Source organism: Thermoplasmata archaeon, assembly GCA_038874435.1.
Classification (GTDB): Archaea; Thermoplasmatota; Thermoplasmata; order Lutacidiplasmatales; family SKW197; genus SKW197.
In genome coordinates this window covers 57,672-115,342 of sequence record JAVZCK010000002.1, presented here as the reverse complement: position 1 = coordinate 115,342, position 57,671 = coordinate 57,672, and the positions used below count along the sequence as shown (strand labels likewise).

Genomic DNA, 57,671 nt, shown 5'->3' with positions numbered 1-57,671 from the left:
GCGGGTCTCACTGTAAATGTGGTGATTTACAGTGGTACACAGACAATTGTTTCCAATACCTTCACAGGGTTCTGGCAGACCAGTTTTTATGCAGCGCCTGGGAATTATGGAGTAAAAATAACATGTACAAGTGGCTCTGGTGTAATTGAAACGGGCTTTGATACAGGAGTTTACGCTGCGATCCCCACCAGCCAGTTTTCCATACTAACTGCGGGAAATGTTGAGTTGATAGCAAAGGGAAACAATTTTGCTATGTTTAGGATGTTCGGGTTGAACGGAAAAATCACAATCACAAATCTCGGCACATCTGATGGCACCGTATTCCTGGGTCTGCGAAATCTTGAGCCAGATATGTTTGAATTTAGAAATGCAACCATTGTTGCTGTGGGGCAAAACATAGTTCTGCTTGCATTACCACTTTCTGCTGGCCAAACAAAAGTGGTTGAAATTTTGCCATGGTATATGCCCGATGATTACTGGTATGTATTCATGAGTGATAGTCAGCCACCGTTCGCCATTCCACCTGGTGGACATGTGGAGCAGTCAGTTCATTTTCTGAACATCATTAACCAGACAAATCTTGTAAATCCTCCGCTCATTCTCCATGCTGGTGATTTTGTAGATGGGCTTGGAACAATGGATGAGGATTACATGTTTGGCACTGGCTATACCTCTCCAGTTAACGACTATGAGTATGGGGAGGCGATGGAAGCATTGGGCTACTTACGAAATTTTCTTGCAGCATCCGTAGGAAACCATGATGTATCTAGAGGTCACACACAAGGCCTCGGAGAGGCGCATTACAAGGAATGGATTGCACCGCTTTACTATTCATTTGATTATGGAAACCTACATGTTGTTGTGTTGGATACCTACGAGGACCAAGATTCATGGTGGTTTGTAGGAAATACTGGAATGTATGGGGGCTATATCTATGGCAATCAGAAAAACTGGCTTTACTCAGATATTGCGTCTAATTCGGAACCGATAAAAGTAGCGGTGATGCATCACTCCCTTGCCCTACCCCCGAATCCAAACTCTGACTGGACAGTGAACGAGACCTTTTTGAATAGGAGCAATGCCCTTGAAATTTTCCACTTGCTCTCTGGCAACATTTCACAAGTGTACTGTGGACACATCCATGACTATGTTGTTTATAACCTTACCTCAACAGGTAGTGATGTTATTTCTACAAGTGCTCCAGGCCTCCCATGTATAATGGCTGGTAATGCAGGTGGAGACCTTGACAAGCAGTATTTTCCATATTATGGATTTGTGATGGCACATGTAAATGGGTCACAAATTACAGAACACAGATTCATAAGAGAGGACCAATTTGGACTTTCAATTAGCTATAACACAACAAATGATGGCACAGCATCAGAAATCCGCGCAGATGTAGTGAATACAGGTATGACCATCCCATGGGTGAGGCTGAAATTCGTGGTCTCTGGCAGTTATGAGCAATACATGGCCTACTCACTCACCAAAAATACTCAGCTACCAGTGTTTGCCCACAACTACGGAGATTACACTGTTGTATATGTAAATGTGGAAAGCATAGGTGGAAGCACAGAGAGCATTGTGGTTACTCCACTAAAGGGGATTCAGATAGACATGCCTAGAACTATAGTGGTACTCCCAAATTCAACTGTTCTTATTTCCCATAATCTCACAAATACTGGCTACATTGGGGAAATTGCGAAGATTGGAGTTACGGGCAATCTGACAGAATGGAATGTGAGTACCTTAGACCAATATGGAAACCCGATTTCTGAAATATACATCCCAGCTCAATCTACTGTAATGATTTATGTAAGAGTTGTGGTGCCAGGTAATGCTGTAGATGGCGAAGTTTGTGGAATTCTTCTCAATGTAAGCGTGAAGGACCTACCATGGCTCTATTCTACAGTGACGGATGAGGTACACTGCATCCATACGCTTTCTGAGTATCTAGCATTCCCAGTTTTAGCTGCTGTGGTGCTCCTGTTTACATTCCGAAAGTTCTATAGCATAGAAAGATATAGGCGGAAGCATGGGCATAAAGAACTTTGAGTTGATTTCAATAGAAGCAAAGAGATTTGCAAATCTTGGCGAGAAATTTCCTAACATCAGAGTGGACCATAACAGCACCGTTACCATGATTACACCTATTTCTGATAAAGAAGCAAGTTTTGATTTCAGATTTACTGCAAATTTTGTGGGAATTGGCGTTATAAAAATTGAGGGAAAGATTCTGTATGAATGCAACTCAAGAGAAATCACGGAAATGTGGTCAAAGACGGGAAATCTTCCAAATGACATGGCATCAGAGATTCATACTGTCGTGATGATGAATTGTATTCCAGAGGCAGTGCTGCTCGCAAGGGACTTGAAGCTACCATCTCCCATTCCTCTTCCTACCGTGCAATTCGGGAAAAAGCCACCACAACCAAAACCTGGTTCAGGTATAGAAGTGGCATGAGAGAACAGGTTCTTAAAAAGCTTCAACTGGCTACTACCAAAGCTCTCGTGATAGAGTGCACAGTCCCCAAGCCAGGTAATGTCTCACGTTATCATGATTTTCCAGAACAGAAATTTGAGCATTTTCTAGTGTCGGGGATAGAACTTGGTATGAGATTACCAGAGTTAGCTGCAAAATTTTCGCTTGGTGATACTGTGATGAAAGCTACCAGAACCATGCTTTCAGTACAGAAGGGTGGCAATACACACCTTGGCTCCATTTTTTTGCTGACGCCGCTCCTTGCGTCAGCGTGTGCAAATAATGGAGTAGTAAATTTTGCAGATGTCCAGACGCGCATTAAAAGAGCAGATTGGGAGGATACCTTGAAGTATATTAAAGCAATTCGGATGACTGACTTCGATAAGTTACCAGACATTGAAGGAAAACTGAATGTGAAATCTGATGATATCGCAAATTTTGTGCGAAGAAAAAAAGTGGCTCTCTATGATTGGATGAGTGCAGGTATTGAGGTAAATGGTATCTGTTACGAATATGTGGAGTGTTATAAACTTACGCAAGGCACAGCAAAAGAGATCATAGAAAATCTGGATAAGGGAATAGAGAAGGCGGTCCAGCATGGTTTTCTGTTTGCACTCAGTAGTTATGTAGACAATCTTGTCATAGGCAAAAAAGGGAAAAGGTATGCACTACAATTGCAAAAACTGGCTGCTGAGCTCTATAATAAGAGGGCCGCGTTTGCCCCAGTAGGATGCAAAAGCCAGATGAAGTTTAGGCAACTGTTTAAAAAACTCGAGAGAGATGAGGTTAACCCCGGAACCACTGCAGACATCATTGTATCTGCCCTATTTCTGGTTTTTCTTGATGAGGTAAGGATCTGATTAACCCGCTCTTACTTCAAACTCACAATGCTCAGCACCATCGTAAATACATTTTATCTCTTTACAAGTAACAGCATTTATTTTGCAGAGGCGCCCTATCCCTTCAATGTAGCCAGATAAATGATCGCAGAAGACCTTGCTCAGTTGAAAGTTCTTCACTGCAAAGCGAAAAAAATCTTTTCCTGTTTCTAGAATTACAAACTCTCCCTTGGTGTAATTTTCTCGCCAGAATTTTGGACCGTAACTAATCGCCTTTTCAGGAGACATAAAATGACCTAGTACGAGTTTCTGTATGGGTGAAATGGAAGGAGAGTTCCTTCCCATGTCTTTTATCTTCTCTGAGTCCTTATCCAGGACTTGAAAACAGGCATCTAGAAACATTTTGCGAATTTCCAGGGACACATTTTCTGCGGGTTTCATACTCATAATCTGATTTATACTTGCCTTGCATTCCATTGTTTTCAATATTTTGTCCAGTGCCTCAATTCCCTCTATTCCTTTCTTCTTTTTTATGTACTCAACATCTGCATGAAATAAACCTGCTTTGCAATACCCTTGTTCCATAGCCACCGCCTCTCTGAGCTGTATTTTCAATTGGAATTATGTTCTTCCCTGTATATAACACTCTCTCTAGCGACATTTCGTTCTTTCAGGTAAATTCAACTGATGGAAAAAATTAGTGCGACTAGTTCTTCCGTGTTTGTTTTCCTACACATCCCACTTAAAAGCAAATTCGCACCATTCCTGCCCATCATGGACACATTTTACTTCAGTGCACACCATATTCTTTGCCTTGCAAAGGTCGCCCACACCAACAAAGTAGCCAGTGAAGTAAACGCACATCAACTTTGTTGACCTGAAATTTTTCAAGGCAAGACGGGCATGGTCTGTCTCATTCTCCAGAACCACGAGTTCTCCAACTGAATAGTGCTCTTTCCATAGTGCTGGAGCATGTTTCAGGGTATAGTTTATTGTGAGAAAGTAGGGAAGAATCATTTTTATCAGGGAAGAGACACGAGGTGCCTCCCTTCCCATTTCCTTTATTTTTTCAATGTTGCCTTCAAAAACATCCAGACAGGCGTCTAGGAATCTTGCTCTAACGGTGAGAGGAACATGGTCATGAGTTCGCATTGTCCGAATCTGGCTGAGCGAGATGCCCATTTCCCCTAACTTCTTGTCTAACTGACGCAGTCCTTCATCGCCTCTCTTCTTCTTGATATAGTCCAGATTTGCATGAAATAACCCTGCCTTACACCAACCCTCTGATATTTCCACCATTTCCACACCAACTTTTGGTATCTAGTATTCCTATATCTCCACTCCTTTAATAATTTTTCTTATTTTTTCCTTCCTCCCCTGGCTTGGAAAAAAATCATGTATCCCACTTAAAAGAGTATTCTCACCAAGGATGCCCCGCATGCACACATTTTACCTCTGTGCATACCAGATTCTTTGCTCTAGTAAGGTCACCCACACCTGCGAATGCACCAGCAAGAAAAACGCACATTAGCTTTGTTGTCCTGAAATTTTTCAGGGCAAACAGAGCATGTCCTGGTCCACTTTCCAAAATTACAATTTCTCCCACAGAGTAATGGTCTCGCCACACGCGAGATGCATGTGTCAAAGCGTAATTTGGACTGAGATGAAACGGATACAGCATCTTTATCAGCATGGAGGCCTTAGGTGCTTCTCTGCCCATCTCTCTTATTTTCTCGATCTTGCCATCAAACACCTTCAGACAGGCATCCAGAAATTTACATCGCATACTGAGTGGTACCTGGTCTCGGGAACGCATACTCTTGATTTGTGTAAGATTAATTCCCATTTCCTTTAAAACCTTATCTAATGTATTCAGCCCTTCGTTTCCCTTTTTCTTTTTGATATATTCCATGTCAGTTTGAATTATCCCAGCTCTACACAAGCCATCCATGATTTCACTCATTTTTTCACCACAGTCCAAGCCATAGAAACCTCTACGCCTTCCTGCTTTAATAACCTTTCTCACCATTCTGCCGTGCACCTTTAGAAAAATCTAAATCTCGGGCAATGTATACAATTACATGGAACATTTTGCAGAAGTTGTGAGCGTGCTCACTTATCCAAACGTGCCAGAAAACATAATGCCTTTCGTGACATTCAAAGCTAGAGTGGACAATCTGATACTGGAAAAAGGACTGAAAATTCTTATTTTGAGAGTTGTGGGAACTGATTCATACTATGTGATTTTTCCTGAAAAAACTACAATGAAAAAATGCCTGGCTGAATTAAAAGAAGCAGGGATTTCGATAAATAAAAGAACAGAATTATATATATCAAAATATATTAGATGATTAATAAAACTTGCATCCTGCAAAGGTTTATATACTTCTAAGTGTATGTCTATTTGTCGGACAAAATAATGGCAAATGGCTGACGGTGGTATGATGGCGGAAGAGACCGCAAGAATAACGGTGCGCTTGCCTCTGGAGTATCTCCAGAAACTGGAGCAAATCCAGCAAAAGAACAACGAAAAAAATCTCTCAGAGGTAATCCGCCGTGCTCTCGATGACTACATCCAGAAGCAGTTGCCTCCTGAAAACATCATGGTGGTTACTCTCGCACTTCCCAAAAGCCTCGCAATGAAACTCGAGGCGATGATAAGCGAGGGGATGGACGCCGTGAGCATCGAGGAGGCGATAAGGAATGCAATCAGAGATTACCTGGAGAAAAAGCTAAAAGAAATCGCCATCACAAAAAGCCAATAGCCAGATTGTCCGAACAAAACCAGAAGGGGTGGGACCATGACAATAAATTCCATAATAAAAGATGCGGAAGAATTCGAAAAAGAGTATCCCCTGCCAAAGCAAGAGCTGAACATAAAAGTTGTTGGGGTTGGCGGTGCTGGATGCAACAGTTTACACCACCTCCAGAAGCTCGGAGTAAAGAACATTGATTCCATCGCAATCAACACGGACTATGTCCATCTCAAATCAATCCATGCAAAGAAAAAGATTTTACTGGGAGGCCACCTCACAAGGGGAAATGGTGCTGGGGGCTTACCTGAGATAGGTGCACATGCCGCCGAGCTTTCCAGGAGAGAACTTGAGACCGTATTCAGAGGCACGCAGATTGCATTCGTAATTGCAGGTATGGGTGGTGGAACAGGCACAGGTGCAGCCCCTGTTGTGGCAGAGATTGCAAAGGAGGCAGGAGCGATTGTGATTTCTGTAGCGACATCTCCATTCAGGTATGAAAAAGGGCGGATTCATACAGCCAGACAGGGAATCGCTGCCCTGCGGAGGTTTTCGGACTGTCTGATCGTGCTGGACAACAACAAGCTTCTGGACATTGCACCCACGCTCCCGCTTGAGCATGCCTTCGGTGTGATGGACCAGGTGATTGCAGAAATGATTTCAGGCGTTACTGACACACTCACGCTACCCTCGTTGATCAACATTGATTACGCAGACATGCGGACCATTTTTTCGTATGCAGATGGAAACATGAGTACCCTGCTTTACGGCGAGGGTTCTGAGGAGGAGCCAGAGAAAATTGTAGAGGATGCCCTCAACAATCCATTTCTGGATGTGGATTACACAGGTGCAAGAGCAGCAATAATTCACATTACTGGTGGAACCAAGCTTACGCTGAGAAATGCCAATGCAGTGATTGAAGGAATTGCTTCCCAATTTAGTGAAGATGCAAACATAATTTTCGGTGCAAGGATTCTTCCAGAGTTCGAAGGTAGCATAAGAGTGATGGCAATTGCAGTTGGAGTCAAATCACTGGTGCCACTGGAACCTGAAGGGATATACGAGATTGTGCCTGGAACAATAGAGCTTACAAGGTAGGTGGTCAAATGAACGGGGGTGGGACTATGAATGTAATAAAGATGTTTGATGATTGCTCTGCCCCGATTGACATCTGTGTGGTGGGTTGCGGCGGCGCCGGCATCAACACGCTCAGGGAAATAAAAATAGAAACGCCAAGAATCAAGAAAGTGGCAATCAACCTCTGTCTCGGCGGAAGTCTGCTTAGTGCTGCAGCCCAGCACCGAATCTACCTTTCAGAGAGAAACCTGGAGGAATACACAAGCCAGGATGTTTACCATCTTTGCATTGCCAACTACAAAAAGATTACTGAGGCAGTGGGCGAGCCAGACATAATAGTGGTAATCACCGCTCTTCGAGGTAAAACTGGGATGGGAATTGCAAAGGCATTGAAGGAAATTTACGAGCATAAACTTGTGCTGGTAATTGGTTATGCACCATTTTGCTTTGAAGGTAACTTCGACTTGAAAAAAGCAATTGAGTATCTGGGAGACGGCAACATCTGGCTCATTGATAATCAATTAATTGCCGATCTTTCTCACGAAAAAAAGTTGATGAAAGTTGTGAAGATAGCCAACCAGATGGCTGATGCACTAGTTGAGCATGTGGTAAATGGCTTCACCAGAAAGAGCATAGAGGTGTTGAAGAAACACCCAGTCCGGGGAAGAGCAGACCTCGGGATGGGCACAAGTTTGCTCCAGGCACTGAACGACATTGAAGCAACCCCTGCAAGAGCTGCCTTCGTTTCAGTGAAGGTGCCTGAGAAAGACGCCTTCAGGATTGAACATTTTGCAAAATACATTGAGGAGACAGGTGCATTCGCAAAGGAGAAGGTGTTGCTTTCCTCCTTCTCTGGCTTCCGCACGGAAATTCTGGCGGTGAAGGAGATACACTGAGGACTCAGCTTGTCAATAATACAAAGGAGACAACAAACAATGTGCTAGATATTGCTAGAGAGATTTTATATACTCACTTTCCTATTCTCTCTCTGTGGTTCTCATGAAATTGGAGAGCAAAACTCCGAAGAGTTTAGGGCTCAGAAATGGCAGAGACAACACCCGTGGTTTTACAAATGGGCTGACAAATGGCTTCACCAATGGGAATAGCCACAGAACTGGAAGAAAATTGAAGGAGAGCAGAAACCATGACAAAATTCTGGCTGTTTTTGTGCTTGCAATGCTGGTGCTGAGCGTTGTTGCGTTTCTCACATGGCAGAGTGGCAATGCTAGCTCAATAAAAATAGATGGTAGTTTTGAGGACTGGCAAGGTGTTGAAAAGACCACGAAGGGAAGAGATGTGAGCGTGCCAGAGAACATAGACATTGAAGAGTATGCAACTGCTGATTTAGGCAAGAATGTGGCATTCTATGCGAAGGTTCATGGCAGGTTCCTTGCTGGCAATTGCAGTCCTGCTGGTGAGACCTTATCAGAGCACAATGTTTCTTTTGCAACTCAGCGAGAAACTGCAATTCCGAATGTAAACGGTAGAGATGTAGCTTATGTGTTCGTGGACACTGACAACAACCCAACAACTGGATTCAAGCCATCTGTTAATTTTGCAGTGGGTGCAGACAGGGCAATAGAGATGGTTGGCAAGAATGGAAAGATAGAGGCAAGCCGTGTTTTGAGTTTTGCAGGTGTGGTGCAGCAGGAATGGACATGGAACATTGGTGATAGCGTGCCTGCAGCAACAAACGGGAAGGAAATGGAGACGATGGCAACCAAAAGTGTGCTTGGCATTGGAGAAAGTTACGCAGTTTACTTCTACATGATTGACTGGAACGGCAACAAGGGCATGGTTGATAATGCGTTCCGAAGCGAAAATGCGAAAGTTTCTATGTCTGGACTTTATCTGAATAGCCACGCAACTGCAAGAGCAAAGAGCACGGAGATGGAGGTAAAAGGCACACCTCACCCACCAATCCACATAAACGGCAATTATGTTTTTGCACACCAGGCAGCTAGTGAGGGCTGGCCTGGAGATGGAAGCGAAGGAAATCCATACATAATTGACGGCTATGACATTGATGCAAATGGAGGCAGGTATGGCTTCTGGATTGAGAACACGGATGCCTATTTTGTGATAAGAAACTGCAGCGTGCGTGGAGCAACAGATTCAGGCAGTGTTCCCTACGGTGCTGGAATTGCGTTAATCAATGTGAGACATGGCACATTGGATTCCAACAAGTGCAACAACTCAAACTTGGGAATTTATTTGTATAAAGGTAGCCAGTACAACACCATGACAAACAACAACGCCTCTAGCAACACCTACGGCATCCTCTTGTCTTCCTCAAGCAACAACAGCATCACAAACAACACCGCCTCGGGTAACTCCAGATACGGCATCTACTTGTATTACTCAAGCAACAACAGCATCACAAACAACACCGCCTCGGGCAACTCCGAGTACGGCATCTACTTGGGTTGGGACTCAAGCAACAACAGCATCACAAACAACACCGCCTCGGGCAACTCCTTAGGCATCTTCTTGGAGTTCTCAAGCAACAACAACATAACAAACAACAACGCCTCGGGCAACTCCTACGACGGCATCTTCTTGGATTACTCAAGCAACAACAACAACATAACAAACAACAACGCCTCGAGCAACTCCTTAGGCATCTCCTTGTGGTTCTCAAGCAACAACAGCATCACAAACAACAACGCCTCGGGCAACTCCAGATACGGCATCTGCTTGTATTACTCAAGCAACAACAGCATCACAAACAACAACGCCTCGGGCAATTCCAACTACGGCATCTACTTGAATTCCTCAAGCGACAACAACAACATAACAAACAACAATGCCTCGGGCAACGGCTACGGCATCTACTTGTCTTCCTCAAGCAACAACATCATCACAAACAACAATGCCTCTGGCAACTCCCAATACGGCATCTTCTTGGAGTTATCAAGCAACAACAGCATCACAAACAACAACGCCTCGGGCAACTCCAACTACGGCATCTACTTGTTGGACTCAAGCAACAACATCATTACAAACAACATTCTCTGGGAGAACGGGATAGGAATTTGGGGACATATGTTAGAGCACTGGAATACGCATAACATAGACACAACAAATTTAGTGAACGGTAAACCTGTGTACTACTACAAGAACCGCAATGGCGAAACTGTTCCATCTGATGCCGGGCAGGTAATTCTTGCAAATTGTTTAACTATGACAGTATCAGGGTTGACTATTTCTAATGCAAGTGTCGCAATCCAACTAGGGTTCTCAAAGTATAACACCATCACAAACAACAATGTCTCGGGCAACTCCCAATACGGCATCTTCTTGGAGTTATCAAGCAACAACATCATCACAAACAACAACGCCTCGGGCAACGGCTACGGCATCTACTTGTCTTCCTCAAGCAACAACATCATCACAAACAACAATGCCTCGGGCAACTCCCAATACGGCATCTTCTTGGAGTTATCAAGCAACAACACCATCACAAACAACAACGCCTCGGGCAACGGCTACGGCATCTACTTGGATCACTCAAGCGACAACAACATCACCTATAACTGGATTTGCTACAACACAAAGTATGGTCTCTATATATCATGGGGTTCTACAGGCAACACAATCCACCACAACAATTTCATTCGCAACAATTGTGCGGGCAAAGGCGTTTCTGGCAATTGCCAGGCATGCGCTCATTTTAGCGGCAACTTTTGGTATGACAACACATCTCAGGAAGGCAACTACTGGAGTAACTGGGATGGTAATGGCTGGGGCAGTGCAGATGCCTATCCCATTGCTGGCAGTGTTGGGGCAAGCGACTGGTATCCACTTGAAAGACCTGTGAGCGAACTCTCTGTCCTGCCCATTTTCATGCTTGCCATTACCTGTCTCGGTTTCTTTTTAAGAGCCAGAACAAAACGCTCTTAATTATTTTTTACCTTCTTTCATGGACCCTCTGTGCGACTTCTCTGTGCTCAGCACATCCAGATAAACGCTTTCCACATCTTTTGCGACTTTTTTCCAGTGGTATTTTTCCAATGCCTTCTTTCTCCCGTTTTCTCCGAGTGTCTTGGCGAGTTCAGGGTTCTCAAGCAGTGTTTTTATTTTCTCAGCAAGGTCTTCTGGGTTCATCGGTTTGCAGAGCAGCCCCTCCTTTCCATCCTCAATTACCTCATTAACACCTGGAATATCCGAAACCACAACTGGTTTTCCAGACGCCATTGCTTCCACAATCACGAGTCCAAATGCCTCAAGACGAGAAACTGAAGGAAGCACAAACACATCGCAGGTTGCAAAGTAGCTTGGAAGTTCAAGGTGCGAGATTCTTCCGAGAAACAAAACCCTATGTTCCAGATTTCTTATTTTTGCAAGTTTCTTGAGATTCTCTATTTCAGGTCCATCACCCACGATGAGCAACATCACATCCTTAGGTAGATACTGGCATGCGTCAATCAAAAAACTTACTCCCTTCTGGTAAACCAAGCGACCCACAAAAAGCACAATTTTGAAGTTCTCATACCGTTTCTTAAGTTCCTGAGAAAATCTATCTGGGGAAAAGCGATGTGTGTCCACAGCAGAAGGAATTATAACAGGCTCGAGATGCCAGATGGTTCTAGATGTCGCCTGGTAGGTTTTTGTGTGCACAATGATTTTTGATGCATGCTCAACTGTGTATCTACCCATTGTGTCCCGATAGAGCTCAACGATTAAATTACCCAGTGGCACTGGCAATTCCACATCACAGTGATAGGTGAGGACATAGGGTTTCTTCATTTTTACTAACGATAGCGATGCAAAGAAAGAGGCAAGCGGCGGTGGGAAGTGGAGATGGGCTACATCAAAATCAATTTTCTTTATTCTAAAAAAAATCGAGGGATTTATTGGCGTGTTAAATAGGTTTGCAAGCGTTGGCACCCTTATAATTTCAAGCCCTTCAAATTTTTCTTGCTCTGGCAAATTGTTGGTGTGGTTTGCAGTAAGCACCTTGACCTCATGTCCAAGTTCCACTAGGCCTCTGGACAATGCAAAGACATGGGATTCTACGCCACCAACATGCGGATGGAAATAAGGCGACACCTGCAAAATCTTCATGGCGCCTCCTCAACAATTTTTTTCATCTTGAGGGCATCAATCTCTAGCACTGGACTTTCTGAAATTATGGTAATTGGATAAGTTCTTTTTTTCAGTACCTTTGCAATCACTTTAAAATCTGGTTCTGCTGATTGCTCCATTGTCAAGTGCATTCGCTCCCCTTTAGATGTGTAGGCAATGCTGCTCATGTGCACATGCATGAAAGGGAAATCCCCTGTCTCAAATTTTCTCACAATTTCCTCATATTCTTCCTCAGCCCTTATTTTCCCGTTGCTTCTTGCATACATGTGGGCAAAATCAACTACTGGGATGACATTTTTAAATCTGCTGCACACCTCTAGAATTTCGTCCAGCGTTCCCCAGGCACTAACTCTCCCCATTGTTTCCAGCCCAATCACAACATCTCCGTCTCCATTATTCTCAATCTCTTCAATGCATCTCTCGAGGTTTGCAGTGATGATTTCCGTTGCCTCTGCTGGCTTTTTACCCGAGTAATAACCAGCATGCACGACAACCGGCGAGGCGTTGGCTGCGGAAGCAACCTGGGCAGTTTTTACAATGTGGACAATGCTTTTCTCCACCTTCTCTTTCTCCTTGGAATTTAGATTGATGAAATATGGTGCGTGAGCAGAAAGTTTTACTCCGTTTTTTTCTGCAAGTTCTCCCACTTCCACAGCTCTTTCCAGGTTCATTCTAGCCCCCCTCACAAATTCCAGTTCCATTGCGTTCAACCCAAGTTGATTTAGATACTCAAATGCCTCCTCATAACTTTTGCACCTTGCTGGAATCCCTGCAGGTCCAAAGTAGAACATGGCCTCACCGTTTCCTGAATACAATTGGCAGTTATAACCGTTTCTGTGTCACAAGAATACCCCTACTCCTTGCCCCCCTCCAAAAAAATTAAAATATACCCACATATTCAGCGGTTCATGGAAAAACAAGATGTTATTATTGTCGGGGCAGGGGTCTTTGGGGTGGCCATTGGGTATCACATCTTGCGAGAAAATCCGGGTAAGAAAGTAACTATCTTCGAGAAGTTTCCCACTTGTGGGCAGGGCAACACAGCAAAGAGTGCTGGTGCCTTCAGAAATGTGTTTTCCTCAAAAACCAATTTCCTTCTTGCTGACACAAGTGTTGATTTTTATTTGCACCTTCACCAGCAGGGCTATGACATTGGGCTGGAGCAGGCGGGTTATCTCTGGCTCATGAGCCATTCTCAGCTTGAGAGGAACAAGAATGTGCTCAACACGATGCAGCAAAACGGAGTAGAGCTGAAGTTCTTTGAGAAAGAGGAGTTGAAAAAGATAATGCCATACTTGAACACAGACATAGAACCCTCTGATGAAGAAGCCCAGATGATGGGACTTGAATCTATTGAAAAAGGGGTTTTTGGCGTGAAATGTGGCTTCGTGGATGCAGATAAACTCACAAGGTTCTATGAAACAGAGTTCAAAAAAATGGGTGGACAGGTGATTTATAACACAGAGGTAGCAATGCCTTTGCTTGAACCGAAAGAGAAGCTTGGATTGGAATGTGAACCATTAATTTGGCAGGATGTTGAGATTACAGGTGTGAAATTGAAAAATGGAAAAACTGTAAATGCGGACAAAGTAGTAATCGCTGCGAATTCCTGGGCACCCCAGATTCTGGACCCTGTGGGAATTGATTGCATGATTAAGTCTGTCAAACGCCAGATGTTTGTGCTGAGGAGCCCTAAACTGAGTCCACTGATGAAGGTGGAAGGGTTCAACAAATTCAACGCCTTGCCCTTTACAATCTTTCCGAAGGCGGCAATATACATAAGAGTTGATAGGATAGAAGGTAGTGTGTGGGCATCTGGACATGAGCATTTCGGTGCACCTTATCTCTTTGAGGAAGACCCGAAAGCCACAGATGAATATTACGACTATAACATTTACCAGGTGCTTCGCAAATACATGCCAATGTTTGATGGATTGAAGGCAGCGAATAAGTGGGCTGGGCTTTACGACATGAACACCCTCGATGCAAACCCTTACATATTTGAAACGCATAATGTTATAATTGCAGTCGGTTCAAGCGGTTCAGGAATAATGAAGGCAGATGCCGCAGGACGGATAACTGCGGCTCTGTATGCTGGCAGGAAAGAAGCGGAGCTGTATGGCAACAGAAAGTTTGAGGTGGCGACCCTCGGACTGAAGCACAGAAATGTTGAACCAGAAAAATTTATACTGTAGAAGGTCTCACGGTAAGAAAGCATGACTAAGAAACCGAAAATCATCGGAACAATTGAAACCACAAAAATAGTATGTCCAGTTTGTGGGAGAAGTGTTAGCGATAGCGCTAGCACCTGCCCGAATTGTGGCACCGCCCTCAAGGGTATGGCAGGTAAACCCTCTGGACCCAAGACGCAGAGGGAGAATGCAATAAACACTTTTGTTGAGATGTTCGGGCTTCCCAGAATGAAAGCAGAGTTGCTTGTAGAGAATGGCTTTGATACCGTTGACGAACTGAGGGATGCCCTTGAAGACGAGCTTGTAGCTACTGGACTGTCAAAAGAGGAAGCTAAAACCATAAAGACCAGATTATCTGAAAAAATAAAAGAGCTAGAACCCAAGCCACCTGTAGAACAAAAAATTCCAGATACTGGAGGAGTTACTGCACCCACAAAAAGTGATGATGCCCTCGAGAAATGGCTCACAGGTGAAAGTGAAACAAAAGTTTTTGGAGAGGCAAAAAAAGATGCTAAACCTCTAATCACACAAGTTTCAGACAAGGAGAATGTGAAAAAAGTAGAAAGTTTGAAAAAATGGCTTGAGGGCGATGAGACCGCACTGGGTGATTGGCTAGAGGAAGAGAAGGCATCTGTTGCAGTCGCGGAAAAAATTTCCGCACATGGTCTTGATGCTGTAGGAGTGCAACTTGCTGAAAAGGAGAAACTGCTGACGCAGAAGGAAGAAGAAATTGCAAAAATTAAAGCAGAGCTGGACTCAATGAAGGAAATCATGGCGAAATACATGGATAGAGTGAGAAGTGGTGCATTTGACCCAATGAAACTCATTGAGGAAACAGCAGTGATGAGCAAACAACTCCAGGAAGAGGTAAAGAAACGAAAACAAATGGAGGAAGAACTGGAGCATGTGAAAAAAGGTACGGTCGCGATAATAAAGTATGTGAAGGCGCAGCAGGCGAAGGCAAAGGATGCAGAACTGAATGCCCTTAAAAAACGACTTGAAAATGAGTTGAGAGAAAAGGAAGCAATTGCTTCTGTGCTTAAGACCAGAGAGGAGGAGATTGCCAAACTGAAGGAATCCCTAGAAAAGGGAATTCAATCACTCCCGAAAGATGCTCAGGCCTATAAAAAGATGGAAATGAGAGTGGCGGAACTGGAAAGCATGATTGCCGCTAAAGATAAGGAGATAGAGACCCTTAACAAGACGATTGCTGAGCTAAGAGAGGCCTCAGCCACTACCATGTCTAACGGTGCTTCTGCAGAAATTCGTGCTAGAATGGAAGAGGAACTCATAGCCAAAGAAAAGGAATTTGTAGAAAAGGAAAGTGCACTGCAGAGAAGAATTATTGAGCTTGAACAGGAGAATCAGAACCTGCGGATTGAAAGAAAACTGGAGCAGGAAGCACTTGAACTCAGAATGAAGTCGGTGCCAGAAATCGAGGAAACTCTCAACAAGAAAATTCAGGAATTAACTGCAAAGGAAAAAGAACTGGCTCTGAAAGAGGCTGAGATAGGGCGGCTACGTGAGGAAATTAGGTTCAAGGAAGAGGAGATGCGGAAATTAAAAGATACACTGGCTTTCAAGGAAGAGGAGTATAATAGAAGAGAGGAAGACATAAGATACAGAGAAGAAAAGCTCCAAGAAGAACTAAAGAAACTTGCGTCAATGCGGGCAGAGATACAGGACACTAAATCATTGGAAGCAAAGCGTCGACTTGAGGACTTGGAAGCAGAGATTGCAAAGAAAGAAGAGGAACTCAGGGCAAGGGAAAGGTATCTACAGGCGAAGTCAGAGGAACTGCGGCTTAAAGAGAGAGGCCTAGTGGCTGAAGAAATTGAGATGAAAGAAGCGGAGAGAGAGCAGGAGATAAAGCAGGAAAAGGTGAAGACAGGAGTGACAAGATTGGATGATTTGCTTTACGGCGGCTTCCCGTTTGGCTCAAATATCCTCATAAATGGACCTCCACATGTTGGCAAGGAAGTGCTTATGAACCTATTCATGGCGGAAGGGTTAAAGAAGGGTGTGCCATGTATCTTCGTGATTACAGATAAATCAATTCCAACTCTCGTGGAGGAATTGAGATACATTGTCCCAAGTTTTGAAGAGTATGAGAAAATCGGCCTTGTGAAATATGTAGACGCGTACTCGAAAAGCATGGGTGAGGAGACAAACAACCCAAATGCCATATACATTGATGAACCAACGGATACGAAGGGAATCGCGGAGGCAGTGGATAGCATAGCCAAGGAATTCAAGAAAAAACACAAGTATTACCGTCTCACATTTGAGTCAATTTCCACAATAATTGCCTATCTAGATACTGCATCCGTGTTCAAATTCCTGCAACCCTTCTGTGGTAAGCGAAAGAGGGATAGAGCAGTCGCGCTCTACACCATAGAAACGGGAATGCACAGCGAATCTGATATTCAAATGCTAGGACACATGATGGATGGGTCAATCGAGTTCAAGCTTGAACAATTGAAGACATATCTCAGTGTCAAGGGAGTTTGTGATGTGCAATCAAGGGCATGGATTCAGTATAACTTCTCAAAGAACAAGATAAGCATTGGTTCCTTCTCACTGGACCACATAAGATAAAGATGTTGAAAGACGAGAAAGAGATTGGGATAGAGTGCTTTCTCACAGAAGGTTTAACTGGAATTGGTGGTGTTCTCAAGGCTGAGCCAGAGGATTTTATTGTTGTTGAGACCGCAAAACTACCAGAAGTTGTTGAAGATGGAAGATACACCATCGCTAGAATTCGCACGAGGAATTGGGAGACAAACAAACTCGTGAGAGAATTCTCAAAAGCAATGCACATCAGCAGAAAGCGGATTGGATTTGCAGGCACAAAGGACAAACGTGCTGTCGTGGAACGGTATTTCTGTTTTGATGCTCCACCAGAACTTGTTAAGCAAATCAACCTGAAGGATGTGACAATTCTCCAAATGTTTAGAGCAAAAAAGCAGATTGAGATAGGTGATGTGATAGAGAATGCGTTTGACATTCTTGTGAGGCAGGTGGAACCAGCCGAAACTGAAAAAAGAATTTCAAGCATTTATGAGAAAATCAAGGCGAATCTAGGTTTTCCAAACTTCTTTGGCATCCAGCGATTTGGCGTTTACAGGCCAGTAACCCACATTGTGGGCAGAGAAATAGTGAAAGGGAAAATAAAGGAGGCAGTGCTCACCTACATTGCAAATCCACTTGAAGAGGAGGCAGAGGAAACACGGCAGATTCGAGAGCGACTTGCACAAAATCTTGACTTTGGTAATGCAGCAAAAGAAATGCCAGATTCAATGCTGTTTGAACGTGCAATCTGCCAGAAACTTGCAGAAAACCCTGAGGATTATGCTGGTGCTTTATGCGTGCTTCCGAAAAATCTCTTAATGATGTTTGTCCATGCCTACCAGTCCTTTCTTTTCAATCGGATTCTGAGCAGGAGAATCAAGAGGTTTGGTGGAAATACGCTGGAGATAGGGGACATTGTTCTGCCAGTGAAAGATGGCGTGCCACAAGAAGAGCAACACATTCCTGTTAAATCCTCAAACTATTCCACTGTTTTGGAGAAATGGAGGCAGGGGAAATGTATAGTTTCTGGCATTGTTTTTGGTTCTGAGCCAGTGTTTGCAGAAGCTGAGCCAGGTGAAATTGAGCAAAAGGTGATTGAGGAAGAAAAACTTGTCCCTGTGGATTTTATTATTCCTGAAATCCCAGAGATTTCGTCAAAGGGCACAAGAAGGGGCTTGTTTGCAGTTCCGAAAAATTTTGAATGGGAGCTAGAAAATGTAGGTGTGCGTTTTCGTTTTTCGTTGCCAAAGGGTACATATGCCACATCTCTCATGCGAGAGTTCATGAAAACAAAACCAGAAAACTACGGATAGTTTAAGCTAGAATATCACCAATCACTGCAACCCATCCATCTTTCCCGTATCCCTGGGCCATGTCTCCAAGATACATTACACCCACAACCACAGTCACCTTCTTGTTTATGTAGTCTTTTGGAGATTCATCATAAATTCCCCAGAGAAATGGGGCATCGCACCCCCTGAAATAGGTGAGGTTGTAGATTGGCACAGTGCCAGCGTAAATAGTGTCCACAGATTCTATAACGCCTTCAACGACATGATAGCTCTGGTTCTGGATTTTCCCTTGCTCAATCGCCTTCCAAAGTTGCGCTGGGCTCATCGTCCCAGATGTGGTGGAGGGAGTAAATGCAGCTTTTCCGACAGTTACGGCAACCGCTACAAAAACCACAAAAATAGCAGAAAAAAAGAGCAGTTTTTGGTTTTCCAGTGCCATGTTTACTCCTGTCTCAGATTGAAAATGCAAATCCGAGCAGGAATAGACCCACAGCAAGGAAGAGCCCGAATCTGACAGTGTCGCTCCAGTCAGTGCGAAGCAACGCAGCGAGCAACAGGAAGGTTACTAGCAGCAACGCACCCACATCTGCCAAGATATGGCCCACATCTGTAATTGTCTGCTGCAAACGCTGGTCTGCTGCCCTGATTTTTGCCTGCTCCGTAGCATTGTATATGGTATAATCCTTATTCGTTATCTCAGGCGACGCATGAAGCATCATTGCTCCCACTGCTAGCATCACCATGCCAAAGAATACGAAAATTACCAGAAGTTTGCCACTTACAAAAGAGGGTATTTCCTCTCTCGGCGGCTGTGGTTGAGTTGGCTGTTGATACTGCGTTGGCGGTCTAGCTGGAGGAATTGGTTGCATTGGTTGCGGTGGTGGTGGCGCTATATAACCAGGTTGAGATGGTGTTCCCATTTGTATCACCGAGTAGGTTGATGCTTGTAAAGTATTTGAAACTTACTGTGCCATCTTTAGCGAAATTCTGATTGTAGTGTTACGGGAAAGGTTTAAAACCAAGAAGACATTAGGCGAGAGTGAGAGAAATGGGTAATGAAAATCTAATGCTTGCGTTTATTGAAACGTTCTCCCCACCTGAGGAAGTGGACATGCATGCTAAGAAGATGCTTCAGGCAAAACTTTTTTCTTACGCGGGTAAGGAGAGAATTTTTCTAGCTAAAGCAAGGTATATTGTAGACGGGAAAAAGTACGAATCCTTCATGGACCTCCTCTTTGAAACTTCAAATTTTGAAAATTTCCAGATTTATTTTGTGAAACCTAGGATCAACGAAAACTGGGAATATGATGTGCCCACTGTAGAGATGAACATCAGGAAAGGAGGTTATGGAAATCTGACCCTTGCCTCTGCCTTTGATCCGTTTTCATTTAAAAGATGGGATATGGAAAATCTGAAGGCAGTAGAGGAAGAGGCAATGTTCAGATTCTATTTCTTCGATTTCTTCTACCCAGAATCCATTCGTTCCCAGTCATTGCGGGGAGACATGGAAAGGAAGTATCCATTTACATTTGACTTGTTTCTGTTTGAAGATTTGCTGAAATTCGCAAAAAAATTCGGAGTTTTGCCCTTAATTCTTAGGGTATGTGTGTACACTAAGCACTTCAGATTCACCTACGATATTGACATAGTAAACGATGCCTTCATTGCCAATTTTAGGGCTGGTAAATTTCCAGTATCCGCAAGGATTTTTAGACATCCAAAGCAGTATTACTATTTAGATAGGGTACTTGCCACAGCAGACATAGGCGAACATCCAAAGCGTGTGCTGGAGACTGTCTTTGAAACTAAGGGCGTTTCTGTCTTCGACATCGCCAATGCCTACGGGCTTTCTGAAAAAATGGCGGAAGGTTCACTCGAGGTATGTGTGAAACACGGATTTCTGGAAAAAGTTGGCAAACCTCCTTCAGTGACCTATGTACCCAAATTCGAAAGTTTTGGTGGAGTAATGGAATATACTCCTCCAAGACCTATACCTGAAGCGAAGCAGGATGAAAAAATACCACCAGAACCAGTCGCAGAAATCTCTGCAGAAGACACAATTTGTCCCGTTTGCCATGGAAAGAAGAGCCCAGAGGAGATTGTCTGTGAAAGATGCGCTAGAGCATCGGAAATAATTGCAGAGCAGAATGAGGAGGCTGCTGAAATTGCGGCCGAGATCTTTTCAAATATAAAAGAGACAGATAATAATGAGACAATATCAACAGGCAAGGAGATAGTTCTGGTTGAAGAAGCAAAAAAAGATGAAAGTAAGGCAGAGGAGAGGACATTGAAAACAGAGGAAGGGACAGAGACAAACGGAGCGGACGAAAAGGATCCAAAAATCGAAGAAAGGGCCGATAAAGAGGTTTGTGCAATACCTACCATCTGCCCGAGTTGCGGTTTTGATGTGCAAGGTTCAATTTGTGCCAGCTGTGGTTATAGGCTGGGAGAGAAAAATCTCTGATGAGAAATACATAATTATGAGCACTATAAAGCCGATAATTGCGCTGATCAGAGCGGGAAGCATAAAAATTAATGAAATCCCAGAAAGAATGAGCAATGAAAAAATGCTCAAAACGCCTGAGACAATCCCTAAACTCCGATATCTTGCCTTTCTTATGTATATTGCACTTATAAGTGCAAAACCTCCGACAAAAACAGAAAGAGTGCTGGATACCATCAGATTTGCTATGTAGTCATCAACTGTTTGAAATGAAGTGAGCGTCTGATTTAAGGTTCCATTCCCCTGTTCCATCTCAAGATTGAGTGTATTGTCCAAATACTTTCCTACAACCACAGTGCCATTTATCGTCTGATAACCCTCCTTCTCAAAAATCAAGGAATGAACACCAGTTGGAAGTGGAATTTCAAATGTCCCGTTTTGGTCTGAGAATAGTGTGAGACCTGAGCCAGAAACCGTGATTTTCACATTTTCAATCGGTGATGTAGTATTCGTATCTGAGATACTGCCTTTCAGGATTGCACTGTGTTCGTAGTGCTCATCATAAGCTGCATATAGTAATATCCCACCAGCGATAAAGTTCACCGCTGCAATCACCAAAAGAAGAATAGACACAACAAGAAGCCACTTTGGGTTCTGCTGTCGTCTAGGTGGTGCAAATGGGGTGGAGTATCTCGTAATTTCGTAATAGTATTTGGGGGAAGTATATTGAGGATAATAGTAGGAGTATGGATAGTATTGATAGGCATAAGGATAATAGTAGTTGTACCCGTAGACGATTTGGGGGTATTGTGGGGGTGCAACCTGCGGTGGTTGTGGATTATTGGTTGTGTTTGATGCGGACATGCAAAAAGAGGATGGAACGCCTCCATAAAAAAGTATCTATAATCTCTTTTCCATTCTGATTCCATGCATGCCTTTCTTGTAATAATCTTGCAAAAATTCAATCTGGCTATATCCATTTCTTTTATAAAGTGAGATTGCTGTCTTGTTTGTTGTTTTTACCTCTAAATGCATTATATTACAGCCGCGTTTGAGTGCCCTCTCTTCTGCATGTTGGAGCAATGCCTTTCCTATTCCTTTTCCTCTCCAACTCTCAGCCACTGCAATTGAATACAATCTTGCCACTCTTGCATTTCTTCTGAAAAGCAGAATGTAGTAGCCAACAATCCGCCCATTAATGTGAGCAACCCACCCCTCAGAATTCGCCTCAAAAAGAAGGTAGCGCATTTCTGCTGGCGAGTAGCGAAGAAACTCCTCAAAACATTCTCTCTCAACAGCCAAAATTTCACCAATGTCCTCCTTTTTTGCCATTCTAATCGTTAACATTAGATCACCGTGCTGTGAGATAGTTGATAATTTTGGAATAAATCTCTGGGTTTGCAACATCTTCATAGCCCGCATCAATTGAAGGATTATCGTTAACCTCAATCACAAAGATGTTTCCGTTCTTTACCTTCAAATCCACACCATAAAGCCCCTTTCCTACCACATTTGCTGCTTTAATTGCAACTCTCTTGATTTTCTCGGGTATCTGGTGCACATCCACTGCCTCAATGTTTCCCCAGAAAATTTTCCCGCCGACAGTTTTTCTTATTTTCCAGTATCCATTTACCATGTGATACTTTGCGCCAAAAATCACATGTCCATTTAGAATTCCAACTCTCCAGTCATAATTTGATTCAACATATTCTTGAGCTACAATAATATCGCTTCTTCTGAAATATCGCCTGGCAACTTTCAGGAATTTATTCACATCGTTTACCTTCTCCACATGTTTTGAGAAGTTTGTGGTGGGGGCTTTAAGCACGACGGGCTTTCCAAGTTTGGCAAATAACTCTCCAGCCATTTTTTCAGTGATTTCGTCCTTCAAAAGAAAATAGGTCTCTGGAAACGGAATTTTGTGTTTTTTCATCAGCATGTAAAGATGTGCCTTATTGCAGCATACTGTGATACTCCTTGAATCATCAATAACCCTTAAACCATGGAGTTCTGCAAGACGGGAGACCACATAGGTGGGATTTCTTGGATCGGTTGTGGCTCTGATAAAGATTGCATCATATTCTGGCACATAATCTATGTCATCTTTGAAAAGAAATTCAAAAGTGTGTCCTTGCTCCATTGCAGCATGATGAAATTTCACAAGCGCGTACAACTGTGGGGCATGCGTCAGATTCTCCAGCTCTATAAAACACCCTATCCTTGCCATTTTTTCCTCTCCGAATTGCCATTCCTTTTATTTGGAATGCCAGCAAAAGGAACTGCACCGCTGAGCAGTATTTCCTTTCTTGTTTCAAAGAAGTAAGCCACAAACAATGGAATTTTGAAAGTTCTCCAGAGTTTGTTCGCAATCTCCTCAAATTCCTCATTTCTAGTTTTTCCGAGCACAACAATTTCCTTTCTCAATTTGCCATGGACTGGTTCTACACAAACAGGATATGTGTGATTTCTTGTGAGTGAAAGCATTGTCTGGCTTACGCGTTTTCTATTCTTTACCACCCTGGGCGTGTACATGAACGGATTAATTGGATAGATGAGGGCAGGAATCTTGAAATCAAACTGAGTCGTGATGTGAAATTGTGCGCATGGAATTCCTTGCTTTTTAACCCGTTCAAGAAGCACAGGCACACAGAATAAATCCAGAGCGTTTGTTGTTAATGAATATTCTGCTTTTTTGACGCCAGAGCCAGTCCCTTTACCAATTATCTCTTCTGCAACCATTGAGAAATAGCCCGATTTCAGAAATCGCACATCTGGGAAACTGTGTTTATCTGGAGGCTCATCTGCCTCAGAACTTTCCTCTTTAGCTATCAAGTTTTCCTCAAAATTGCCATTAAACAGGAGATATTTAAATATTCTGAATGCTTTACCTTTATGGATGACCGAAACGGACAGCAAAGAAGACGACACAAAAGAGAGCGGGAAAAAGTCAAGACGAGAAAAGAAATATTCCTTGCCATCTAGCGACACGATTTTGGATGCGACAATGAACCTCTACATTTCTGGGAGGGTAGTGGACTCCCAGGAGAAACTCAGGAAACTAATCCTTGGCAAACTTCAAAAGGATGATCCACTTTACAAGCTTTCAGGCAAAAGATTAAGGAAAATTTTGATAAAGGCAGGAATCGCAAAGGTGCAGATTGTGGCTAGGGAATCTGAAGGAAAAAGACCCTATTTTCTCTGCCCTGTTTGTGATTCTCGACTTGCGAAGATAGTGAATCAGACCCTAAATGGGACAGAAGTGGTAATCGGATACAAGTGTCCAACATGCGGATACTGGACGCACAGAAAGAAAAGAGTGCCAGTTCGCTATATATTTACGCTGACCAAAACTTAATAAAACAGAGGAGTATGGAATTTTGTGAAGACATATCCTGATTGTATCGTGTGTTATCTTCGCCAGGTCTTAGAGGCACTTGATTTGAACAGGGTAGATGAGGCAAAAAAGCGAGAGGTTATTTTTAGGGCTGCAAGTAAGATGAAAAGGATGGACTTCAGCAAGTCCCCATTTGAAAACACTGGAGTTCCCCATGGTGTGGTTGCAAAAATGCTTGGTGTGGATGACCCTTATGCGGTGGCTAAGGAAGAGATGAACAGAAAGGCACGAAATATTGTGGATAAACTCCATCTGCCTGAAACTGGCCAGTCATCAAAACATTTTGAGTTTTTGCTCCGTGCGAGTGCAATCGGAAACTGGCTCGATTATGGGCCCCCTGTAGAAAAGAATCTGGAGAGAGTGAACGAACTTATCAAAAATAACAATGTTATTGCATCTGGTTACATGGACAACTTCTGGAAACTGGAAAAAATCCTTTTGGGGAAAAAGCTGAGAATTGGTTTTCTTGGAGACAACGCTGGCGAAATTTTTTTCGACAAAGCACTAATAGCCCATCTTTCCAGAAAACACGAAGTAACCTACTTTGTTAAAGAAAAGCCCTGGATTAATGATGCGATGCTAAAAGATGCTGAGATTGCAGGGATTAAAGATTATGCAATTCTGGATACTGTGCCAATATCAAATTGGAAACTGGGTCTTCGCTCACAAAAATTCCTTGCGAAACTAAGAAACTTTGATGTTGTGATTGCAAAGGGGCAGGGCAACTATGAAACGCTTGCTCAGGAAAAGCTCAGATGCTTTTACCTCCTCATCACCAAGTGCAAACTTGTGGCTGCGGAATTAGGTGTAGAGCAGGGAAAAATTGTGTTAGAGGCAACGGAAGTATAGGTAGAATTTTAAAGAAAGCGAATTTAGACACCTGAAGCGATAAAATTATATTGGAAAAGTGTATGCAAGCCCTTGTGATGTCCATGTCAGAAGAAGTTTCATCTGAACCAAAAACCGAAGCGCCAGCTGCAGAAAAAGAACACAGATACAAGGATGGCGATTTCATACTCTTGCATTCGGATACGTATGTGTATACCGCAGAAAACAAAGAAACCCTTGTAATGACGACGTCCAGAGAGTTAGCAGAGAAGGAGAAAATTTTCTCTCCAGACATAAGTTACAAACCAGAGATTGTGTGCTTCGGAAGAACCAAGCTCTTGCCGAAAGTTGAGGAGATTCTCAGAGATGCGGAGCCAGGCAAAACCTACGAACTTGTGCTTGAACCAGCTGATGCCTACGGAGATCGCAAAGCAGAGTTGATAAGAACATTTCCACTCAACCAGATTCTCAACCTCCCAGAGTTTAGGGAAGGCAGAGAAACCCTTGAAGTTGGAAAAACCATCACTATCAGAGACGAGAATGGTGTCCAGAGAGAGGGAAAGGTTGTCACAATCACAGCAGGTAGAGTAAGAATTGATTTCAATCATCCTTATGCTGGAAAGAAGGTTAAGTTTACAATGAAAGTTGAAAAAGTCCTTCACACTGAAACAGAGAAAATCATTGGTCTGATTGATATGGTGTATGGCACCTCAGAAGGGTTTGAGGTTGAAGTCCACGGTGTAGATGCAAAGATAAAAGTGCCAGAGCGTGCAATTCTCGATTTGAAGTGGGTCACTGCAAAGGCAAGGCTAATTTTGGAAATCAAGCAAAGGTTCAAGACAAAGAAGGTTATCTTCATTGAGGAGTATCATCTTAGAAAGGAAGAAGACAAGAAGGAGGAGAAACAGCCAGAAGCAGAAGCCAAGAAAGAGGAAGAGGTAAAGAAAGAGCCATAAGTCAAACAAACTTAATCACAGATTTTCTCCCACATTCCTCAATTATTTTCTTTGCCCATTTTAGTTTCTTCAGCTTTAATTCCTTTATCTCTGGTTTTTCAGCAGACACATCCTCAAAATCAAAATTTTTGAGCAGAATTTCTTTTGCCTGGAAGTGCGATGCGAGACAAACTGCTCTATCTCCATCTGTAAATCCTCCAAAATTAATCAGCCGCGTGTACGGCGTTGATTGAGTAGAACCGATTACCTTCCCCCTAAACTTTGGTACATATCTTTTGAGTGCAGGTAGATTATCTCCATGAGCATGAATTATGACGATGCTCCCTCTTGAATTTGCCTTTATCTGGGCATTTACATCACCATCGAGGTCTGTGGTGATTATTGCGGGTACCTTTTTGCTATCCAGCACTTTTTTAGTTGCACCATCTGCAGTGATGTAGGCATCGGCATCAGGCAACGGTTCTATCTGCCCAGGTGCGTTCCCAACCACACAGACAGTTCTATTATGAAGAAGCTTTTCCAGTTCTGAAAGTTTCACAAGGTTTTTTCCAGCCAACAAATTGAAAAGAGTTGCACCTGCAATTTCATCATCTACTCTTGAAAAACCAAAATCTTTCAGGATTTTGAGATATATCGGCTCCCATTCTTCAAAGTTCATTGGATTACCTTGTCACAATCTTGAAGCCCTCGCTGTCTACGAGGAGAGGGAAGTAGTCAGTAGGATGCTTGACCTCTCGCATCTTTACGATGCTTATGAACCTTCCCACAGTTTTTCCAATTCTTTCAAGGTCCAGATGAATTATTCCGTCTGCAAGGAAGGGTTCCACACCATACTTTCCAAAGTGCAACCGCTCTGGGCTCATCTCTGAGATTATCAACGCTGTAACCTTCATGTTGCGAAGTTTTTCAAAGAAGAAGAAAAGTGCACTTCTGGGATTGTCTATTGATGAAAGTGTGTAGAGTGCATCCAATGAGTCAAAACCAAGCAGGTCATAGTCAATAAACTCTCTATAACTCACAAGTTGTTTCTGGACAGAATCAAACCAATTAATTGATTTCTCACCTGATTCCTCAAGTTCCTTTCTAAGCCATGCAATGTCTAGAATTGCAATATCCTCCTTGAATTTGTCAGGGTCCATGTTGAGTTTTTTCATCTGCTTTATCAAACTCTCCCTGCTCTGTTCTAGCGTGAGGTAGAGGGCTTTTCCTTTTCTCTCTCTAACATAGTTGTACATTATGTTGAATGTAAAAGAAGATTTCATGCTTCCAGCAGGTCCACAGATGAGCACAATGTGTCCTTTAGGAATCCCTCCTTCAATTCGCTCATCTAGACCTTTGACATAGGTATGAACATAGCCATTCATCATCAAATCACCTTGTTCTAGTTTCCATAATTGGTTTCTTGGATTTATATTTTGCTGTGAGTAGTTCTCGCTTCGGTAGTTCCATCAGACATAAATATGATAATGCTTTGCTCTAAATCATGGAAACAGTGGTCATTTCCGTAGGCGGTTCAGTCATTTTGAAGGGTGCTGATTACATAAAATCTCTTGCTGAGGTAATCAATGAAGCAGCGAAAAATCAAAGAATTGCAATCACAGTTGGCGGGGGAAAGATTGCAAGGGAATATATCTCGCTTGGTAGGGAGCTTGGCGCTGATGAAACCACCCTCGATGATTTCGGGATTGAAGTCACGAGATTGAATGCACGTCTCCTTACTCTTGCTATCCCAAATGCCTATCCAGTAATCCCTGAAAAACTTGAAGATGCATATCGTTTCTACCGTGCTGGCTGGATCGTGGTGATGGGTGGAACGACCCCAGGACATACCACTGATGCAGTTGCTGCAATGCTTGCTGAGAAATTGAGGGCTGGAAAGCTTATAAATGTCACGAATGTAGATGGGCTTTACGATAAAGACCCTAGAAAACATCCAGATGCAAAGAAGATAGAGCATTGTAGTCATGACGAATTGATAAAGATGCTTACAGAAGCAGAGGCATCTGCTGGACAAAATCATGTATTTGACCTCCTCGGGGCTAAGATCTTGAGACGAGCAAGAATCAAACTGATAATTGTAAACGGAGAAAACCTAGAACATCTGAGAGATGCAATCACCGGAAAGGCAGCAGAGGGAAGATGGAGCGAAATTGGCTAAATTATTTTTCTTCAAAAACCTTCTTCAGATTCTCCTCCTTCTCCTCTTTTCTGAGACGCCAGAGCATGTATTTGTATAGTGCTATTAGTCCCACCGCAAACATTACACAAAGCGCAATAACTGCATAAATCAAGCTATCCATCAATTCTGTCAGTTTTTTATCCAGTGTATTGTATCTTTTTATGTCATCAACATTCAGTTCATTTGGATCCACATAAAGCACTGCAAAAGTTAGAATTTTTTTATTACCTGCTGGGTCTGACACATTTACTGTAACGAAATTCACACCCTTTGTGAGGTTAAGCACATACGAAAAATTACCCTGGGGGTTAACATAGACGGAAACATTGTTTATGTAAAGTTTTGCACCTGGCTCTGTAGTTCCATTGATTGTGATTTGCGGCAGCGTGACTTTGTTTGGAAGTGTAAGATTTAGTACTGGGGGTGTGGTGTCTAAGATTATACTCAAAAATCGAGTGTTCATGTTACCTGCCAAATCCATCGCAGTGACCTTTATCGTGTTTGTGCCTTCAGAGAGAAAAACTGAAGCTGAGAATCTTTGGCCTATTACTTGCACCTTCATTGAGTTCACAAATACATAGGGGTCAAGATATGCATCTCTTACCATTCCTGAGATTGTAACAACATAGGATGAGACGAGTGATTCTACAGGGTCTAAAGTGATTTCTGGTGAAGTTCTATCAAGGACCGCAACGAAGGAAAAGTGGTTTTCATTTCCTGCCCTGTCTCTCGCTACCACTTCCACCACATTTTCCCCTTCTGCTGAAAGCGTAATACCTACAGCAAACTTCCCTGTTAAATCAGGCGATGCACTAACTCCATTCACCGTAATCACTGCGCCGTATTCTGTAATTCCTGCGACAGTAACGTAGGGGCTGCGGGTGATGTAGCCAGTTTCTGGAAATGTTATTGTCAAAGGTGGAGGTGAACTGTCTAGGCACACTTCTCTTTTGTCTATTGCAACATTGCCAGCTATATCCACAGCTTTCACTTCAATCTCATTCCATCCCTCTATTAAATTAATGCCACAGAAAAAGATTCCTGGGTCCTCAGTTTCAGCAGGTATCTGATTTACATAGACCATCGCATCAGGCTCGCTTTCACACACCACAAATAGAATCGGCTCACGAGTAATCATGTAGTTTTCTGGTGAGTGCACACGCAAGGAAGGTGCTGTTCTGTCCACCGTGAAATGGAGTTGAGTCCTATTCCACATGCCATTATCATCTGCAATCCCCACCACCACATCGTAAGTGCCTTCCGCTAGCAAGATAGGGACTGCAAAGTCAGTAGCATTCCAGATGCAGAATGGTGTGATATTTGCACCGTTGATGAGAACCATTATCTGAGAAACATTACTCTTCAATGTGCCTTCACTATCTTGATATTGCCCATAAATTTTTGCCTCCTTCAGCACAGAACCGTTCCCAGGCCAGAGTTTTGTGAAGTAGGGTGGAAGGTCAAGAATCTTCTGAGAGATGGGAATGTAAAATGGAGTGGCATTCTTGTTTAGTATTAGGGAAATGACACCTGTGTAATTCCCAGGCTTCGAAGGTGCGGGTAGATAAGCTCCAAAGTAGAACTCCATTCCTGGAGGGATTTCCCCTTCAGGATAAATTTCTGCAGTGAGCTCTGGCCCATGAACTAGAACCCAGGAAAGATTTACAGTGACCATTTCGGAAAATACCTTCATCAAGTAAGTCCCCGGCTGTAACTTTGGAATGTAAATTTTCCCATCAATTGAACAACTCACTAATCCACTTTTTCCATTAGAGATACTAGAAAGCAAAAACCAGGTATTCTGGTTTGAATATGCTATAAACGCACCACTTTCATTGATAGAAAGGAGGACTTCGCTCGTCTGATTTTCATCCATATTTAAACACAGCTCTTCTGCTTTCTGAAGACCGATACCACTAACTGAGAGATTAAGGGCCGATGAACTCATGCCAACGAACTCATACTTATCTAACCACACAGTTCCCTCTCTATATTGCTCCCCCATAATGCTTAGCCCGTAAACTCTAATTGAGAGAATAGAAGAGTTAGGACTAAGTGCAGAAGATACGAACCTTATTCCATTAAGGCCGGGCATCACCGGAATTATCAATGTATCCGTTCCTTCTGAATCTCTAGAACAATGTTCTCCTACAGACGCAAAACTGATGAGGGTGCCAGGCCCAAAAGTTTTTCTGTAAAGAATTGAGAATGTATCAGAATACAAAAAGTAGGGTTCTTGCCTTACCACTCCTGTCAGATTTACTTCAACCACGAGATAACGCCCGCTCTCTTGTGTCTCTGGCGTAACATCAATGTAATACCAGCTAGCTACCACATCGCCCTTCCCGCGTCCTAAGTTGTTAGTCGCATAATATACATGCTCTCCCATTTCGTACTCCTTATTCATCATAACTGCCACATTGATTCTAAAGGGAAGGGTTTTGTTTATCCCTTCAGAAATCAAAAGAAGTTTACCCTCGTAGGTTCCAGGTGTCGTATTTTCAGGTATAGAAATGTCTAAGCTTACCGGTAATGCAAAATTAGATGGGAGGAAGATAGATGTAGGCGGAAGCCAGTTAAAATTGACATAGTTAAACCATTCCACTTCTACATTCACTTCAAGTTCTGGGTTTCCTGAGAGCGGAACAAACTTTAAAAATGCACCTTCTATTTTTGACCAATTCAAAATCGCTGAGGAAAATGCAGAGAATCCGTTTCTCATCATAGAATTATAAACGAGTTGAATTTCTCCTGGCTCTTCAACTGAATTGCCATTTTCATCCACCCAGACATAAAACTCTACATCAAAGTTTCCAGCACTTGCATTTCCGTCGTTTGCAGTAGCGGAAATTCTGAGCACTGTTGCATTTTGGTCGAGCACTGAGTTTAGAGAGAGGAAACCAGTTGCATTCCCGCTGAGAATGAAATGAAAATTAGTATTTGATTCCCTCTTAAGAATTGTTGGTTGAAGATTTACATCTCTATCTGTATTCATGCTTAACAAGGTTATGTTTTTTCTGTATGTGTTGTTTGGATACCCAATACTGCAAAAACTTGGATATTCTGTGCCCTGATAGTTCCCAAATTCAAGATTAGTGGGCGAGACCTTTACTGATTGAGATGTAAGGTTCATTAGTTCTACTGCCTCCTTCTCACTCAAAATCCCATGTCCCTGGCTCATTACATCTAGAAGGGTGTTTTCAGTCGCAAAGGCAACAACTTCCCTTGTTCTCTCAGGGTTCACCTGCAGTCCCTGTGATTTCACAATTTCCACGAGTTTTGTTAGAACTCCCGCGGTTATCGCTGCACTCAGCGCTTCACCCGAATAATCCTCTAGAACATTACCCCATGAATACATTGTTTGACTGAATGAGGAAGATAGCTTTGTCTGACTGCCCACAATCAATGTTGCTTGTTGCCAAGCATTTGTACTAATGAAACGATTATCTCCTCTTGAATTATAACTGCCCGCGTAAATTGCGTAAATTGAGGAAGGAGAGTACACATCAGGATTCTCTAGAGCTGGAAGCACGGAGAGGACCCTTGAATTAGATAAAAGAGAAGTATAAAATCTGTCAATGTAATTCCAATAGTTTGTATTGACCTTTAATAGAAAGTTGGACAGGCAGATGTCTTTCTCATCTCCCGACTTGGGTAAATAGTCACCACCAAATGCACAGAACAACCATGCCTCAAAAATGTTCGTTTCATTTCTCACAACCACAGGGAGAATCTTTGTATTTTTTGCGGTCTTGATGAGGGTATGGGCAACCTGCGTTCCAGTACCATTGCAATAGTCACCGAAGAAACACAATAGGGCACCTCTTTCTGGCACTAAGTTTTCAAACCCGAATCGCTCTGCAACAAATCTTGAATATGGAAGTGTACAAATGCCATCGCTGATCCAATATAAAAGCCCTGTAGAAATATCTGGATTGCCATCATAATTCAGGTCTTTTACCCGAATTGGATGCGTTTTATCAAGGGGTTGTTCGTCTGCAAACGATAGATCGTTGTTCAGGTCAACATAAACTGTATCATAATTCCAGAGTTCGTTTGCATCTGTTACAATTACTGCACTTCTATTTCTTCCAGGTATCTGCGGTGTTAAGCCCACATGGAAGGTTGAGGATAGCGAAGGAATACCAGATACATTATAGGTTTCGTTTTGAAAATCAATGTATAAACTTCCGTTTTTCACATAAGCAGAGATATTGAATGAAGTGTCAACAAACCAGGAGGTTTCAGAAATTACGCCATCTTCCAGGTAGTCATAAAGCGATGCAAAATCGAACACTTCTGGATACCCTGCATACTCTGTATCATTGCCCCAGACCGAGTAGGTATGCCAAAGTGCAGGAATGCCAAATTCGATTCCATCAGTGAGAATGAGCGTAGTGGTGTTGTTCCCTGTGTAGTTCGTGGAAATAGGTGGCAAAGCAGATGGCTTCCCTTTCTCTGGCTCGACGATTTTCATCTCTGGGTATCTTCCAACAAACAAGGCATTGCTGAGCGTACTTAGTTGCGGTACCCTCCATGGTTCAATTTCAATTACAGGAAGAATCAACTTACTGTAGGTTGTGGTTCTTCCAAAGGAAACATTAAGTCCAATGCTCTTTAGGTCCTGTGCAAGCCCCTTCAGATTTTCTGTAGCGATAAAAACTTTAACATTTTTTGAAGCATCTATGCCAAGAAATTCTGGATCTAGTAGATTTTTATAGACACTTGAAATCGACTGGTTGATAACGTTAGGCCCATTGTTGGTGAAGGTTGATAATACATTTTCCTTCTCTGAATAAGTATGTGACTGTTGATGATTGACTGGCGTTAGGGGAAGCAATAAAACTACAATTAGGAATACCAACCACTTGGACATGATGGGTATTATTGGATGGAAGTATATATTAGTTTACACAAAAATTGCCAAGAGTGGCTAGGATTAACATAAGGAATAAGTATTGCTTCTGAAATCTGGTAACCATGCCTCTGTATGGAAACATTCTCCAAACGGTTGGAAAAACCCCTCTTGTACGACTGAACAAAGTGTGCGAAAATATAGATGCAACCATCCTCGCAAAGCTGGAAAGTAGAAACCCGATGGGAAGCGTGAAGGATAGAATTGCAGTGAGTATGATTGAGGCAAAAGAAAGCACTGGTGAACTGAAGCCCGGTATGACTGTAATTGCCGCCACAAGCGGGAACACAGGAATTGGGCTTGCAATGGTGTGTGCTGCTAAGGGATACAAATTAGTTATTACGATGCCAGAAACAGTGAGTATTGAGAGAATAAGAATTCTCAGAAGGATGGGAGCAGTGGTTATACTCACTCCCGGGGCTGAATTAATGAGCGGAGCTGTTAAAAAGGCAGAGGAGATTCATAGAGGCATTGTGGGCTCAGTCCTAATCGACCAGTTCCAAGACCCTGCAAATGTGGAGGTGCATGAGAGAACCACCGCAAGGGAAATAATTGAGGATACTGGTGGAAAGTTGGACATATTTGTCGCAGGTGCCGGCACAGGAGGCACAATCACAGGGGTTGGCAAGGCGCTGAAAAGTTTGAAACAAAACATTCGCATTGTAGCAGTTGAGCCAGATGAATCGCCTGTGCTCTCGGGAGGAAAACCCGGCAAACATCTGATTCAAGGTATAGGCCCTGGCTTTGTACCGCCAATTCTAGATAGAACCGTGATAGACGAGGTCATCAGAGTGAAAAGTGAGGACGCAATCAAGATGGCATTGAGAATTGCAAGAGAAGAAGGAATTTTTTGCGGAATTTCATCTGGAGCTGCATGCGTAGCTGCTGTAGAAGTAGGAAAGAGAAGGGAAAATGCAGGGAAAACTATTGTCACAATTTTTCCGGACACCGGCGAACGATACCTTAGCATGGAGATGGAAAAATGAGCCTGAAAGAAGAACTTAAGTTCATTATGGAGAAGGACCCTTCCGTGAAATCAGAGTTAGAGGCATTCCTTTGTTCCCCTGGATTCCACGCCATTCTCTTCCACAGAATTGCACATAAGTTGTACAGAAAAAGATGCTATCTCGGAGCAAGAACAATTGCATCAATCTCAAGATTTTTAACTGGCATAGACATCCATCCGGGTGCGAAGATAGGAAAATGCGTCTTCATTGACCATGGTTCTGGTGTAGTAATAGGTGAGACAGCGGAAATCGGGAATCATGTGCTGATTTATCAGGGTGTCACACTCGGAGGCACAAGGTTGGTGAAAGGAAAGCGACACCCGACAGTAGGAAGCAATGTGGTGATAGGTGCAAACAGCACACTTCTTGGCCCAATAAAGGTTGGCAATAATGCTGTGATTGGTGCAGGTAGCGTAGTTACTGAAGATGTACCAGATGGTGGAATTGTTGTCGGTGTGCCAGGCAGGGTGATAAAAATTTACGGAAAGAAGGTAGAACAGATTGACCTGACCAAGCTACCAGACCCAATGGCACAGGTGATGAAGTGCTTGCTCTCCAGAATTGATGAAATCGAGGCAGAAGTGAAGCAATTACGGGAGAAATTGGAAAGGAGATAAAAACAAACTATATATTGCTCATTCTCTATGCTCTGCTGATGCGATTTCCAGATAAAGGGTTAGAGAAGGAAAAAATTCTCGAGGAATTGGAAAAACTCCAGAAGAAAAACTGGAGTTTTAGCTCCGGTAGAATCTTTGGCTCAATGTGTGCTATGCCCTTAGATGTCTCCACTATAGCTTACAACCTTTTCATCGAGTCCAACCTTGGTAATCCTGGGCTATATCCTGCAACAGCTGCGATGGAAAGAAAAGTCATAGAAATGGTTGGAGACCTATTGCATGGAAAAAAAATTCATGGGAGGGTTTTGAGTGGGGGCACGGAAGCAAACATAACTGCACTTTGGATGTACAGAAACATGCTTGGCAAAAAAGAAGTGCTCTTGCCCCTCCATGCCCACTTTTCTTTTAAGAAAGCGTGTAATCTTCTAGGACTTAAACCTGTATTTGTGAAACTCTGTGCAGATTATACTTTAGATGTAGCTGACTTGAAAAAGAAAATCTCTGAGAAATCACTCTGTGCAGTTGCAGTTGCTGGTTCCACAGAGCTAGGAGTGGTAGACAAAATACAGGAAATAGGTGAAATCTGTGCAACAAGAAATCTACCTTTGCATGTGGATGCGGCATTTGGTGGTTTTGTAATTCCGTTCTTGAAGGCAATGGGACATGAACTTCCAGATTTTGATTTCAGTGTTGAAGGCGTCACATCAATCACAGTTGACCCGCACAAAATGGGGCAGAGTGTAATGCCCAGCGGCATCTTGCTTACAAAGGAGAATTACTGGAAGCACATAGAGTTTTCAGCACCATATCTCACCTCCGAGGTTCAGAGCACATTGCTGGGCACGAGAGCAAGCGGTGCGGTCGCAGGCACATACGCAGCGATAAGGTATCTTGGTTTTTCTGGCTATTTGAATACGGTGAAGCGTTGCATGGAACTGACCGAGCATGCGTGTAAGCTCGCAAAGAAGCACTGCATTGAGCCAGTCATTGAACCAGTGATGAATATACTTGCCCTCAAGGTGAAAAACGCGAGAAAGGTTGTGAAAGCCCTTCATTCCAAGCAATTCTTTGTCTCTTATGGAGAACTCACGGATTCGCTTCGCCTTGTGCTCATGCCCTATATAAAGCAGAAAGACATAGAAAAATTGTTCAAAACGGGAATAGTTCCCATTGTCAAGAAAAATTGAGGTCTCACTCACTCTCATACAACTTTAGCTGGGAGCGAATTATGGTAAGGTTTTCCCCGCTATCTTTCATCGTGATTGAATCTGCATCTTCCATTATTTCCACACCACAACCATCGCATTTAGTGGCATAGCAGTCAATAATGGCTCCACAGATTGGACAGACACATTTGCTATCTGGTGGGAAAAACGCAGTTTGATGCAGCTTTATCTGCTGGAGGAATGTTTTCAGAAACGCAACCTGTCTCCTATGTAGTTTGTGCTTATCAATACATACGAGAAGCAATGAATCGTGTTCCGATACCAGGTCTGCTAGGTTCTTCAAATTCATTGAAAGGTTTTCGAAGGTATGGGTGATGAGCAAAGGTGAGGGGTCATCAAACATGATGCACACTCTTTCATTCTGGAGAATCTGCTCCCTCAAATATTCCCAGAGCTTCTCTGTTGTGAATTCCGTGTTTTCTACGAAATACACAATGTTAACATCCAAATTCTGCACTCTTGGACACACTTCTTCCTTTGATAATCCAGAGAACCAGAGCTTGTATCTATCTCCTGCCAATTGGGCAAAGGCAAGACAATCATTTATCGGGTCCTGTGTCACAGAAATGTAACTTTCGAAACCGTCCAGATACTTCATTCCTCTAGCCATATTTCATTCAGGTATAGTTTATTCCAAATATAAATATTTCTTTAGCACTAAACTTCACTTCTCAAAATGACGATAGCAACCCCGATGAAAAACATGATATATCCTTGTTGCATTAGGGTTCTTGTGGTGAAATTAAATTTGTATTACTGCAGTGAACATGAACTTCATTTCCCAAGTAGCGCAAGCCCTGAAAATCCAGATAGAATAAAGAAAATTTACAGGTATCTGGTTAACAGACAGGAAAGCATGCCATTCCTCAAAATCGTGGACAAAGTAAAACCAGCAACTGAGTCAGACCTCTTGAGAATTCACGAGGCGAGTTATCTTGAGTTCATCAAGAAAGCTGTGGAAAGGGGCAACACATTCCTTGGCGATTCTACATATCTTTCTAGAGGTTCAATAATAGCTGCAGAGTTTGCAGCTGGAGCTGCGATCGCTGCCTGCACCGATGTGATAGATGAAAAGGCAGACTTTGGTTATGCACTAACTAGACCGCCAGGTCATCACGCAACCTCAGATAAGTTTGGAGGTTACTGCCTCTTTAACAATGCTGCAATTGCAATTGCATATCTGAGGGAGATGAAGAAAGCAAGAAGGGTCTTTATCTGTGACTGGGATGCCCACGCAGGCAACGGGACAATGCGTATCTTTTACGAAGACCCAGATGTCTATAAATTTTCAATTCATAGAGACCCTCATGATTTCTATCCCCATGACGGTTTTCTTTACCAGATAGGGCATGGAGAAGGTAGAGGCTATACCGCAAATATGGAGATGCCTCCTGGCTCTGGAAATGATGAGTACCTCGTGGTTCTGGAAGAACTTGTGATTCCACTCATAAAACAGTACAAACCAGATTTGATTCTCGGCCTTAATGGGTTTGACGCCCATTTTTCAGAACCAAATGTGGGCTTAAAGTTAACTGCTAGTGGTTACAGAACATTGGTGGAAAAACTTGCAAAACTTGGAAAATTGGTGATTCTTCAAGAAGGTGGTTACAACCAGAATAATCCTGTGCTTGCCAATGTCATCGTGAATGCACTTGGAGGCAAAACTCTCGTTGTTACAGAAGATTTTGATCCACTATCAAGTGCGGTTACTGGTACCCTTAAAACCCGTAAGGTAGTAGAGGAGAAAGTTAAGGAACTAAAAAGTGCCTTGAAAGAGTATTTTAACCTCTGATTTTTGTTCGGATTTTGTACCAACCAGTTCGGTTTTTGTACCAAAAATTAGTTATATATTTCATCGAATCTGTTTAATGGTGATGAAAATGACAGGAAAAAAAGTATTGGAAATCGGAATTGTGCTCGGAATTGCAATGCTACTGCTTCTACCAGTGAGTACAGCAACTCCTCCACAGATACCCGAGACGCCAGGACATTCTTCCCCTGGAGACAATGGGTTGAATTGGTCAAAGCCTGATGAAGCAAACAAGATGTGGCAGGAGCGATGCAAGGAGACAAGGTATTTTGGCTGGTTCAACTACAACGATGGGAACGCAAAAGGCAGATTTGTTGAGTTCAAATTCAACGAGAGCACTGGGGAAATATATGACTACACTGTGAAGCTGTATTCAAGGGATGGCAATTTCGAAACATGGAAAATCTTTGCCTCAATCAAACCAGATTTCGCAGTTTATGAAGTGAAAATCATGGGAAGCATATTCATGGCAAAGGGAACTCACGGAATGATAATAGTTCATGATAATCCCGCTGGTGTTATCCACCATATGGTTTGGAATGGCTCGAAAATCCAGTACTCTGTAACCCAGGATTTCTATGTAACAAACACTTACAAAAATCACACATTTGCAAAAGCTGCGTGGATTCTTTCTAACCAGACAAACATTTCCGGTAGTGTGATAGTAGGCAATGGCACAATGAGCATAGTCAACAATACCATAGAGGTTCAGCTTGCCTCTGGCCAGGCATCCTTTAGATTGCATGCAATGCACAAATACGGACATCCAAATCTTGAACTCCAGTATGCCTATGAAAAAATTGGTGCAGAGATTTCAGTTTCTAGGAGAAATGGGACAGTCATAGATGATATCTCTGGATATAGAGCCGATATCAGAGCAGAAATACGGGAGATGACAGAGGAAAAACTTCGCTTGAGGATTGAAGGTGAAGGCGATGGTACTGTGGTGGCACTCACAATTGAAAATCGTGTCCAGAACATGGAAAGAATAAAAGCTAAGATGGATGGGACAGAGATGAAAAAAGTGAGTGTCGAGGAGATCTTTGGTTCTATGAACGGAGAAGGCAAGTATGCTGTGTGTCAGGACGATGCTGGCAATCTGGTGATGTACATCTACATTCCCCACTTTTCAGCCCATGAACTTGAGATTTTCGCTGTTTCTCAGGACATTAACATCACCTACATAGTGGTGGCTTTTGTCATAGGACTTGCAGCAGGAGTTGCCCTTACCTATCTCGTGTTCAGAACAAGGAAGAACTCAGGATGAACATCTTTCCCTGCCTTCTTTTATTTTTTTGAGTTTGCAGACAACCCAAAATTTTTAATAAATTCCATATTTTTCTCTGGTTTAGATGAGCATCGAAGACGAGATTAAGCAGATTGAAGAAGAAATCAAGAACACCAAATACAACAAGAAAACCCAGCATCACATAGGCAGGTTAAAGGCAAAGCTTGCACGACTCCAGAACGAACTGGAAATGCGAAGAAGTGCAGGCATTGGCAGGGGAAAGCAGGCGTATGCAGTCCGCAAATCTGGGAATGCAACAGTTGCACTCGTGGGTTTCCCGAGTGTAGGCAAAAGCACACTGCTGAATAAAATCACAGATGCAGAAAGTCGTGTTGGTGCGTATGACTTTACAACTTTAAACATAATTCCTGGGATGCTCGTACACAAAGGTGCGAAAATCCAGATTCTCGATATGCCCGGCATTGTCTCTGGTGCTGCTGCAGGAAGAGGGAGAGGTAGAGAGGTCCTTTCAGTGGCAAGGTCTGCAGACCTTATTGCCCTTGTCTGTGATGTATTCGAGCACAACATAGACGCCCTTGTCAGTGAAATTTATAAAGGAGGAATACGACTCAACCAGCAACCTCCTAATGTGAGCATAACCAAGAAGGACAGAGGAGGCATAGAAGTACACTCAACGGTGGATCTTACAAATCTTGACGAACTTTTGGTAAAAGACATAGTGAGGGAGATGGGCTATATAAATGCGGATGTGGTGATAAGAGAAGACGTAACTGCTGAGCGTTTGATAGATGCACTCTCAGATAACCGCGTCTATATCCCAGCCATCTGCATTCTGAACAAAATTGATTTGATAGAGCCAGCTGCTGTTGCGGATACAGTGAAGGAAATCCAGGCGAAGGGCTTTGATGTGGTGCCTATTTCTTCTGAGAAAGAAATCAACCTTGAAATGCTGAAGGAGAAAATTTACTCAACTTTAGAATTTGTCAGGATATACATGAGACCGCAGGGCGGCGAAGTGGATTACAAAGAACCACTCATCTTAAGAAAAGGGGCAACCATTGAAGATGTCTGCAACGCTATTCACCGTGATTTCAAAAATAGATTTAGATATGCGTGTATATGGGGAAAGAGTGCAAAACACCCAGGTCAGAGAGTAGGACTAAATCACAAATTGGCAGATGAGGATGTAGTTACCCTCATCCTCAGAAGCGAATAAATTTTTCAAAACCCAAGCTTCATCTTCTGGCGGTCTATTTTTATTCCTCCAGGCGTTATCATTATAAGATTCTTTGAAACGCCTGCAATGTCTCCACCGGTCTCCTTAACTGCATTCTTTAACTCAACAGTGATGCGCTTCATTGTAAGCTGGTCATTTGCAACTGAGGTCACATCTAGAATGATTATGTTTCCTTTGTATATCTCTCCTAGGATGGCATTCACATCTTCGTATCTGATTATGTCTGCGAGACGAACGACCGCTTTTGCTGGCTGGAGTGCACTTGCTTCATCTTCAAATGTCATCTGTCCAAGATCTATGTAAGCTCCTGGCTCTGCTACTGCACTTTCGCCTTTCAACGCTTTGAGTGGGTTTTTCTTCAACAGTCCTGTCATACCTACGCACCTCATGAGGTTATTAAAATAGTGTGATATATACTTTTCCAACAAATAGAGAACTGTGAGGTTTTGTAAAAATTTCGAGAAGTTTTCTCTCGTGTCTGAAATCTATGCACCTTCCAATTCTTTCCTTGCCTTCTCGATCAGGGAAGCATTTCCTATCTTTTCAAAAAATGCCAGTGCCTTTTCTATCATCTGTCTGTCCTTTGTCCATTTGCCAATTTCAAACAGGGTTTCGTAGTAACTGATGTCGTATGCGCCCATCTCCTCTGAAATTGCAATCGCATTTCTAAGGGATGCAACACCTTCCTCTATCTCCCCTTTCTTGATATGAAGTTCTCCTTTTACGATGTGGTAATAGCTTATCTTATCCTTCGCACCAAGCTCTTCTGCGATATCCTTTCCCTCCTCCAGATATTCTTCGCAGAGTACGAATTCACCTTTCCTGCAGTAAGCCAGGGCAATCGTAAGCATGGCAATGCAGACAACATCTCGCTGTCCTATTTGTTCAGCAATCTCCATGCCCTTTTTCAGCAATTTGAGGGCTTCATCAAATTCTCCGAGCGTGAGATACTCGCTCCCAATGTTTCCATATGACCAGGCAACGCCCCTCATGTCCTCTATCTCTTCACCGATTGCCAAACTTTTAGAATAAAATTCAAGGGCTTTCTGATGGTCTCCTCTATCCCTGTATAGAACACCAAGATTCTGATAAGACCATTCCACACCCCACATATCCCCTATCTTCTCTTCTATAGCCAAACTCTTGAGGTAATATTCAGTTGCCTTCTCATACTCCCCTTTATTTGAATAAACCAATCCTAGATTATTGTACACCATTGCCATACCCCAGGCATCACCCATCTTACTCTGGATTTCAGCACCCTTCAGATAGAATTCTATCGCCTCATCATAACTCCCCATGCTGTAATGAACTACTCCAATGTTAGTGTATGTGCTAGCAATTCCTCTCAAATCGTTGATTTTTTTCCGAATTTCCAATGCCTTCTGATAAAACTCAATCGCTTTTTCATATTCACCAGTATACCAGTAACATGCCCCAATTCTATGGTTTGCATTTCCTGCCTCCTTTTCTGCGTTTTTCTTCTCAAAGACCTCAAGGGCTCGTTTCTGGCACTCAATTGCTTTTATGTATTCTCCTTTTCGCTCATACACATAACCCTTTGTGCTCCATACCCTCGCAAGTTCAAAATCAGCATCGGATATGCCAGTAAGCAACTGTTCCGCTCTTTCTACTTCTCGCAATGCGTTTTCATACTCCCCTCTGAAAATGTAAATCTCCGCCATTTTTCTATGCGATTTTCCTGCCTCAATTGGATTGCTTTGAAGTGTATAATCAATTCTTTTACTCAGCATTTCCAATGCCTTATCATATCTTCCCTCTACTTCAAGAACTTCTGCCAGTTCCCATAGAATTTCAACCTTCTGTTTGATCTCTACCTCAGTTTCCCCCAGCATTTCTAATACACTGTCAAATAGTTCCACCGCTTCCACATTCGCAAATTTTCTTGCTGCACTTTTTCCTGCCTTCACTGCATACACCAGGAACTTACTTCTGTTTCCGCCTTCCCTGTAATGCCTCGCCATTGCACTCCAGAACTGCTCGTCATCGCCATGGAGTTTTTCCAGCACCTCCGCTGTCTTCTGGTGCATTATTCTTCTTCGTGCACCAGTTATGCCATCGTATATCACCTCATGGGCAGTGTTGCTTGCAAATTTATACCCTTCCTCAAACTCTTCCGTCTCCACCAGAAAATTTTGCGTTCTTAGCTCATCAATTGCATCAAGTAATTCTTCCTCATTCAGTCCAGTAACCTCTCTTAGCACTTCATATTCGAACACCCTGCCTAGCACTGCACAAAAAGTCAGAACCTTTCTCGTTTTCTCAGTGAGTTTTGAAAATCGAAACTTCACAAGGTCTTTGACAGTATCTGGCAGTTCCATATTTTTGATTGCGTCAATCTCTCTTAACCCTGCATTCTGGATTGCTATCAGGAATTCAACCACAAAAAATGGGTTTCCAGACGTCCTGTCATAAACATAGCTTGCAATCTCTTCTGTCTGTTCAAGCCCCAGTTGTGCCACAATCTGTCTGACTTCTTTTTCGCTGAAGTTCCCGAGTTTCAGCACAGTGCAGAGCCGTTCGATGTTCATGTTTCTAATTGTTTTCGCAAATGCAGTTTCAGCGTTAGCAAATTCCTCTACATAGGTGGCAACAACAACTATTTTCTCATTTCTGATATTTCTTGCAAGGTAATGGAGAAATGAAAGAGTGGCAGAATCCGCAAGATGTAAGTCATCAATCAATAACATGACTGGCTGTTTTTTTGCAATTGCTATAAACTGATGAAGGAGATGTTCTAGCATTCTAGTTCGTTCCCTCGCCATCGTATCAGGGTTCGGTTCTTCAATTTCAATACTTTGAAAGCCAGCAAGTCCAATCGGGACATACATTTCTGCTTGCTCCCTCACTTTTTTTGCATGGTTTTGAAGGGCTGAAAGCACGGGCAGATAGGCCGGCTCATTGTTGCCGATACAGATTGAAGAGAGAATTATAAAACCCTCACTCCGACACATCTCAGCAAATTCGCTTGCAAGTCGTGTTTTTCCCACACCTACATCTCCACAGATTAAAACAGTACCTCCTTTCCCCTCACTGCAAATCTCCATCACATTTTTTAAAACCGCAAGTTCTTTTTCTCTATCCACCATCACCTGTGGAAATTGCCGTATCTCCATATTTTCAGACTGTGGAATTGCTCAGCGTATTTAAGGGTTTTTTGCCACTGCAACAACACTCCATTGGCAGAATAAAAGAGTATAAATAACCTCAGCCATATACAGCCAATGCGTAGAATGTACGAGACAACAGTTCCACAGGGACTTGTGCTTCGAAAAGTGGCTGGCAGTGAGGAGGCACTCAAAAATCTACTACTGGGCTTGAAAAAGCATAAATTCACTGGCTACATTGAAGTTATGCTCCCAGGGAAAGGTGAAAATGAAACGGGTTTTGTCATCCTGGAATCTGGCCAGATAACTGATACTTTTCATTTTTCCCAAGGTGCCAAGGAAGCTGGTGAGAAGGCATCCAAAAAAATCTGGCAACTTTCGAAGAATCCGAAGGCATTGATTACACTTCATGGGCAGGTGAAGCCAGAAGAGGTAAAGCAGGCACTCCAGAGTTTGATAGAAGGCAAAAGTGAGATCAAAAAGGAAAGCGAGTTGGATGTTAGAATTCGTGTGCTGAGCAGCAAGGGATTTGACACAAGCGAGATAGAAAAAATCGCAGTCGAAGATAAACAATCTGCTGAAAAAAAGCTAATTGAAATTGAAGAATTTCTCCGTTTGAGCGAGGAAATTACCAAGTTTACTCAGGAACATCCAGAGATAAATGAGAAGTATCCAGAAATGGTTTTACGGTTGAAGGATGCCATTGACAAAAAGAAGGGCATAGACGAAATCAAAAAGCTCTATTCCTCTTTGAAACAGCAGATGGAGAAGGAAAGAACCCCAGAGGCAATAGAACTCGAGGTCAAGCATCTCAAGGAACTTGAGGAGATAATAACCAAGCAGAGAGAGGAGGAAGAGCGAAAAAAGAAGGAGGCCGCAGTTTACAATCTCATTATCCAGCACAAGGCCAAGGCAGAGGAAAGTTCTGAGCCCTTCTGTCCCAGATGTGGGAGTCCTCTTGACAAAGATAGACAATGTGTGAAATGCAGTGCTGATGAGGAGACATTTGGGAAAGTTGTTGACAAGTTCAGCATGGTGAATTTCATAGTTGGGGCGTCAAACAGGTTTGCATATGCAGTTGCCCACGGCATCTCAAAGTATCCTGGCACTCTTTACAATCCAGTAGTTCTTTATGGCCCAGAGGGAAGCGGAAAAACCCATCTTTTGAATGCAATTGCTGGAAATCTGGAAAAGGGGACTCTCGCAGGAAAAAAAATTATATTCACAAACATTCCAATTCTCCTCGGTGTCTTTGAAAAATACAGAGAAAATCCCAGCAAATTGGTCGCCAGATTACTTACAGCAGAGGCAATTTTCATAGATAACTTTGAAGAGATCGCTGGAAAGGAAGACCTCCAGAAATTACTGGCAGGAGTGCTCATCAGGTTTGTGAAAGAGGAAAAGCAAGTGGTTATTGGGTGTAGAATCTCACCCACAGAAATTCCTAAACTTGAGACAGAACTTCTGCTCTGCTTTACTGGTGGACTTATGGTTAATATTTCTGAACCCGACTTTGAAACTAAAAAGGAAATTCTTAAGAGATATGCCCAGGAACACGGAATTACACTTGAACCAACTGTGGTAAACTACATCGCAGGCATAAACCTTTCAGTGAATGAACTTTCAATAATTTTAAACCGTCTCTTTGCCCTTGCCTCTATCAGCAACATGGGAATTGACATGAACCTTGTCAAAGAAGCCATGAAAGAGTATTCTGACAAATACGGCACAAAAGGAAAATTGAAATACAATGTTCAGAAAGGACACAGTTATCTGGTTGAGGAAACAAGGCCAAACATCGTTTTCCAGATTGCTTCTTCGATGCATGAAACTGGCTATGATGTGCTGATATTCAGCAGGGTGAGTCCGAAACGAATTACTGAGAAACATGAGAAGCTGCAGAAGGCAGGAATATACTGGCTGACTGAAAAAGAAAGTACTGCAGAGACAATTGGGCATTCGCTGGAAAAAATAGTTTACGCTGTCGAGGAGAAACTGGATACTCATCCAAACACCGTGATTGCTCTGGATGGCATAGAATTCCTTGTCAGTGCGAATGGCTTTGATGCAGTGGTGAAGTTCATAAGGAGAATTGTGGACATGGTGGCTGAGACAGAAGGTGTGTTTTTAATATCGCTTGGAGAGAGCACCCTAAAGGAGCAGGAAACGAAAATTCTGGAAAGAGAACTGGAAGTGCTGAAAACCGACTAGGAAAGAATTTCACTGATTTTGAGGTATTTTGAGCAAAGCTCCTTTATCTGGTTAATTTTTGTTTGGTCATTCATTGTCAAAAGCGGTTCCATGCTGTCTATCTTGACTGCAACAGTATAAGTATCCCAGGGTACGAGCAGAAGTGGAATCTTTGCCATGCTTGCTTGCGAGATTATGTTAGATGGTGGGAGAATGTTATTCGTAAGAAGGATGCAGGAAGCATTGTTTTCTATCCCTGCAAGTATCATGTCAGTTCTATCGCCACTTGTAATAAGCATGTTGCATTTTTCTTTTATAAGAGGATGCTGATAAACAGAGCTCGCTGACATTGCCCCAATCAGATACCTTTTTACTGGCTTATCAAGGGAATCTTCAGCAGAAAGCACTTTTGCAAAAAGCTTATCCGCAATGTATCGCACAGTTGTTTCAGCCAAACTTTCTACATGTGGCAGTACACCGAGTAAGGATATACCAGCATCATCAATTGTCTTCTTGTTGGTGGCAATGAAATCTTCTGGATTCTTAACATCATTTACAACGACACCAGCAAGTTTGACTTCCTCCAGCTTCAAATATTTTTTAATAAAAACAATGGTATCAAGCACAGCATCGGAATCACCTCTAACCACAACCACCATCTTCCCATCCAGACATTTAGCAACTGAGGTTGCATCCAGATGCACTGAACTACCAAACGCAAGGTCTTTACCCGTCTCTATGAATACATTCCCTTGTTCTTTTTCAATTCTTTCTGCCATCTCCCGCAGTTTCTTTGCGGCGGTCTCTTCGTTATACATGTATCTCAATTTGGCATGTTCAAATCCCATACTCATCGTTTCCGGTTCATCTGGAATGTTGAATATCTTGCAGAGTAGGTGCGCATCATAGTCCCACAACCGCTTCCGCTGATAGACCAATCGATCTCCAAGTGGCTTCATGTATCCAAAACTTTTATTTATACTGGCACCAAAACCGATTATAACTGTCGTCTTTCCCGCGCTTTTTTCCGCTGAAGAAAAAACTATTCTACTCATTTTTTTACCTCCTTGTTGCTTAGAATTATTCTGGCATCCACTGCCTTCACCCCTATGCCATCCTCATAAACTACGAGAGGATTGATCTCTATGTCTGAAATGTCCTTGCATTCGTGGATAATCATGCTCATCTTCAGGACACAATCAACAATGCTGTTAATATCCTTTTTCTTTTCTCCTCTAACACCGAGAAGCAATGGGTAACCTTTTACCTCACTTATCATCTCGATTGCCTCACTCACATTTACTGGTGCGGCACGAAACGCCACATCTTTCATAACTTCCACATAAATTCCACCAAGCCCAAACATCACAACTGGGCCAAAACTTGGATCGATTCTCGCACCTACAATGACCTCCGTGCCTGGCTTCACCATTTCACAGATTTCCACACCCTCTATGTGTGCATCAGGCACATGCTGTCTGCAACTGTTTATTATTGACTGGTAAGCGTCAATCACCTCTTCTTTGTTGAGAAGGTCAAGAGCAACACCACCCACATCGCTCTTGTGAATTATCTGCTTTGAGACAACCTTCATGACAACTGGATACCCGATTTCCTCTGCAAATGCAATTGCCTCCTCGAGGTTCCTTGCAATTTTGGTTTTTGGAGAGGGAATGCCTGCGGACTGAAGAACTGCATGGGCTTCATTAGAGAGTAAAAATCTTCTGTTGTCATTCCTGGCAACTTCAATGATTTCCTTGATTCTTGCAATATCCACCTTTACTTCCTTCCTTTCTGCCTCTGTTTTTCTCAAGTTATGATACTGCCTGTAAAGTCCACCGAGACAGAACACAGCATCGTATACATCATGAAAAACTGGAATGCCTTCTCTTCTCAATATGGCTATGCACTCATCTGCCTTTTTCCCGCCGAACAGGGAAAATACAATTGGCTTTTTCTGTTTGTAACCCTCAAAAGAATCCTTTATCAAATCTGCATAACCTTCCACATCAAATAGTGCTGTCTCGCAGGCAACACAAATCACTGAAGAAATTTCATCTGCTTCAAAGGCCTTTTTCAGGGCATCCCTGTAATTCTGGATTGTTGCCTGACCTGTCAAATCCACAGGATTTTTTGTGGAACCGAATTGGGGCACAGAATCCTGGAATAGGGCTTTCAACTTTGAGTAGTCACTGTAAAGATTCACGCCGTATTTCTCAGAGGCATCTGCTGCCAGAACTCCTACTCCACCCCCGTTTGTAATTATAACCGTGTTCTCGGATGAAGGTAGAGGTAACTCTGGCAATGTCTTGCAGAGGTTCAATGCCTCGGAAATTGTCTCGCATCTAATCACACCACACTGTTTCATTATGTCAGAAAACACATTGTCTTCTCCAGCAAGCGAGCCAGTGTGGGATGCTGCTGCAATTGCACCTCTTCTTGACCTCCCTGACTTTATTACCACTACAGTTTTTGTTCTGGTAATCTTTTTGAGCATCTCCACGAATCTATCGCCATTTTTAACTCCTTCTATGTACATCAGAATTACACTGGTATTTTCATCAAACCCAAGATATTCAAGAAGGTCAGTTTCATCTATGTCTGACTTATTCCCTATTGAAACAATAGCAGAAAGTCCGATGTTTTCGGACTGAGTTTTTCCCATCATCGCAATTCCAAGGGCACCGCTCTGGGTAATTATACCCACATTTCCCTTTTTTATGCTGGATGGGCCGAATGTGGCATTAAGAGAGGCCTTTGCTGTGTATACACCAAAAATGTTTGGACCAAGCACCCTCATCCCATGGCCTCTTGCAAACTCAACAATTTTTCTTTCTTCGGCAATGTTCCCAACTTCAGAAAAACCAGATGTAATTATTGCCAGGTGTTTGACTTTTTTTTCTGCACACTGCTGCACCGCCTCAAACACAAAGGGCGCTGGAATCGAGATGCAGGCAAGGTCAACTGTATCCTCTATTTCTAGCACATTCTTAAAAACCTTATACCCGAGAATTTCACCACCTTTCGGGTTAACTGGATAAACTTTACCTGTGTATCCTCCCCTTACGATATTTTCAAGAATTTTATATCCAATCTTGCTGGGTTCATGGGAGGCACCAACTATGGCAACACTTTTTGGCTCAAAGAGTGCAGTGATATCTGACTTATTGTCTTGCATGTTGATCCTCCTTGAAAAGCATCTTCAGATGGTAAACCCCTTCGGACATCCTTTTTTCAATCTGGAAACCCGCTTTCTCAAAAAGATGGAGCATTGGTCGATTGTCTGTAAATACTTCCGCCGTGAAACCAATAAGACCATGGGTCTTTGCAAGGTAGGTGAGGTAGGAAAGGAGTTCCCAGCCAACTCCTTTGTTCTGATAATCGTCTCTTACTACTAGGGCAACCTCTGCAGTATTTGTGTCCTCTTCAATGCCATACTGACCAACACCTACTATTTCCTCTTTTTCTCCATTACTTATTGTTGCCAGTATTACCATCTCTTTTTTGTAATCGATCACGACAAACTCCTGGAGACGCTCATGGGGCATATCTTTCCTTACACTCATAAATCGTCTATAGAGAGAGGCATCGGAAAGAGAGTAGAAGAAATCCTTGAGGAGGGGTTCATCAGTGAGTTTCACAGGACGAAGCAATACCTGGAGACCCGTCTTTGTGGTTCTGTAAGCTTCCAGATATTCTGGGTATTGTCCTTTCTCTCCTGGGATGTATGCCTGATCTTTATATATGAAACTGAGTTTCTTCGCTTCCTCTAAAAGCCATGGACGAAACTTCGGATGGGCTATGGAAATCAGAGCCATTGCTCGCTCTCTTATGTTTCTACCATGAAGATAGGCAATTCCGTATTCGGTCACCACATAGTGGAGGTCACCACGAGTGAGGGTGACACCTGACCCCTCTTCCAGAACCGGCACAATTCTTGATACCTCTCCTCCCCTTGCCGTTGATTGCATTACCAGTATCGACCTTCCACCAGGTGCGAGCACGGCACCTCTCATGAAATCTGCACTGCCCCCTATACCACTGTAGAACAACTTTCCGATACTCTCTGCACTCGCCTGCCCAGTGAGGTCTATCTGGAGGGCGCTATTTATCGCAACCATGTTCCTTTGCTGGGCAATCACAAGAAGGTTATTTGTATAATCCACTGGCTTCAGTTCTACTGAGGGGTTGTCATGAATGTAATGATATGTCTCATGTGAACCCATACAAAAACTGGCGACCGTTTTGTTCCTGTCTACTGTTTTTCTGGTGTTATCCACAACACCTTCCCTCATCAACTCCACAATTCCATCTGTAAGCAATTCAGTGTGCACTCCAAGATGCTTCTTGTTTTTGAGATGGGCAATGATGGCATTGGGGATGCTGCCGTAGCCAACCTGGATTGTATCTCCATCCTGAACAATCTTGGCTACATATTTTCCAATCTGCATGCTGATTTCATCTGGCACTTTTGCTTCATATTCCAGCAATGGCTCGTCATATGGAACAATGTAGTCAATTTTTTCCACATGAAGAAATGTATCGCCATGGGTTCTTGGCATCTGGCTGTTCATCTGAGCAATAACCAGGTCTGCACTTTCAACTGCTGCCTTCGTGATGTCAACACTGATACCTAAACTAACATAACCATGTTTGTCCGGTGGTGAGACCTGCACAATTGCCACATCAATCGGAATGAATCTTTTCCTCAGCAAGAAAGGAATCTGAGAAATGAAAATGGGCGTGTAGTCAGCATTTCCTTCATTAACTGCTTCTCTTGTATGGTTTCCGATGAAAAATGAATTGTGGCGAAAATTTGATTTGAATTTTTCCTCTGCGTAAGGCGCAACCCCCAGCGTCCATAGATGAAATACTTCAGCATCAAAAAATGCCTTTGGATGGCTTTCCACATATTTAACAAGCTGGGAAACAAGATACTGTGGTTCTCCACATCCTGTGCCGATAAATATTCTGTCTCCTCTGTTGATTTTACTGAAAATCTGCTCCTCTGATATGAATTTTTGTGGATATTTTTCCTTTATTGCGGAAATCCTTCTATCCATATCCACAGAGGAGCCAGCCATATGATTTCACCCTTGCTTATTATCTGCAAGACCCCATACCTCTTCCTGTCTATAAGGATTTCTAAATATACATTTTCTTCTGCTAGCATATAGATTGATTGAAGAAAAATAATATGGTGGTAGCGCATGTCTGAAATTTTAAATACTATTTTGCTTTATTCGGTGCAGGGAAAAGGGCATGGACAAAGACGAAGTAATTCGGGTTTTTCCTGAGATTCAAAAAATAAAGGATGAAGGTTTGAAGGAAAAAGTTATAGCAGTTTGGAGGGAGGCAACTGGTGGGAACATGGAGATTGTGAAAAAAATAATAATGCCAGATGCAAGGAGAAAAATTTCGCTTGTTGACCACACAAGAAGAATCACCCAGATGGCAATGGCAATTGCGGTAGTTCGTAGAGATGTGAACATGGACTGGCTTATTGCAGGGGGAATACTGCACGATGTAGGCATCGCTGCTGAACATAAGCTAGAAGGGGGGGAACTCAAGAAAAACGAGAGTTTGATAGAGCATGATGTGGGTGGCGTCTTGCTCTGTTCCAAGCATGGCTTACCGAAAGAAGTAATCCACATTGTTTCAATGCATGAGGAGGAAGAGGGACATAAACTGGAGGAGGCAATCATTCTGAAGCATTGTGCGGAAATTGAGAATGAAATTGCAATGCTGGAGAAAAAGAGGCAATAATGCGAGCGGAGAAGCTCAAAATTTTCTATGATGAGGAGGTCTATCCTCCATCAGAGGATACGCTTCTGTTGCTTGAGGCGTTGGAAGTGAAGGAGGGGCAGCAGGTTCTGGAAGTGGGCACTGGCTCAGCATACATAGCCATTCACTGTGCATTGCATGGTGCTGATGTGACTGCCTGTGATGTTTCTGAGACTGCGATAAGGAATGCGATGAGAAATGCTGAAGCAAACAATGTGAAAATAAATTTCATTGTTTCTGACCTTTTTGAAAAAATCAATGGAAAATTTGATGTGATAATTTTTAATCCGCCTTACCTCCCAACTGCTGAGCAAGACAAGGTTGTTGGGAATTTCAATCTTGCGCTAGATGGTGGTCCAGATGGTTCTGATGTGATCAGGAAGTTTTTAGCAGATGCCTGGCAATTTCTTAAGAAAGAGGGAGTTATCTATCTGCTCTACTCCTCTCACAACACAGAAGCAATAAACCAGTTCAAAACAATGTATTCCTGGCAAATCCTAAAATCCAGAAGGTTTTTCTTTGAGGAATTGTATGTGAGTTTGTTTAAGCCGATAAAAGAAATCAGTTGAGATAAGCAATGGTTATATATCCCAAATCTATTCTAAGAACCAGTGATGGAGATGAAAAGCTTAACAAAAAGAAGAGGATTTGTTTGCGGGCTCTGTTCGCAAGCTGGGAATGAAGGCAATGCCAGGACAAGGCGTGCCTGGAGAAAATGGATACCAGTGAGTTTGTGTCTCTTCGGAATTATGCTCCTTCTTAGCATTTTTGCTCCTGCACTGAGAACAAGCCAATCATTTTCCAGTAACCAGAATTTCCAGCCCCTTACCACATACCACAACATAACAGTTGATGCTAATCTGAGCGACTGGCACAACGACGAAAATCTCACTGGCAAGGACAATGCAAACTGGTATTTCACATGGAATGAAACCTCTCTCTTTGTTGGACTCTCAAGGGGTGAAACCTTCCATGGAAGCAATGACGACTACGATGTGCTCTGGGTCTATCTGGATACAGAAACAGGAGGCACAACGACCTCTGTTGACTGGAATGGACAGCACACACTTCCGTTCTCTGCTGACTGGTGCTTTGTTTTCAAACCCAGACCTTATGGAGACACTGACTATTACTGGAATTTGCGGCACTGGAATGGAACAGAATGGCAGATTGACATGCCATATACTGGAAATGGAGGATTTCCAGCATGGCACTGGGACAACGGAACTGCAGAAATTGCTTTACCCTATGCTGACATCGGAAATCCATCCGCAGTTAAAGTCGTGCTTTTCCTCACGAATGGTGCCAATAACTGGCTTTTCGGTGCCACGCCCTCACAAAACCCTGGTGGTGCGAGCCCCCAAACCCTTATTGGATACTGGAACTACTCTGCCCTCAATAACAATGTAGCACCTAACAATCCATCAAACATTGTGCCAGAAAACACAGGGCTACTTATTCCGATGCTTGTCGCAGCCCTACCATTTCTTCTTCGCAGGGTGCAGATGTAAATGTACGATGTTGAAAAAAAAGTGCTTGAGAAAATTCGTCCAGATACAAAGACAAGATTGCTGATTGAACACACAATTAGTGAGTTGACTGAAAAACTGAAAGAGTGCATTGCCAACAAAAAAGCAAATGCAGAAGTGCTTGTTGTGGGTTCTTGCGCAAGAGACACATATCTGAAGGAAAGCAGGGACATTGACATATTCCTCCTTTTCCCTGAAGACCTTCTGAGGGAGAAACTTGAAAAATTGGGAATAGAGATAGGGATGGCAGTGCTGCGAGGAGAATTGAAGTATGCTGAACATCCCTATGTGCATGGGATTTACAGGGGTTTTGAGGTGGACATTGTTCCTTGCTACAAGGTGAAGGATCCATCAAAGAAACTGAGTGCGGTGGATAGAACTCCATTCCATAACAAGTATGTGAACGAGCATCTGAAAGAAGAACAGAAGGACGAAGTGCGACTGCTCAAGCGCTTCCTCAAAGGTCTGGGGATTTATGGAGCGGAGGCAGCAGTCCAGGGTTTCTCTGGCTATCTTTGTGAGCTTCTCATAATCAAGTATGGAACTTTCAGAGGAGTGCTTGAAAGTGCTAAAAACTGGAGGGCAAATGTTCATATGTGGATTGAAAAAGAGCCAGTAAAGAAATTTATCGAACCATTGGTTTTTATTGACCCAGTTGACCCTGGCAGGAATGTGGCATCTGCGGTCTCGCTGGAATCCCTCTCTCTTTTCATTGTTGCGGCCCAGCATTATCTGGAAAAACCAGACATCAAATTTTTCTATCCTATAAAGAGAGAATTGTCAGCTGAGAAAGCCAGAAAAGAGGTGCTGGGCTATATTAAGAGGGCAGGTACCGCAATTCTTTCAATTTCTACGGAACGCCCTGAGAAAGTGGACGACATCATTGCATCGCAGGTAAAGAAGATGGAACGGGTGATTGTTCAGAATCTGGGCATGGCTGGCTTTAAAGTCCTCCGTTCCTTTTCCTTTTTTACTGAGAAAGAAATCTGGGTCTTTATTGAATTGGAAAACCAGAAGATACCAAAGCTCTATCTACATGCAGGACCTTATGTGTGGCTTAAAAATTCTGACGAGTTCTTGGGAAAATACAGCAAGAGAAAGGATGTGTTTCTCAAACCATTTGTTTCTGGGGGCAGATGGGTTGTGGGCTTGCTCAATGAAGAGAACGATGCACTGGAATTTCTTAAAGCCCATGCTGGAGAATGGAACCTGGGCAAAGATCTAGCGGGTAGGAAAATCAGGGTGGAAGAGGCATCTAAGTTGAAAACGAAGGCAGTGCTCAACATGCTTGTGCGCTTCCTGAAACCAGAATTTCCATGGAAATAAATTTATTCCCTCGGAGTTTAAGGCAGTGCAATGTATGAGATAATTGAGCATACTGCAGATGTGGGAATAAAGGCATATGGAAAAACGCCAGCAGAAATTTTAAGGGAGATGAGTAAAGGAATGTTTTCATTGATTGTGGATTTAGATACAGTAAGACATGAGCGAGAGGAAAAAATTGAGGTGAAAGGAGAAACTTACGAAGAACTGGCTTTCGCCTATCTCTCAGAACTTCTTTTTCTCCATGATGCATCGCGGCTTGTGTTCTCAGAATTTGATGTAGAAGTTGAGAAGGAGAATGGCCTTTTTGTGCTTAAAGCATTGGCAAAGGGTGAGAAAATAAAAAATCACAAGTTAAAATTGCTTGTTAAGGGTGTAACATATCACATGCTGGAAATCAACGAATTAACTGGCTATGGCACAGTTATTTTTGATGTTTGAAATTATGGCTATCACTATAGCATTTTACATGTGATGGGCAAGAATGTGATGGTAGTGTTCAATTGGCATCAGAGAATTAAGGGCTCTTTCCACAACTTCTGACAGCGCTGGGTGTATGTGCATGCTCTGTATGAGGGGCACCGCACTTCTGTCTGGAGTGTACATAAGATTCACTATTTCCTGGATTAGAATGGATGCGTATGGACCTACAATGTGTGCACCTAAAATTTCCAAACTTTCTTTTCTCACAATCACTTTCACGAAACAATCCTTTATGGCCATCGCATCCCCTTTTGCAGTGTCCTCGTACTTATAAAAACCTATCAAAAGGTCGTCCTTTCCATACTTCTCAATGCACTCACTCTCTCTCAGACCCACACTCGCAATTTCAGGGTAGGTAAAAACTGCTCTGGGCACAGCATGGTAGTCCACTTTTGCTACTGGTTGTTTGGAAAGCAAGTTGTAGTAAACAATCATCGCTTCATAGTTGGCAACATGTTTAAACTGGTATTTTCCTATACAGTCACCAAACGCCCATACTCCTGGCTGTGAGGTCTGCAAAAACTCATCTACAACAATCCAGCCGTTCTTGTTCGTTTTTATACCCGCTTTCTCTGGATGAAGTAAATCCGAGTTTGAGGCACGCCCAGTAGCTATCAATACTTCCTCTGCTTCAAATACTTCTACTTTTTTCGATTTCCTTTCTATCGCAACAATTCTCTTTTTGTTTGTAAGAGTTTGCTGCAATTCAATCACTTCATAGTTCGTATAAATATTCATCGCAGCAGAGAGAATTTTTCTGGCAGCTGTGGCTATCTCTGGCTCTTCATCTGGGAGGAATTGTGGATTTCTACCAATGATTGTCACTTTAGAACCCATTGTAGAAAAGAAATGCCCGAATTCTGCAGCTATGTAACCTCCACCGATTATTGCCAGAGTTTTCGGGAGTTTAGTGATATGGAGAATCGTATCGCTGGTGTGGTATCTTACTTTCTCAATCCCTTTTATAGGTGGGATTGCAGGTCTTGAGCCAGTGCATAATAAGATTGTTTTGGAAGTAATAAGCTCATTTCCAACTTTCAAAACGTAGGGTTTAATAAACTCTCCTACAGTGGGATAGAAATCTATGTTTTTATGATGGCTCAAACCATGGTGGATCTGTTCAATTTCATGGTCTATTTTTTCCCGCATTCTTCTCATCACTTTTTCGAAATCTATCCTCATCGTTTTAATCTCAATGCCAAATTTACTAGCATCACGGACTAGAGTGACCAGTTCTGCTGGGTAGAGCAAAAGCTTGGTAGGTATACAACCTCTCGTGAGGCAGATACCTCCTGGTTCGTCCTTTTCAATTATTGCAACGCGCAACTCTGGATTTTTTTTGAGTAGTGCGTCTACAATATACATCCCAGAACCTGTGCCTACTAGAATCAAATCATACTCTTTCATAGTTAGAGTAAAGCGCATTTATAATATAAATAATTTGTAGGTATGTATTTATATTTGAAACACATTCCATTCTCTTGCGGGGATTTGCATGGGGAACAGAATATTCGAGGTTACTGTAGAAGAACTCTCTTTTCTGGGAGATATTCTGTCAGTCGGGGTAGTGAAAAAAGGTTTGCTCATGATAGGTGCAACACCTGACTCTGTGACTAAAGACCAAATGATTCTGGCATTAGACCAGCATATAATTCCATCAATCAGAAGTTTTGTAAGCCCTGAAAAGGCAAACGCGGTAAAACACACAATCCTGAAAAAACTGGAAGGGGGTAAATAGCTTGAAATCTACAAATTCACTCTTGAAGGATAAAATAACTATCGGTTTTTTACTCTTCTTTGTGATAATGCTCGTGTTAGGTGTCTGGCTCAGTGGCGAAGCCCAGATTGTTTTCAACCAGTTTGCAGGTGCAATTTCTCTGATTTTAGCAGTCTTCTTTTGCTTCCGAACTTATCAGTTGTACGGACTTAAAAGTGGAGAAGGACAGGTTTGGTTGGTGTTTTCTATTGCACTTGTGTGTCTAGCTCTTGGCCAGATTGCAGTAATCGCAGGTCTGAAAGGAGGAATGATTCTTTTCAGAATTGTGGCGATTCCACTCTATATTTTTGGATTTGCAAAAAAAATTGCACTTGCTGGCTTCGTTCTGACTGCTAGAAACAGTGCCACTACGATGATTTCAGTAGTGGGCTGGTGCATCGCTGTTTTCTTCATCTCAGTGAAACCTGCACTTGCAAATGGCTTCGATTATTTTGACGACGCATACATGGTTTTTTCTCTTCTTGACATCTTTCTCCTATTCGCTGTGATGTTCATTATTCAGATGGATGTCACATCTAACGGCTGGGTGTTGCTCTCCTCGGGACTCATTGCAGTGATGATTGGAGACATATTCTACATCTTTGCAAATCAGAATCTAGGATACTACGACGGCCATCCCTATGACTTGATATGGTATGTAGGGTTACTAATCATTGGATATGCAGCTTACCATCAGAGGAAATCTCATCTTGAATTGATCGCTATTTGATTTAGGATGATGTAAACAGACACCCAGATTACGAAAATAAAGCCCTATGTAAAGGTAAAGCCTCGTTTTCTACCTATCCATGGGTTTTATATATCACTTGTGTTTTGGTATTGTGGGTGTCAAATTATGCCGCCTAACGGACTGTATGCTGGTAGAAAACTTTCGAGAAACAGACAAAAGTTTAGATGGAGTAGTAGATACTATAAGCGAAAGGTGCTGAAACTGAAGGAAAAGTCAGACCCATTGGAGGGTTCGGCCCAAGCAAAGGGAATTGTGATTGAAAAAGTGGGAATCGAGGCAAAACAGCCAAACTCTGCCATTAGAAAATGTGTCAAAATTCAGTTAATCAAAAACGGGCGTCAGATCACTGCCTTTGCAGTGGGTGTTGGTGCTATCAACTTCATAGATGAGCACGACGAGGTTCTGGTAGAAGGAATTGGCGGAAGAATGGGAAGGTCATATGGAGATATTCCAGGTGTAAGATATAAAGTGATAAAGGTTAACAATATTTCACTCAAAGAGCTTGTGAAAGGCAGGAAACAGAAACCAGTGAGGTGAAGAAAATGAGCGAAGAAAAACAGGAAACTCCAGTT

52 protein-coding genes (1 of these 52 only partly in view) are annotated in these 57,671 nt (G+C 42.7%); 31 read left to right on the top strand and 21 right to left on the bottom strand.

Annotated features, from left to right (window positions below; all coding sequences use genetic code 11):
- The 3 genes in view from QXD64_01430 to QXD64_01420 are tightly spaced (each overlapping or abutting the next) and all read left to right on the top strand, a layout consistent with a single transcriptional unit that may run on beyond the window.
- A protein-coding gene (locus QXD64_01430; GenBank protein MEM3395978.1) for a metallophosphoesterase crosses the window boundary here: on the top strand, positions 1-2,055 show its 3' portion. 705 nt of this gene lie to the left of the window's left edge; 2,055 of the gene's 2,760 nt are visible here — the last part of the coding sequence; its start codon lies off the left edge, out of view; its stop codon occupies positions 2,053-2,055.
- Positions 2,036-2,464 (top strand): hypothetical protein, encoded by a 429-nt coding sequence (locus QXD64_01425; protein ID MEM3395977.1) that lies wholly within the window; start codon positions 2,036-2,038, stop codon positions 2,462-2,464. The genes QXD64_01430 and QXD64_01425 overlap by 20 nt, the downstream gene beginning before the upstream one ends.
- On the top strand, positions 2,461-3,342 hold the full coding sequence (locus tag QXD64_01420; protein MEM3395976.1) for a triphosphoribosyl-dephospho-CoA synthase: 882 nt from the start codon (positions 2,461-2,463) through the stop codon (positions 3,340-3,342). Before QXD64_01425 ends, QXD64_01420 begins: the two co-directional genes overlap by 4 nt.
- Here the strand turns inward: QXD64_01420 and QXD64_01415 are convergent, their stop codons facing one another.
- The 3 genes from QXD64_01415 to QXD64_01405 form a co-directional block, all read right to left on the bottom strand.
- On the bottom strand, positions 3,343-3,906 hold the full coding sequence (locus tag QXD64_01415; GenBank protein MEM3395975.1) for a hypothetical protein: 564 nt from the start codon (positions 3,904-3,906) through the stop codon (positions 3,343-3,345).
- Between the two features lie 144 nt (positions 3,907-4,050).
- Complete coding sequence (locus tag QXD64_01410; GenBank protein MEM3395974.1) at positions 4,051-4,620, bottom strand: hypothetical protein; 570 nt, start codon at positions 4,618-4,620, stop codon at positions 4,051-4,053.
- A gap of 121 nt (positions 4,621-4,741) precedes the next feature.
- Positions 4,742-5,284: a hypothetical protein gene (locus tag QXD64_01405; protein MEM3395973.1), complete on the bottom strand. Its 543-nt coding sequence runs from the start codon at positions 5,282-5,284 to the stop codon at positions 4,742-4,744.
- 118 nt (positions 5,285-5,402) lie between these two features.
- Between QXD64_01405 and QXD64_01400 the strand changes: the two genes are divergently transcribed.
- The 5 genes from QXD64_01400 (at position 5,403) to QXD64_01380 (ending at position 11,054) form a co-directional block, all read left to right on the top strand.
- Complete coding sequence (locus QXD64_01400) at positions 5,403-5,672, top strand: DUF749 family protein (GenBank protein MEM3395972.1); 270 nt, start codon at positions 5,403-5,405, stop codon at positions 5,670-5,672.
- A gap of 75 nt (positions 5,673-5,747) precedes the next feature.
- A complete protein-coding gene (locus QXD64_01395) occupies positions 5,748-6,086 on the top strand; it encodes a ribbon-helix-helix domain-containing protein (GenBank protein MEM3395971.1) in 339 nt (112 codons plus the stop codon).
- Between the two features lie 36 nt (positions 6,087-6,122).
- Entirely contained in the window at positions 6,123-7,172 is a 1,050-nt protein-coding gene (gene ftsZ / locus QXD64_01390) for a cell division protein FtsZ (protein ID MEM3395970.1), read from the top strand.
- A gap of 26 nt (positions 7,173-7,198) precedes the next feature.
- A complete protein-coding gene (locus QXD64_01385; protein MEM3395969.1) occupies positions 7,199-8,047 on the top strand; it encodes a hypothetical protein in 849 nt (282 codons plus the stop codon).
- Between the two features lie 103 nt (positions 8,048-8,150).
- Entirely contained in the window at positions 8,151-11,054 is a 2,904-nt protein-coding gene (locus tag QXD64_01380; protein ID MEM3395968.1) for a NosD domain-containing protein, read from the top strand.
- On the opposite strand, the gene QXD64_01375 is transcribed toward QXD64_01380, so the two are convergent.
- Positions 11,055-12,218, bottom strand: a complete 1,164-nt coding sequence (locus QXD64_01375; protein ID MEM3395967.1) for a glycosyltransferase — start codon at positions 12,216-12,218, stop codon at positions 11,055-11,057.
- Positions 12,215-13,030, bottom strand: a complete 816-nt coding sequence (locus tag QXD64_01370) for a TIM barrel protein (protein MEM3395966.1) — start codon at positions 13,028-13,030, stop codon at positions 12,215-12,217. The genes QXD64_01375 and QXD64_01370 overlap by 4 nt, the downstream gene beginning before the upstream one ends.
- Positions 13,031-13,147: 117 nt before the next feature.
- Between QXD64_01370 and QXD64_01365 the strand changes: the two genes are divergently transcribed.
- Genes QXD64_01365 through truD form a run of 3 tightly spaced genes read left to right on the top strand, consistent with a single transcriptional unit; the run spans position 13,148 to position 18,315 of the window.
- Positions 13,148-14,434 (top strand): FAD-dependent oxidoreductase, encoded by a 1,287-nt coding sequence (locus QXD64_01365; GenBank protein ID MEM3395965.1) that lies wholly within the window; start codon positions 13,148-13,150, stop codon positions 14,432-14,434.
- 21 nt (positions 14,435-14,455) lie between these two features.
- Entirely contained in the window at positions 14,456-17,029 is a 2,574-nt protein-coding gene (locus QXD64_01360; GenBank protein MEM3395964.1) for an ATPase domain-containing protein, read from the top strand.
- 5 nt (positions 17,030-17,034) lie between these two features.
- The gene (truD, locus tag QXD64_01355; GenBank protein ID MEM3395963.1) at positions 17,035-18,315 is read left to right on the top strand and encodes a tRNA pseudouridine(13) synthase TruD; all 1,281 of its coding nucleotides are present in this window, start codon (positions 17,035-17,037) and stop codon (positions 18,313-18,315) included.
- 1 nt (position 18,316) lies between these two features.
- Here truD and QXD64_01350 read toward each other — a convergent pair whose 3' ends face one another.
- Positions 18,317-18,733: a hypothetical protein gene (locus QXD64_01350; GenBank protein MEM3395962.1), complete on the bottom strand. Its 417-nt coding sequence runs from the start codon at positions 18,731-18,733 to the stop codon at positions 18,317-18,319.
- A gap of 13 nt (positions 18,734-18,746) precedes the next feature.
- Entirely contained in the window at positions 18,747-19,163 is a 417-nt protein-coding gene (locus QXD64_01345) for a hypothetical protein (protein ID MEM3395961.1), read from the bottom strand.
- Positions 19,164-19,342: 179 nt separating this feature from the next.
- Here QXD64_01345 and QXD64_01340 point away from each other — a divergent pair, with 179 nt between their 5' ends.
- The gene (locus QXD64_01340) at positions 19,343-20,758 is read left to right on the top strand and encodes a hypothetical protein (GenBank protein ID MEM3395960.1); all 1,416 of its coding nucleotides are present in this window, start codon (positions 19,343-19,345) and stop codon (positions 20,756-20,758) included.
- On the opposite strand, the gene QXD64_01335 is transcribed toward QXD64_01340, so the two are convergent.
- From QXD64_01335 to QXD64_01320, 4 genes are read right to left on the bottom strand one after another with little or no spacing between them, the layout of a single operon-like run.
- Positions 20,711-21,601, bottom strand: coding sequence for a carboxypeptidase-like regulatory domain-containing protein (locus QXD64_01335; GenBank protein MEM3395959.1), 891 nt, complete (start codon positions 21,599-21,601; stop codon positions 20,711-20,713). The genes QXD64_01340 and QXD64_01335 overlap by 48 nt on opposite strands.
- 36 nt (positions 21,602-21,637) lie before the next feature.
- On the bottom strand, positions 21,638-22,084 hold the full coding sequence (locus QXD64_01330) for a GNAT family N-acetyltransferase (GenBank protein MEM3395958.1): 447 nt from the start codon (positions 22,082-22,084) through the stop codon (positions 21,638-21,640).
- A gap of 4 nt (positions 22,085-22,088) precedes the next feature.
- A complete protein-coding gene (locus QXD64_01325) occupies positions 22,089-22,964 on the bottom strand; it encodes a RimK family alpha-L-glutamate ligase (GenBank protein MEM3395957.1) in 876 nt (291 codons plus the stop codon).
- Positions 22,952-23,569 carry a hypothetical protein gene (locus QXD64_01320; protein MEM3395956.1) on the bottom strand — a complete coding sequence of 206 codons (618 nt, stop codon included), beginning with the start codon at positions 23,567-23,569 and terminating at the stop codon, positions 22,952-22,954. The genes QXD64_01325 and QXD64_01320 overlap by 13 nt, the downstream gene beginning before the upstream one ends.
- Positions 23,570-23,633: 64 nt before the next feature.
- Between QXD64_01320 and QXD64_01315 the strand changes: the two genes are divergently transcribed.
- From QXD64_01315 to QXD64_01305, 3 genes are all read left to right on the top strand, one after another.
- Complete coding sequence (locus QXD64_01315) at positions 23,634-24,092, top strand: hypothetical protein (GenBank protein MEM3395955.1); 459 nt, start codon at positions 23,634-23,636, stop codon at positions 24,090-24,092.
- A 24-nt stretch (positions 24,093-24,116) separates the two neighbouring features.
- Positions 24,117-24,980 carry an ARMT1-like domain-containing protein gene (locus QXD64_01310; GenBank protein MEM3395954.1) on the top strand — a complete coding sequence of 288 codons (864 nt, stop codon included), beginning with the start codon at positions 24,117-24,119 and terminating at the stop codon, positions 24,978-24,980.
- A gap of 83 nt (positions 24,981-25,063) precedes the next feature.
- On the top strand, positions 25,064-25,915 hold the full coding sequence (locus tag QXD64_01305) for a hypothetical protein (GenBank protein MEM3395953.1): 852 nt from the start codon (positions 25,064-25,066) through the stop codon (positions 25,913-25,915).
- A 1-nt stretch (position 25,916) separates the two neighbouring features.
- Here the strand turns inward: QXD64_01305 and QXD64_01300 are convergent, their stop codons facing one another.
- Positions 25,917-26,573 (bottom strand): 6-hydroxymethylpterin diphosphokinase MptE-like protein, encoded by a 657-nt coding sequence (locus tag QXD64_01300; protein ID MEM3395952.1) that lies wholly within the window; start codon positions 26,571-26,573, stop codon positions 25,917-25,919.
- A 4-nt stretch (positions 26,574-26,577) separates the two neighbouring features.
- Positions 26,578-27,282, bottom strand: a complete 705-nt coding sequence (locus QXD64_01295) for an ATPase domain-containing protein (protein ID MEM3395951.1) — start codon at positions 27,280-27,282, stop codon at positions 26,578-26,580.
- A 116-nt stretch (positions 27,283-27,398) separates the two neighbouring features.
- On the opposite strand from QXD64_01295, the gene pyrH reads away from it, so the two are divergent.
- Positions 27,399-28,073 (top strand): UMP kinase, encoded by a 675-nt coding sequence (gene pyrH, locus QXD64_01290; GenBank protein ID MEM3395950.1) that lies wholly within the window; start codon positions 27,399-27,401, stop codon positions 28,071-28,073.
- A 1-nt stretch (position 28,074) separates the two neighbouring features.
- Here pyrH and QXD64_01285 read toward each other — a convergent pair whose 3' ends face one another.
- On the bottom strand, positions 28,075-32,970 hold the full coding sequence (locus tag QXD64_01285) for a hypothetical protein (GenBank protein ID MEM3395949.1): 4,896 nt from the start codon (positions 32,968-32,970) through the stop codon (positions 28,075-28,077).
- Between the two features lie 104 nt (positions 32,971-33,074).
- Here QXD64_01285 and cysK point away from each other — a divergent pair, with 104 nt between their 5' ends.
- The 3 genes from cysK to mfnA are packed head-to-tail and all read left to right on the top strand — an operon-like array spanning position 33,075 to position 35,820.
- A complete protein-coding gene (cysK, locus tag QXD64_01280; protein ID MEM3395948.1) occupies positions 33,075-33,995 on the top strand; it encodes a cysteine synthase A in 921 nt (306 codons plus the stop codon).
- Complete coding sequence (cysE, locus tag QXD64_01275) at positions 33,992-34,633, top strand: serine O-acetyltransferase (GenBank protein ID MEM3395947.1); 642 nt, start codon at positions 33,992-33,994, stop codon at positions 34,631-34,633. The genes cysK and cysE overlap by 4 nt, the downstream gene beginning before the upstream one ends.
- Before the next feature lie 38 nt (positions 34,634-34,671).
- Positions 34,672-35,820 carry a tyrosine decarboxylase MfnA gene (gene mfnA / locus QXD64_01270; GenBank protein MEM3395946.1) on the top strand — a complete coding sequence of 383 codons (1,149 nt, stop codon included), beginning with the start codon at positions 34,672-34,674 and terminating at the stop codon, positions 35,818-35,820.
- Between the two features lie 4 nt (positions 35,821-35,824).
- Here mfnA and QXD64_01265 read toward each other — a convergent pair whose 3' ends face one another.
- Complete coding sequence (locus QXD64_01265) at positions 35,825-36,469, bottom strand: hypothetical protein (GenBank protein ID MEM3395945.1); 645 nt, start codon at positions 36,467-36,469, stop codon at positions 35,825-35,827.
- 66 nt (positions 36,470-36,535) lie between these two features.
- Between QXD64_01265 and QXD64_01260 the strand changes: the two genes are divergently transcribed.
- The 3 genes from QXD64_01260 (at position 36,536) to QXD64_01250 (ending at position 40,134) form a co-directional block, all read left to right on the top strand.
- On the top strand, positions 36,536-37,651 hold the full coding sequence (locus tag QXD64_01260; GenBank protein ID MEM3395944.1) for a histone deacetylase: 1,116 nt from the start codon (positions 36,536-36,538) through the stop codon (positions 37,649-37,651).
- A gap of 88 nt (positions 37,652-37,739) precedes the next feature.
- Entirely contained in the window at positions 37,740-38,936 is a 1,197-nt protein-coding gene (locus tag QXD64_01255) for a hypothetical protein (GenBank protein ID MEM3395943.1), read from the top strand.
- Between the two features lie 85 nt (positions 38,937-39,021).
- Positions 39,022-40,134, top strand: a complete 1,113-nt coding sequence (locus QXD64_01250) for a GTP-binding protein (protein MEM3395942.1) — start codon at positions 39,022-39,024, stop codon at positions 40,132-40,134.
- A gap of 5 nt (positions 40,135-40,139) precedes the next feature.
- Here QXD64_01250 and sepF read toward each other — a convergent pair whose 3' ends face one another.
- Together sepF and QXD64_01240 are read right to left on the bottom strand one after the other, a co-directional pair.
- A complete protein-coding gene (gene sepF, locus QXD64_01245) occupies positions 40,140-40,529 on the bottom strand; it encodes a cell division protein SepF (protein MEM3395941.1) in 390 nt (129 codons plus the stop codon).
- Positions 40,530-40,640: 111 nt separating this feature from the next.
- Entirely contained in the window at positions 40,641-43,292 is a 2,652-nt protein-coding gene (locus tag QXD64_01240; protein MEM3395940.1) for a tetratricopeptide repeat protein, read from the bottom strand.
- A gap of 108 nt (positions 43,293-43,400) precedes the next feature.
- Here QXD64_01240 and QXD64_01235 point away from each other — a divergent pair, with 108 nt between their 5' ends.
- A complete protein-coding gene (locus QXD64_01235; protein MEM3395939.1) occupies positions 43,401-45,494 on the top strand; it encodes a DnaA/Hda family protein in 2,094 nt (697 codons plus the stop codon).
- On the opposite strand, the gene QXD64_01230 is transcribed toward QXD64_01235, so the two are convergent.
- Genes QXD64_01230 through QXD64_01220 form a run of 3 tightly spaced genes read right to left on the bottom strand, consistent with a single transcriptional unit; the run spans position 45,491 to position 50,557 of the window.
- A complete protein-coding gene (locus QXD64_01230; GenBank protein ID MEM3395938.1) occupies positions 45,491-46,528 on the bottom strand; it encodes a DRTGG domain-containing protein in 1,038 nt (345 codons plus the stop codon). The two genes, QXD64_01235 and QXD64_01230, sit on opposite strands and share 4 nt — an antisense overlap.
- The gene (locus QXD64_01225; protein ID MEM3395937.1) at positions 46,525-48,651 is read right to left on the bottom strand and encodes an acetate--CoA ligase family protein; all 2,127 of its coding nucleotides are present in this window, start codon (positions 48,649-48,651) and stop codon (positions 46,525-46,527) included. Before QXD64_01225 ends, QXD64_01230 begins: the two co-directional genes overlap by 4 nt.
- Positions 48,638-50,557, bottom strand: a complete 1,920-nt coding sequence (locus QXD64_01220; GenBank protein MEM3395936.1) for a GNAT family N-acetyltransferase — start codon at positions 50,555-50,557, stop codon at positions 48,638-48,640. Before QXD64_01220 ends, QXD64_01225 begins: the two co-directional genes overlap by 14 nt.
- A gap of 178 nt (positions 50,558-50,735) precedes the next feature.
- Here QXD64_01220 and QXD64_01215 point away from each other — a divergent pair, with 178 nt between their 5' ends.
- From QXD64_01215 to QXD64_01195, 5 genes are read left to right on the top strand one after another with little or no spacing between them, the layout of a single operon-like run.
- On the top strand, positions 50,736-51,239 hold the full coding sequence (locus tag QXD64_01215; protein MEM3395935.1) for an HDIG domain-containing protein: 504 nt from the start codon (positions 50,736-50,738) through the stop codon (positions 51,237-51,239).
- Complete coding sequence (locus QXD64_01210) at positions 51,239-51,826, top strand: methyltransferase (protein ID MEM3395934.1); 588 nt, start codon at positions 51,239-51,241, stop codon at positions 51,824-51,826. Before QXD64_01215 ends, QXD64_01210 begins: the two co-directional genes overlap by 1 nt.
- A 42-nt stretch (positions 51,827-51,868) precedes the next feature.
- On the top strand, positions 51,869-52,768 hold the full coding sequence (locus QXD64_01205) for a hypothetical protein (protein MEM3395933.1): 900 nt from the start codon (positions 51,869-51,871) through the stop codon (positions 52,766-52,768).
- On the top strand, positions 52,769-54,112 hold the full coding sequence (gene cca, locus QXD64_01200; GenBank protein ID MEM3395932.1) for a CCA tRNA nucleotidyltransferase: 1,344 nt from the start codon (positions 52,769-52,771) through the stop codon (positions 54,110-54,112).
- Positions 54,113-54,142: 30 nt separating this feature from the next.
- A complete protein-coding gene (locus QXD64_01195; GenBank protein ID MEM3395931.1) occupies positions 54,143-54,550 on the top strand; it encodes an archease in 408 nt (135 codons plus the stop codon).
- Between the two features lie 24 nt (positions 54,551-54,574).
- On the opposite strand, the gene QXD64_01190 is transcribed toward QXD64_01195, so the two are convergent.
- Positions 54,575-55,999 carry a dihydrolipoyl dehydrogenase gene (locus QXD64_01190; GenBank protein ID MEM3395930.1) on the bottom strand — a complete coding sequence of 475 codons (1,425 nt, stop codon included), beginning with the start codon at positions 55,997-55,999 and terminating at the stop codon, positions 54,575-54,577.
- 88 nt (positions 56,000-56,087) lie between these two features.
- Here QXD64_01190 and QXD64_01185 point away from each other — a divergent pair, with 88 nt between their 5' ends.
- The 3 genes from QXD64_01185 (at position 56,088) to QXD64_01175 (ending at position 57,636) form a co-directional block, all read left to right on the top strand.
- A complete protein-coding gene (locus tag QXD64_01185; protein ID MEM3395929.1) occupies positions 56,088-56,330 on the top strand; it encodes a hypothetical protein in 243 nt (80 codons plus the stop codon).
- A 1-nt stretch (position 56,331) separates the two neighbouring features.
- Positions 56,332-57,078, top strand: a complete 747-nt coding sequence (locus QXD64_01180; GenBank protein ID MEM3395928.1) for a hypothetical protein — start codon at positions 56,332-56,334, stop codon at positions 57,076-57,078.
- A 126-nt stretch (positions 57,079-57,204) separates the two neighbouring features.
- On the top strand, positions 57,205-57,636 hold the full coding sequence (locus tag QXD64_01175) for a 30S ribosomal protein S12 (GenBank protein MEM3395927.1): 432 nt from the start codon (positions 57,205-57,207) through the stop codon (positions 57,634-57,636).
- Positions 57,637-57,671: the final 35 nt, after the last annotated feature.

Excerpts from the sequence above, each read along its gene's own strand:
- QXD64_01425 (MEM3395977.1), top strand. The coding sequence starts at position 2,036 with ATGGGCATAAAGAACTTTGAGTTGATTTCAATAGAAGCAAAGAGATTT.
- QXD64_01420 (MEM3395976.1), top strand. The coding sequence starts at position 2,461 with ATGAGAGAACAGGTTCTTAAAAAGCTTCAACTGGCTACTACCAAAGCT.
- QXD64_01415 (MEM3395975.1), bottom strand. The coding sequence starts at position 3,906 with ATGGAACAAGGGTATTGCAAAGCAGGTTTATTTCATGCAGATGTTGAG.
- QXD64_01410 (MEM3395974.1), bottom strand. The coding sequence starts at position 4,620 with ATGGTGGAAATATCAGAGGGTTGGTGTAAGGCAGGGTTATTTCATGCA.
- QXD64_01405 (MEM3395973.1), bottom strand. The coding sequence starts at position 5,284 with ATGAGTGAAATCATGGATGGCTTGTGTAGAGCTGGGATAATTCAAACT.
- QXD64_01400 (MEM3395972.1), top strand. The coding sequence starts at position 5,403 with ATGGAACATTTTGCAGAAGTTGTGAGCGTGCTCACTTATCCAAACGTG.
- QXD64_01395 (MEM3395971.1), top strand. The coding sequence starts at position 5,748 with ATGGCTGACGGTGGTATGATGGCGGAAGAGACCGCAAGAATAACGGTG.
- ftsZ (MEM3395970.1), top strand. The coding sequence starts at position 6,123 with ATGACAATAAATTCCATAATAAAAGATGCGGAAGAATTCGAAAAAGAG.
- QXD64_01385 (MEM3395969.1), top strand. The coding sequence starts at position 7,199 with ATGAATGTAATAAAGATGTTTGATGATTGCTCTGCCCCGATTGACATC.
- QXD64_01380 (MEM3395968.1), top strand. The coding sequence starts at position 8,151 with ATGAAATTGGAGAGCAAAACTCCGAAGAGTTTAGGGCTCAGAAATGGC.
- QXD64_01375 (MEM3395967.1), bottom strand. The coding sequence starts at position 12,218 with ATGAAGATTTTGCAGGTGTCGCCTTATTTCCATCCGCATGTTGGTGGC.
- QXD64_01370 (MEM3395966.1), bottom strand. The coding sequence starts at position 13,030 with ATGTTCTACTTTGGACCTGCAGGGATTCCAGCAAGGTGCAAAAGTTAT.
- QXD64_01365 (MEM3395965.1), top strand. The coding sequence starts at position 13,148 with ATGGAAAAACAAGATGTTATTATTGTCGGGGCAGGGGTCTTTGGGGTG.
- QXD64_01360 (MEM3395964.1), top strand. The coding sequence starts at position 14,456 with ATGACTAAGAAACCGAAAATCATCGGAACAATTGAAACCACAAAAATA.
- QXD64_01350 (MEM3395962.1), bottom strand. The coding sequence starts at position 18,733 with ATGGCACTGGAAAACCAAAAACTGCTCTTTTTTTCTGCTATTTTTGTG.
- QXD64_01345 (MEM3395961.1), bottom strand. The coding sequence starts at position 19,163 with ATGCAACCAATTCCTCCAGCTAGACCGCCAACGCAGTATCAACAGCCA.
- QXD64_01340 (MEM3395960.1), top strand. The coding sequence starts at position 19,343 with ATGGGTAATGAAAATCTAATGCTTGCGTTTATTGAAACGTTCTCCCCA.
- QXD64_01335 (MEM3395959.1), bottom strand. The coding sequence starts at position 21,601 with ATGTCCGCATCAAACACAACCAATAATCCACAACCACCGCAGGTTGCA.
- QXD64_01330 (MEM3395958.1), bottom strand. The coding sequence starts at position 22,084 with ATGTTAACGATTAGAATGGCAAAAAAGGAGGACATTGGTGAAATTTTG.
- QXD64_01325 (MEM3395957.1), bottom strand. The coding sequence starts at position 22,964 with ATGGCAAGGATAGGGTGTTTTATAGAGCTGGAGAATCTGACGCATGCC.
- QXD64_01315 (MEM3395955.1), top strand. The coding sequence starts at position 23,634 with ATGACCGAAACGGACAGCAAAGAAGACGACACAAAAGAGAGCGGGAAA.
- QXD64_01305 (MEM3395953.1), top strand. The coding sequence starts at position 25,064 with ATGTCAGAAGAAGTTTCATCTGAACCAAAAACCGAAGCGCCAGCTGCA.
- QXD64_01300 (MEM3395952.1), bottom strand. The coding sequence starts at position 26,573 with ATGAACTTTGAAGAATGGGAGCCGATATATCTCAAAATCCTGAAAGAT.
- QXD64_01295 (MEM3395951.1), bottom strand. The coding sequence starts at position 27,282 with ATGATGAATGGCTATGTTCATACCTATGTCAAAGGTCTAGATGAGCGA.
- pyrH (MEM3395950.1), top strand. The coding sequence starts at position 27,399 with ATGGAAACAGTGGTCATTTCCGTAGGCGGTTCAGTCATTTTGAAGGGT.
- QXD64_01285 (MEM3395949.1), bottom strand. The coding sequence starts at position 32,970 with ATGTCCAAGTGGTTGGTATTCCTAATTGTAGTTTTATTGCTTCCCCTA.
- cysK (MEM3395948.1), top strand. The coding sequence starts at position 33,075 with ATGCCTCTGTATGGAAACATTCTCCAAACGGTTGGAAAAACCCCTCTT.
- cysE (MEM3395947.1), top strand. The coding sequence starts at position 33,992 with ATGAGCCTGAAAGAAGAACTTAAGTTCATTATGGAGAAGGACCCTTCC.
- mfnA (MEM3395946.1), top strand. The coding sequence starts at position 34,672 with ATGCGATTTCCAGATAAAGGGTTAGAGAAGGAAAAAATTCTCGAGGAA.
- QXD64_01265 (MEM3395945.1), bottom strand. The coding sequence starts at position 36,469 with ATGGCTAGAGGAATGAAGTATCTGGACGGTTTCGAAAGTTACATTTCT.
- QXD64_01260 (MEM3395944.1), top strand. The coding sequence starts at position 36,536 with ATGACGATAGCAACCCCGATGAAAAACATGATATATCCTTGTTGCATT.
- QXD64_01255 (MEM3395943.1), top strand. The coding sequence starts at position 37,740 with ATGACAGGAAAAAAAGTATTGGAAATCGGAATTGTGCTCGGAATTGCA.
- QXD64_01250 (MEM3395942.1), top strand. The coding sequence starts at position 39,022 with ATGAGCATCGAAGACGAGATTAAGCAGATTGAAGAAGAAATCAAGAAC.
- sepF (MEM3395941.1), bottom strand. The coding sequence starts at position 40,529 with ATGACAGGACTGTTGAAGAAAAACCCACTCAAAGCGTTGAAAGGCGAA.
- QXD64_01240 (MEM3395940.1), bottom strand. The coding sequence starts at position 43,292 with ATGGAGATACGGCAATTTCCACAGGTGATGGTGGATAGAGAAAAAGAA.
- QXD64_01235 (MEM3395939.1), top strand. The coding sequence starts at position 43,401 with ATGCGTAGAATGTACGAGACAACAGTTCCACAGGGACTTGTGCTTCGA.
- QXD64_01230 (MEM3395938.1), bottom strand. The coding sequence starts at position 46,528 with ATGAGTAGAATAGTTTTTTCTTCAGCGGAAAAAAGCGCGGGAAAGACG.
- QXD64_01225 (MEM3395937.1), bottom strand. The coding sequence starts at position 48,651 with ATGCAAGACAATAAGTCAGATATCACTGCACTCTTTGAGCCAAAAAGT.
- QXD64_01220 (MEM3395936.1), bottom strand. The coding sequence starts at position 50,557 with ATGGCTGGCTCCTCTGTGGATATGGATAGAAGGATTTCCGCAATAAAG.
- QXD64_01215 (MEM3395935.1), top strand. The coding sequence starts at position 50,736 with ATGGACAAAGACGAAGTAATTCGGGTTTTTCCTGAGATTCAAAAAATA.
- QXD64_01210 (MEM3395934.1), top strand. The coding sequence starts at position 51,239 with ATGCGAGCGGAGAAGCTCAAAATTTTCTATGATGAGGAGGTCTATCCT.
- cca (MEM3395932.1), top strand. The coding sequence starts at position 52,769 with ATGTACGATGTTGAAAAAAAAGTGCTTGAGAAAATTCGTCCAGATACA.
- QXD64_01195 (MEM3395931.1), top strand. The coding sequence starts at position 54,143 with ATGTATGAGATAATTGAGCATACTGCAGATGTGGGAATAAAGGCATAT.
- QXD64_01190 (MEM3395930.1), bottom strand. The coding sequence starts at position 55,999 with ATGAAAGAGTATGATTTGATTCTAGTAGGCACAGGTTCTGGGATGTAT.
- QXD64_01185 (MEM3395929.1), top strand. The coding sequence starts at position 56,088 with ATGGGGAACAGAATATTCGAGGTTACTGTAGAAGAACTCTCTTTTCTG.
- QXD64_01175 (MEM3395927.1), top strand. The coding sequence starts at position 57,205 with ATGCCGCCTAACGGACTGTATGCTGGTAGAAAACTTTCGAGAAACAGA.